The 55,929-nt window shown below is 71.1% G+C and carries 49 protein-coding genes (2 of these 49 only partly in view); 31 read left to right on the top strand and 18 right to left on the bottom strand.

Translation table 11 applies throughout. The annotated features are described in order from the left end of the window. The 7 genes from ACIBZJ_RS12985 to ACIBZJ_RS12955 form a co-directional block, all read left to right on the top strand. Positions 1 to 629 carry the 3' portion of a magnesium and cobalt transport protein CorA gene (locus ACIBZJ_RS12985; protein ID WP_395928817.1) on the top strand. It extends 469 nt beyond the left edge of the window, so only the last 629 of its 1,098 coding nucleotides appear in the window; its start codon lies beyond the left edge, outside the window; the stop codon is at positions 627 to 629. Between the two features lie 24 nt (positions 630 to 653). Then, positions 654 to 3,440 (top strand): AAA family ATPase, encoded by a 2,787-nt coding sequence (locus tag ACIBZJ_RS12980; protein ID WP_395928815.1) that lies wholly within the window; start codon positions 654 to 656, stop codon positions 3,438 to 3,440. A gap of 85 nt (positions 3,441 to 3,525) precedes the next feature. Continuing rightward, on the top strand, positions 3,526 to 4,287 hold the full coding sequence (locus ACIBZJ_RS12975) for an ABC transporter ATP-binding protein (RefSeq protein ID WP_395928813.1): 762 nt from the start codon (positions 3,526 to 3,528) through the stop codon (positions 4,285 to 4,287). After that, complete coding sequence (locus ACIBZJ_RS12970) at positions 4,287 to 5,003, top strand: ABC transporter ATP-binding protein (RefSeq protein ID WP_395928811.1); 717 nt, start codon at positions 4,287 to 4,289, stop codon at positions 5,001 to 5,003. The genes ACIBZJ_RS12975 and ACIBZJ_RS12970 overlap by 1 nt, the downstream gene beginning before the upstream one ends. Beyond that, positions 5,003 to 5,869 (top strand): branched-chain amino acid ABC transporter permease, encoded by an 867-nt coding sequence (locus ACIBZJ_RS12965; RefSeq protein ID WP_395928809.1) that lies wholly within the window; start codon positions 5,003 to 5,005, stop codon positions 5,867 to 5,869. Before ACIBZJ_RS12970 ends, ACIBZJ_RS12965 begins: the two co-directional genes overlap by 1 nt. Next, entirely contained in the window at positions 5,866 to 6,903 is a 1,038-nt protein-coding gene (locus tag ACIBZJ_RS12960) for a branched-chain amino acid ABC transporter permease (protein ID WP_395928807.1), read from the top strand. Before ACIBZJ_RS12965 ends, ACIBZJ_RS12960 begins: the two co-directional genes overlap by 4 nt. A gap of 35 nt (positions 6,904 to 6,938) precedes the next feature. Beyond that, the gene (locus tag ACIBZJ_RS12955; RefSeq protein ID WP_395928805.1) at positions 6,939 to 8,219 is read left to right on the top strand and encodes an ABC transporter substrate-binding protein; all 1,281 of its coding nucleotides are present in this window, start codon (positions 6,939 to 6,941) and stop codon (positions 8,217 to 8,219) included. A gap of 88 nt (positions 8,220 to 8,307) precedes the next feature. Here the strand turns inward: ACIBZJ_RS12955 and ACIBZJ_RS12950 are convergent, their stop codons facing one another. Beyond that, complete coding sequence (locus ACIBZJ_RS12950) at positions 8,308 to 8,706, bottom strand: winged helix-turn-helix transcriptional regulator (protein WP_395928803.1); 399 nt, start codon at positions 8,704 to 8,706, stop codon at positions 8,308 to 8,310. Between the two features lie 124 nt (positions 8,707 to 8,830). Here ACIBZJ_RS12950 and ACIBZJ_RS12945 point away from each other — a divergent pair, with 124 nt between their 5' ends. Both ACIBZJ_RS12945 and ACIBZJ_RS12940 read left to right on the top strand, forming a co-directional pair. Next, the gene (locus tag ACIBZJ_RS12945) at positions 8,831 to 9,679 is read left to right on the top strand and encodes an SDR family oxidoreductase (protein ID WP_395928801.1); all 849 of its coding nucleotides are present in this window, start codon (positions 8,831 to 8,833) and stop codon (positions 9,677 to 9,679) included. A gap of 21 nt (positions 9,680 to 9,700) precedes the next feature. Then, positions 9,701 to 10,888, top strand: a complete 1,188-nt coding sequence (locus tag ACIBZJ_RS12940; RefSeq protein WP_395928799.1) for a GNAT family N-acetyltransferase — start codon at positions 9,701 to 9,703, stop codon at positions 10,886 to 10,888. 3 nt (positions 10,889 to 10,891) lie between these two features. Here ACIBZJ_RS12940 and ACIBZJ_RS12935 read toward each other — a convergent pair whose 3' ends face one another. From ACIBZJ_RS12935 to ACIBZJ_RS12910, 6 genes are all read right to left on the bottom strand, one after another. Next, complete coding sequence (locus ACIBZJ_RS12935) at positions 10,892 to 12,091, bottom strand: MFS transporter (protein WP_395928798.1); 1,200 nt, start codon at positions 12,089 to 12,091, stop codon at positions 10,892 to 10,894. Then, positions 12,088 to 12,675 carry a GTP cyclohydrolase I gene (gene folE, locus ACIBZJ_RS12930; protein ID WP_395928796.1) on the bottom strand — a complete coding sequence of 196 codons (588 nt, stop codon included), beginning with the start codon at positions 12,673 to 12,675 and terminating at the stop codon, positions 12,088 to 12,090. Before folE ends, ACIBZJ_RS12935 begins: the two co-directional genes overlap by 4 nt. Further along, entirely contained in the window at positions 12,672 to 13,046 is a 375-nt protein-coding gene (gene queD, locus ACIBZJ_RS12925; protein ID WP_395928794.1) for a 6-carboxytetrahydropterin synthase QueD, read from the bottom strand. Before queD ends, folE begins: the two co-directional genes overlap by 4 nt. Before the next feature lie 2 nt (positions 13,047 to 13,048). Then, the gene (locus tag ACIBZJ_RS12920) at positions 13,049 to 14,152 is read right to left on the bottom strand and encodes a peptidogalycan biosysnthesis protein (RefSeq protein WP_395928792.1); all 1,104 of its coding nucleotides are present in this window, start codon (positions 14,150 to 14,152) and stop codon (positions 13,049 to 13,051) included. After that, positions 14,149 to 15,495 (bottom strand): hypothetical protein, encoded by a 1,347-nt coding sequence (locus tag ACIBZJ_RS12915; protein ID WP_395928790.1) that lies wholly within the window; start codon positions 15,493 to 15,495, stop codon positions 14,149 to 14,151. The genes ACIBZJ_RS12920 and ACIBZJ_RS12915 overlap by 4 nt, the downstream gene beginning before the upstream one ends. A 386-nt stretch (positions 15,496 to 15,881) precedes the next feature. Further along, positions 15,882 to 16,625 (bottom strand): tyrosine-protein phosphatase, encoded by a 744-nt coding sequence (locus tag ACIBZJ_RS12910; protein ID WP_395928788.1) that lies wholly within the window; start codon positions 16,623 to 16,625, stop codon positions 15,882 to 15,884. A 307-nt stretch (positions 16,626 to 16,932) separates the two neighbouring features. Between ACIBZJ_RS12910 and ACIBZJ_RS12905 the strand changes: the two genes are divergently transcribed. After that, entirely contained in the window at positions 16,933 to 17,199 is a 267-nt protein-coding gene (locus ACIBZJ_RS12905; protein ID WP_395928786.1) for a hypothetical protein, read from the top strand. A 50-nt stretch (positions 17,200 to 17,249) separates the two neighbouring features. After that, a complete protein-coding gene (locus ACIBZJ_RS12900; protein ID WP_395928784.1) occupies positions 17,250 to 18,998 on the top strand; it encodes an endonuclease/exonuclease/phosphatase family protein in 1,749 nt (582 codons plus the stop codon). On the opposite strand, the gene ACIBZJ_RS12895 is transcribed toward ACIBZJ_RS12900, so the two are convergent. Beyond that, the gene (locus ACIBZJ_RS12895) at positions 18,984 to 20,024 is read right to left on the bottom strand and encodes a saccharopine dehydrogenase NADP-binding domain-containing protein (protein WP_395928782.1); all 1,041 of its coding nucleotides are present in this window, start codon (positions 20,022 to 20,024) and stop codon (positions 18,984 to 18,986) included. The two genes, ACIBZJ_RS12900 and ACIBZJ_RS12895, sit on opposite strands and share 15 nt — an antisense overlap. A 191-nt stretch (positions 20,025 to 20,215) precedes the next feature. Here ACIBZJ_RS12895 and ACIBZJ_RS12890 point away from each other — a divergent pair, with 191 nt between their 5' ends. The 5 genes from ACIBZJ_RS12890 to ACIBZJ_RS12870 all read left to right on the top strand — a co-directional run bounded on the left by ACIBZJ_RS12890 (position 20,216) and on the right by ACIBZJ_RS12870 (position 26,558). After that, positions 20,216 to 22,501 (top strand): putative bifunctional diguanylate cyclase/phosphodiesterase, encoded by a 2,286-nt coding sequence (locus tag ACIBZJ_RS12890; protein WP_395928780.1) that lies wholly within the window; start codon positions 20,216 to 20,218, stop codon positions 22,499 to 22,501. Positions 22,502 to 22,575: 74 nt separating this feature from the next. Then, a complete protein-coding gene (locus tag ACIBZJ_RS12885) occupies positions 22,576 to 22,917 on the top strand; it encodes an ArsR/SmtB family transcription factor (RefSeq protein WP_395928778.1) in 342 nt (113 codons plus the stop codon). Beyond that, positions 22,910 to 23,386 carry an SRPBCC family protein gene (locus tag ACIBZJ_RS12880; RefSeq protein ID WP_395928776.1) on the top strand — a complete coding sequence of 159 codons (477 nt, stop codon included), beginning with the start codon at positions 22,910 to 22,912 and terminating at the stop codon, positions 23,384 to 23,386. The genes ACIBZJ_RS12885 and ACIBZJ_RS12880 overlap by 8 nt, the downstream gene beginning before the upstream one ends. A 10-nt stretch (positions 23,387 to 23,396) precedes the next feature. After that, on the top strand, positions 23,397 to 24,257 hold the full coding sequence (locus ACIBZJ_RS12875) for a TIGR03620 family F420-dependent LLM class oxidoreductase (RefSeq protein ID WP_395928774.1): 861 nt from the start codon (positions 23,397 to 23,399) through the stop codon (positions 24,255 to 24,257). A gap of 63 nt (positions 24,258 to 24,320) precedes the next feature. After that, the gene (locus ACIBZJ_RS12870) at positions 24,321 to 26,558 is read left to right on the top strand and encodes a molybdopterin-dependent oxidoreductase (protein WP_395928772.1); all 2,238 of its coding nucleotides are present in this window, start codon (positions 24,321 to 24,323) and stop codon (positions 26,556 to 26,558) included. Here the strand turns inward: ACIBZJ_RS12870 and ACIBZJ_RS12865 are convergent. After that, a complete protein-coding gene (locus ACIBZJ_RS12865) occupies positions 26,517 to 32,174 on the bottom strand; it encodes a diguanylate cyclase (protein ID WP_395928770.1) in 5,658 nt (1,885 codons plus the stop codon). The genes ACIBZJ_RS12870 and ACIBZJ_RS12865 overlap by 42 nt on opposite strands. A gap of 292 nt (positions 32,175 to 32,466) precedes the next feature. On the opposite strand from ACIBZJ_RS12865, the gene ACIBZJ_RS12860 reads away from it, so the two are divergent. Both ACIBZJ_RS12860 and ACIBZJ_RS12855 read left to right on the top strand, forming a co-directional pair. Beyond that, positions 32,467 to 34,182 (top strand): substrate-binding domain-containing protein, encoded by a 1,716-nt coding sequence (locus tag ACIBZJ_RS12860; RefSeq protein ID WP_395928768.1) that lies wholly within the window; start codon positions 32,467 to 32,469, stop codon positions 34,180 to 34,182. Beyond that, entirely contained in the window at positions 34,182 to 35,294 is a 1,113-nt protein-coding gene (locus ACIBZJ_RS12855; RefSeq protein ID WP_395928766.1) for a winged helix DNA-binding domain-containing protein, read from the top strand. The genes ACIBZJ_RS12860 and ACIBZJ_RS12855 overlap by 1 nt, the downstream gene beginning before the upstream one ends. A gap of 46 nt (positions 35,295 to 35,340) precedes the next feature. Here the strand turns inward: ACIBZJ_RS12855 and ACIBZJ_RS12850 are convergent, their stop codons facing one another. Next, complete coding sequence (locus ACIBZJ_RS12850; protein ID WP_395928764.1) at positions 35,341 to 36,285, bottom strand: exopolyphosphatase; 945 nt, start codon at positions 36,283 to 36,285, stop codon at positions 35,341 to 35,343. A gap of 456 nt (positions 36,286 to 36,741) precedes the next feature. Here ACIBZJ_RS12850 and ACIBZJ_RS12845 point away from each other — a divergent pair, with 456 nt between their 5' ends. The 4 genes from ACIBZJ_RS12845 (at position 36,742) to ACIBZJ_RS12830 (ending at position 40,869) form a co-directional block, all read left to right on the top strand. After that, complete coding sequence (locus ACIBZJ_RS12845) at positions 36,742 to 38,505, top strand: cutinase family protein (RefSeq protein ID WP_395928762.1); 1,764 nt, start codon at positions 36,742 to 36,744, stop codon at positions 38,503 to 38,505. Positions 38,506 to 38,550: 45 nt separating this feature from the next. Further along, entirely contained in the window at positions 38,551 to 39,024 is a 474-nt protein-coding gene (locus ACIBZJ_RS12840) for a hypothetical protein (RefSeq protein WP_395928760.1), read from the top strand. A 357-nt stretch (positions 39,025 to 39,381) separates the two neighbouring features. Beyond that, entirely contained in the window at positions 39,382 to 40,578 is a 1,197-nt protein-coding gene (locus ACIBZJ_RS12835; protein WP_395928758.1) for a cellulase family glycosylhydrolase, read from the top strand. Between the two features lie 84 nt (positions 40,579 to 40,662). Next, positions 40,663 to 40,869, top strand: a complete 207-nt coding sequence (locus ACIBZJ_RS12830) for an EF-hand domain-containing protein (RefSeq protein WP_395928756.1) — start codon at positions 40,663 to 40,665, stop codon at positions 40,867 to 40,869. A 173-nt stretch (positions 40,870 to 41,042) separates the two neighbouring features. Here the strand turns inward: ACIBZJ_RS12830 and ACIBZJ_RS12825 are convergent, their stop codons facing one another. Beyond that, entirely contained in the window at positions 41,043 to 42,638 is a 1,596-nt protein-coding gene (locus ACIBZJ_RS12825; RefSeq protein WP_395928754.1) for an amino acid permease, read from the bottom strand. A gap of 200 nt (positions 42,639 to 42,838) precedes the next feature. Between ACIBZJ_RS12825 and ACIBZJ_RS12820 the strand changes: the two genes are divergently transcribed. Next, entirely contained in the window at positions 42,839 to 43,186 is a 348-nt protein-coding gene (locus ACIBZJ_RS12820; protein ID WP_395928752.1) for a DUF397 domain-containing protein, read from the top strand. A 208-nt stretch (positions 43,187 to 43,394) separates the two neighbouring features. After that, positions 43,395 to 43,634: a DUF397 domain-containing protein gene (locus tag ACIBZJ_RS12815; RefSeq protein ID WP_395928750.1), complete on the top strand. Its 240-nt coding sequence runs from the start codon at positions 43,395 to 43,397 to the stop codon at positions 43,632 to 43,634. A gap of 39 nt (positions 43,635 to 43,673) precedes the next feature. On the opposite strand, the gene ACIBZJ_RS12810 is transcribed toward ACIBZJ_RS12815, so the two are convergent. Then, positions 43,674 to 44,522 carry a helix-turn-helix domain-containing protein gene (locus ACIBZJ_RS12810; protein WP_395928748.1) on the bottom strand — a complete coding sequence of 283 codons (849 nt, stop codon included), beginning with the start codon at positions 44,520 to 44,522 and terminating at the stop codon, positions 43,674 to 43,676. A gap of 717 nt (positions 44,523 to 45,239) precedes the next feature. Here ACIBZJ_RS12810 and ACIBZJ_RS12805 point away from each other — a divergent pair. Beyond that, on the top strand, positions 45,240 to 45,791 hold the full coding sequence (locus ACIBZJ_RS12805; protein WP_395928746.1) for a hypothetical protein: 552 nt from the start codon (positions 45,240 to 45,242) through the stop codon (positions 45,789 to 45,791). On the opposite strand, the gene ACIBZJ_RS12800 is transcribed toward ACIBZJ_RS12805, so the two are convergent. Both ACIBZJ_RS12800 and ACIBZJ_RS12795 read right to left on the bottom strand, forming a co-directional pair. Continuing rightward, a complete protein-coding gene (locus ACIBZJ_RS12800; RefSeq protein WP_395928744.1) occupies positions 45,788 to 47,014 on the bottom strand; it encodes an RNA polymerase sigma factor in 1,227 nt (408 codons plus the stop codon). The genes ACIBZJ_RS12805 and ACIBZJ_RS12800 overlap by 4 nt on opposite strands. Next, positions 47,011 to 47,373 (bottom strand): YciI family protein, encoded by a 363-nt coding sequence (locus tag ACIBZJ_RS12795; RefSeq protein ID WP_395928742.1) that lies wholly within the window; start codon positions 47,371 to 47,373, stop codon positions 47,011 to 47,013. Before ACIBZJ_RS12795 ends, ACIBZJ_RS12800 begins: the two co-directional genes overlap by 4 nt. A gap of 122 nt (positions 47,374 to 47,495) precedes the next feature. On the opposite strand from ACIBZJ_RS12795, the gene ACIBZJ_RS12790 reads away from it, so the two are divergent. Genes ACIBZJ_RS12790 through ACIBZJ_RS12780 form a run of 3 tightly spaced genes read left to right on the top strand, consistent with a single transcriptional unit; the run spans position 47,496 to position 50,298 of the window. Further along, positions 47,496 to 49,061 carry an MFS transporter gene (locus tag ACIBZJ_RS12790; RefSeq protein WP_395928740.1) on the top strand — a complete coding sequence of 522 codons (1,566 nt, stop codon included), beginning with the start codon at positions 47,496 to 47,498 and terminating at the stop codon, positions 49,059 to 49,061. Then, positions 49,061 to 49,861: an alpha/beta fold hydrolase gene (locus tag ACIBZJ_RS12785; RefSeq protein ID WP_395928738.1), complete on the top strand. Its 801-nt coding sequence runs from the start codon at positions 49,061 to 49,063 to the stop codon at positions 49,859 to 49,861. Before ACIBZJ_RS12790 ends, ACIBZJ_RS12785 begins: the two co-directional genes overlap by 1 nt. Before the next feature lie 32 nt (positions 49,862 to 49,893). Continuing rightward, positions 49,894 to 50,298, top strand: a complete 405-nt coding sequence (locus ACIBZJ_RS12780; RefSeq protein WP_395928736.1) for an RpiB/LacA/LacB family sugar-phosphate isomerase — start codon at positions 49,894 to 49,896, stop codon at positions 50,296 to 50,298. A gap of 47 nt (positions 50,299 to 50,345) precedes the next feature. On the opposite strand, the gene ACIBZJ_RS12775 is transcribed toward ACIBZJ_RS12780, so the two are convergent. Continuing rightward, positions 50,346 to 50,939 carry a hypothetical protein gene (locus ACIBZJ_RS12775; protein WP_395928734.1) on the bottom strand — a complete coding sequence of 198 codons (594 nt, stop codon included), beginning with the start codon at positions 50,937 to 50,939 and terminating at the stop codon, positions 50,346 to 50,348. Between the two features lie 213 nt (positions 50,940 to 51,152). Here ACIBZJ_RS12775 and ACIBZJ_RS12770 point away from each other — a divergent pair, with 213 nt between their 5' ends. Next, the gene (locus tag ACIBZJ_RS12770; RefSeq protein WP_395928732.1) at positions 51,153 to 51,818 is read left to right on the top strand and encodes an adenylate kinase family protein; all 666 of its coding nucleotides are present in this window, start codon (positions 51,153 to 51,155) and stop codon (positions 51,816 to 51,818) included. Here the strand turns inward: ACIBZJ_RS12770 and ACIBZJ_RS12765 are convergent. Both ACIBZJ_RS12765 and ACIBZJ_RS12760 read right to left on the bottom strand, forming a co-directional pair. Beyond that, positions 51,813 to 52,409, bottom strand: coding sequence for an SDR family oxidoreductase (locus ACIBZJ_RS12765; protein WP_395928730.1), 597 nt, complete (start codon positions 52,407 to 52,409; stop codon positions 51,813 to 51,815). The genes ACIBZJ_RS12770 and ACIBZJ_RS12765 overlap by 6 nt on opposite strands. Before the next feature lie 3 nt (positions 52,410 to 52,412). Beyond that, entirely contained in the window at positions 52,413 to 53,945 is a 1,533-nt protein-coding gene (locus tag ACIBZJ_RS12760) for a long-chain fatty acid--CoA ligase (protein ID WP_395928728.1), read from the bottom strand. Between the two features lie 49 nt (positions 53,946 to 53,994). Here ACIBZJ_RS12760 and ACIBZJ_RS12755 point away from each other — a divergent pair, with 49 nt between their 5' ends. Next, positions 53,995 to 54,654, top strand: coding sequence for a TetR/AcrR family transcriptional regulator (locus tag ACIBZJ_RS12755; RefSeq protein ID WP_395928726.1), 660 nt, complete (start codon positions 53,995 to 53,997; stop codon positions 54,652 to 54,654). Here the strand turns inward: ACIBZJ_RS12755 and ACIBZJ_RS12750 are convergent. Then, on the bottom strand, positions 54,605 to 55,225 hold the full coding sequence (locus ACIBZJ_RS12750) for a TetR/AcrR family transcriptional regulator (protein ID WP_395928725.1): 621 nt from the start codon (positions 55,223 to 55,225) through the stop codon (positions 54,605 to 54,607). The genes ACIBZJ_RS12755 and ACIBZJ_RS12750 overlap by 50 nt on opposite strands. Before the next feature lie 125 nt (positions 55,226 to 55,350). On the opposite strand from ACIBZJ_RS12750, the gene ACIBZJ_RS12745 reads away from it, so the two are divergent. Further along, positions 55,351 to 55,929, top strand: the start of a protein-coding gene (locus ACIBZJ_RS12745) for an acyl-CoA dehydrogenase family protein (protein ID WP_395928723.1). The gene runs 579 nt beyond the window's last position; 579 of the gene's 1,158 nt are visible here — the first part of the coding sequence; the start codon lies at positions 55,351 to 55,353; the stop codon falls past the right edge of the window.

Below are 55,929 nucleotides of genomic sequence, written 5' to 3'. Positions count from 1 at the left end.
GGGTGCGGGCGCTCGCCGACGCCGACCCGGAGGTGGGCAGGCACGGCCCGCTGGGCGTCCTGCACCGGCTGATGGACGTCACGGTCGACGACTACACCGACGCGATCGACGGGATCGACGAGAACATCGACGACATCGAGTCGCAGGTGTTCGGTGGTGACGAGAACGACCACGCCGAGCGCATCTACAAGCTCAAGCGCGAGGTACTGGAGTTCCGCCGGGCGGTGAAGCCGCTCTCCCCGGCGCTGCAGCGGTTGGCGAGTCCCGACGCCGTGCTGGTCGGGGAGGTGCTGCGGCCGTACTTCCGGGACGTCAACGACCACCTGATGCGGGTGGCGGACGCGATCGACCAGTACGACAGCCTGCTCACCGACGTGCTCCAGGCCGACCTCGCGCAGGTGAGCGTGCGGCAGAACCGGACCGCGATGCGGCAGAACGAAGACATGCGCCGGATCTCCGCGTGGGCGGCGATCGCACTGGTCCCGACCGCGATCGCGGGCCTGTACGGAATGAACTTCACGCACATCCCGGGGGCGGCGGCCCCCTACGGCTTCTGGGTCGTGATCGGCATGCTGGCGGCGGCGTGCGTGGTGCTGTACGTGCTTTTTCGTCGAAATGAGTGGCTCTAGTCAGAACTCGGTCACAATTCTGGGATGCGTGGGCGGGCTCGGGAGCAGGCACGGCTGGACGCGGTGCTCGCGCGGGTCCGCAGCGGTGCCGGTGGTGGGGCTCTGCTCGTCCGCGGCGCCCCCGGCACCGGGAAGACCGCGCTGCTCGAGTACGCGGCTTCCGCGGCGTCGGCGGGTGCGGCGCCGTTGCGGGTGCTCCGTACGGCCGGGGTGGACGCCGAGTCCGCGCTGCCGTTCGCGGCGCTGCAGCGGGTGCTGATGCCGTTGAGCGCGGACGTCGCGCGGTTGCCCGCCGGCCAGGCCGCGCTCGTCCGGGGAGCGCTGGAACGCGGCGTCGACGAGCCCCGGACGCGGTTCGCGTTGTCCGTCGCGGTACTGAACCTGCTGGTGGTGGCCGGGCAACCGCGTCCGGTGCTGTGCTGCGTCGACGACGTGGACCACCTCGACCGGGCGTCGCGGGACGTGCTGGCGTTCGCGGCCCGGCGGGTCGCGAGCGAGCACGTCGTGCTGCTCGCGGCGTCCACCGGACCGGGGTTGCCCGGCGTCGAGCAGGTGGAGCTCGGTGGTCTGGGCCTGTCGGCCGGCCAGGAGTTGCTGGCCGGGTTCGGGGTCGGCCCGGAGGTGGCGGCCGAGCTCGTCGGGGCGTGCGGGGGAGCGCCGCTGGCGCTGCGCGAGGTCGCGGCGGCGCTGACACCGGCGCAGGCCCGGGGGGCGGCACCACTGCCGGTGGAGTTCCCGCGCGGAAGCCGGATCCGCCAGGCCTACGAGTCGCGTCTGCGGAGCCTTCCCGGCGCTACGCGGGACCTGCTGCTCCTGCTGGCCGCCGCCCCCGACGGCCTGGACGTCGAGACGCTGGCCGCCGCGGCGGACGGGCCACTCGTCGCGCTGGGCCCGGCGGAAGCGGCCGGGCTGGTCGAGGTCGCCGACGGCCGCCTGCGCTTCGCGCCGCCGCTGGTCGGCGGCGGCCTCTACGCGGCCGCGCCGCCCGAGTCGCGCCGCGAGGCCCACCGACGCCTGGCGGGCGCCTTAGCCGTGTCGGCCGTGTCCGACGACCCGACCGGGCCCGGTGACCGGGTCCGGTGGCTGCTGCACGTCGCGGCGGCCGGTGACGCTCCCGCCGACCGGCTGGCGCGACAGCTCTCGGAGGCCGCGGCCGCCGTGCGGGCACGGGGAGATCATGCCGCCGCGTCGCTCGCCGCCGAGCGCGCCGCCGACCTGAGCCCGCACGCCGGCCTCCGCGCCGAACAGCTGCTGGCGGCCGCCCGCGACGCCTGGCTCGCCGGTCGTGGGCACCGGGCCGGGGTCTTGCTCGCCGGTCTGCGGCCGTCACCCGCGACCGAAGCCGGGGGTCTCCGCGATCTTCTCCGGGGCCAGATCGAGCTCCGGGCCGGTTCGCCGACCGCCGCCCACGAGGCGCTCCTCGGCGCGGCCACCGACCTGGCCGACCGTGACCGCACCACCGCCGTCGTGGCACTGCTCCACGCCGGCGAGGCCAGCTTCCTCACCGGGAACCTGCGCCGCTTCGTCGAGATCTCGCTCCGGGTGCTCGCACTGCGCGAGGGCGGCGAACCCCCCGAGCGCGAGCTGATGTTCGCCTACGCGGCCGGGATGATGGCGCTCTTCCGTGGACGCCACTCCGAGGCCGTCACCCGTCTGCGCGACGTCCTCGACCTGGCCGGCCGGGTGCCGCGCACCGACGACCCGACCGCCCTGACCTGGGCGACCCTCGCCGCGCTCATGCTCGGCGAGGAGTCCCGCGCGTTCGGACTCACCGAACGCGCCGGGGCAGGCGCCCGGCTGCGGGGCGAACTCGCCCTCGTCCCGCGCACGCTCGAACTGGCCACGTTCGCCCAGCTCTGGCTCGGCCGCTACGGCTCGGCCCAGGCCTCGGCCCGTGAAGGTCTCCGGCTCGCCCAGGACGCCGGCCTCGACAACTCGGTCACGCTCCACCGCTCGATGCTCGCGCTCTTCGCCACCCTGCAGGGCGACGACGACACCGGCCTCCGGCTCGCGACCGTCGCGACGGAAGCCGCCCAGGAGCGCGGGCTGGCGATGCCGCACGTGCTCGGCTCCTGGGCGCTCGCCCACCGCGACCTCGCCGCCGGACGAGCGGCCGACGCCGCCGGGCGGCTCCGCGCGCTCGCCGAGGCCGGTGGCGGCCCCGGTTACGTCACCGGACGCGTGCTCACCGCGCCGCACTACGTCGAGGCCGCGGTGCGCTCCGGCGACCGCGCCGGCGCGGCCGGCGCGACCGGCCTCTTCGGACGCTGGGCGTCGACCACCGGGAGCGCCGCCGCCCGCGCGCTCCTGGCCCGCTGCCAGGCCCTGACCGCGTCCGCACCGGACGACGCCGACGACGCCTACCGCGAGGCCCTCCGGCTCCACTTGCTCGCGGACTCGGAGTTCGAGCGGGCCCGTACCGAACTGCTCTACGGCCGGGAGCTGCGGCGGCGGCGCGGCCCGTCGGCCGCGCGGGCCCACCTGCGCGGTGCCTACGACACGTTCGAGCGGCTCGGTGCCACGTCGTGGGCCGAGCAGTGCCGGCGCGAGCTCCGCGCGACCGGCGAGTCGCTGCGCCCCACCGCCGCGCACCCGGCGACCGGCCCGCGGCCCACCGTCGGGTCGCTCACCGTCCAGCAGCGCACGATCGCCGAGATCGTCGCCCAGGGCGCCACGAACCGTGAGGTCGCCGCACAGCTCTACCTGAGCCCGCGGACGGTCGACCATCACCTGCGCAACATCTTCGTGAAGCTCGGCGTCCGCTCCCGGGTGGAACTCGTCCGCCTGCTGGGTTCCGAAATCGGGCCATAGCGACCCTGGCGATATTGCCGACGCGTCCATCCTCGCTGGTCACGCAGTATTCCGTGCATCCGGGACACCGTCGGACGGGAGCGCGATGAGCGGGCTGCACGCGAACGGCATCGGGGTGCGCTTCGGCGGACTGGTCGCCCTGGACGACGTCTCGGTGGAGGTTCCGCCCGGCTCCGTGGTCGGCGTGATCGGCCCGAACGGCGCCGGGAAGACGACGCTGTTCAACGTCGTCTGCGGGTTCGTCCGGCCGACGACCGGGACCCTGCGCTGGGACGACCGGCCACTCCGGCCCCGGCCCGACCGGCTGCCCGCCGCCGGAATCGCCCGCACGCTGCAGGGGCTGGGTCTGTTCGCCGGTCTCACCGCGCTGGAGAACACGATGGTCGGCGCCGGGTGCCGCGCCCGCGCCGGATTCGCGTCCGGGCTGTTCGGGCTGTCCCGCAGCGACCGGGACGAGCGCCGCCTGGCCGGCGTGGCCCGGAGCGCGCTCGACGCCCTCGGCATCGGCGCGGACGCGGACAAGCTCCCGGGCGCGCTGCCGTACGCCGTGCAGAAGAAGGTCGCCCTGGCCCGTGCCCTGGTCGCGCAGCCCCGCCTGCTCCTGCTCGACGAACCGGCGGGCGGGCTGAGCGCGGAGGAGGTCGACGAGCTGGCGACGCTCGTCCGGGCGCTGCCGGAGCGGTCGGGCTGCGCGGTGATGCTGGTCGAGCACCACATGGACCTCGTCATGTCGGTGTGCGACTCGATCGTCGTCCTCGACTTCGGCAAACGCATCGCGGCCGGCACCCCGGGCGAGATCCGGTGCGACCCGGCGGTCACCGAGGCCTACCTGGGAGTCGCGTCCTGATGGCGCCGCTGCTCGAGGTCGACGAGTTGACCTGCGGTTACGGACCGGTGAGCGTCCTTCGCGAGGTGTCGTTCACGGTGGAGCGGGGCGAGTGCGTCGCGGTGCTCGGCGCCAACGGAGCCGGGAAGACGACGCTGCTCCGGGCACTCTCGGGCCTGCTCCGCCCGACCGCCGGCCGGATCGTCTACGACGGTGCCGACCTGCGTGGCGTCCCCGTGGAGAAGGTCGTGCGGAGGGGGCTCGCCCACGTGCCGGAAGGGCGCGGGGTGGTGGCGGAGCTGACCGTCGACGAGAACCTCCGGCTCGGCGGGCTCTGGCGTCCGGACCGGAAGGACGCGCGGACCGCTCTGGCCGAGGTCTACGAGCTGTTCGATCCGCTGGCGCGGCGGAAGGGGAGCGTCGGTCACCAGCTGTCCGGCGGTGAGCGGCAGATGCTGGCGCTCGGCCGGGCGCTGGTCGCCCGGCCCACTCTGCTGCTGCTCGACGAGCCGTCGCTGGGCCTCGCGCCGCGGGTGACCGCGCAGATCCTCGGCCTGCTCACCCGGCTGCGGGAGCGCACCGGGCTGACCGTGCTGCTGGTGGAGCAGAACGTCCGGAGCGTGCTCTCGGTCGCCGACCGCGGCGTCGTGCTGTCGGTCGGGCGGGTCGCGCTGTCCGCGCCGGCGGCCCGGCTCCGCGACGACGACGACCTCCGCCACGCCTACCTGGGGTTCTGATGGATCGATTCGTGTTCTTGTCGGTGGACGGGCTGTCGCGGGGCGCCGTGTACTCGGCGTTCGCGCTCGCGCTGGTGCTGATCTGGCGCGGGACCCGGGTGGTGAACTTCGCCCAGGGCGCGATGGCCGTCGCGACCGTGTACCTCGCGTACTCGGTGTCGTCCGCGACCGGGTCCTACTGGCTCGGGTTCGCCTCCGCGCTGGTCGGGGCCGCGCTCCTCGGGGGCCTGATCGAGGTCGTCGTCGCGCGGCGGGTGCACGACGCGCCGCCGCGCAACGCCATAGTGGTGGCGATCGGGCTGGTCCTGCTGCTGCAGGCGGTGCTCGGGATCGTCTACACGAACGAGTACCTCGCGTTCCCGGCTCCGTTCAGCCAGACCGCGGTCGTTCTGGGTGTGTCCCCGTACGACCTGTTCGTCTTCGCCGTCGTCGGGGTCCTGCTCGTGCTGCTGACGGTCCTGTTCACCCGGACGCCGCTGGGCCTGCGGATGCGTGCGTCGGCCTTCGCGCCGGAGGTGTCGCGCCTGCTCGGGGTGGACGTCGCACTCCTGCGGACGCTCGGGTGGGTGCTGGCGGCGGTGGTCGGGTCACTGGCCGGGTTGCTGGTCATTCCGACCGAGCTGGGGCTGCACCCGACCGCGATGGACGACATCTTCGTGGCCGCGTTCACGGCCGCGGTGGTGGGCGGACTGGACTCGCCGGCCGGGGCCGTGGCCGGCGGGCTGGTCGTCGGGGTGCTGCTCTCGTACGTCGGCGGGTACGTGGGCAGCGACGCGACGCCGCTGGCCGTGCTCGTGCTGCTGGTGGGTGTGCTGTTGGTGCGCCCGGGCGGGCTGTTCGCCGCCCCGCGCGCGAGGAGGGTGTGAGCGGCGTGGCGAACGGAGCGCCTACCTTACTGAGGCATCTCTCGATCGCGGTGGTCGTCGGCGTCGTGGTGGTGTGCGCGACGTACCAGATCTCGCCGTTCCGGAACTACCAGCTGGCGACCGTCGCGGCCTACCTGTGCGTGCTGCCGGGGCTGATCCTGCTGACCGGCTTCAACGGACAGATCTCCCTCGGACACGGGGCGCTGATGGCGGCCGGTGCGTACCCGGTGGCGCTGACGCAAGCGCGGCTGGGTGGCGACCAATGGTGGCACCTGCCGGTCTCGGTGCTGACCGGCGTGCTCGCGGCGGTGGTGCTGGGCGCGGTGATCGGCGTCGCGGCGGCCCGGCTGCACGGGCCGTACCTGGCCGGCGCGACGCTCGCGGTGGCGGCCGCGGTGCCCGCGGTGACCACGACGTTCGACGGCGTGTTCGGCGGCGACGCCGGGCTCTCGTTCGCGCTGGCCCCGGCACCCTCCTCGCTGGGCGCGTACTTCCCGTTCGAGCGCTGGCAGGCCTGGATCGCGCTGCTCGGTGCCGGGATCACGATGCTGCTGCTCGCGAACCTGGCGCGTGGCCGGTTCGGCCGGACGCTGCGCGCGGTCCGGGACGACGAGGTGGCCGCGTCATTGGCCGGGATCCACGTCGGACGCCTGCGGGTGCTGGCGTTCGTGGTGTCGGCGGCGGGAGCCGGGCTCGGCGGCGCGCTGCTGGCTGTGCTGGCGCAGAGCGTGTCGCCGGGTGCGTACGGGCTGACGCTCTCGCTCAACCTGATGCTGGCGATCGTGCTCGGCGGTCTGGGCGGACTGCGTGGTGCGCTCTGGGGTGCGGTGACGCTGGTCGCGCTCCAGCCGCTGGCCGACGCCGTGAGCGGATGGCTGGAGGTCGGGGCCGCCGCGCAGCAGCGGCTGGAGGGCACGTTGCCGCTCGCGGTCTTCGGCCTCGCGCTGATCGTCGTCACGACCACCGCCCCCGGTGGCCTGGACGCCCTGGTCACCCGGGCGACGCGCCGCCTTCGCGGCGCGGTTCGGCGCTGACCGAATTGTCCCAACCCCCACAGAAGGGCCGGTCCATGCTCCGTTCCCTACGGCGCGGTGTCGCCGTTGCCGCCGCGCTGGTGCTCGGCGCGGCATCGCTAGCCGCCTGTTCCGAGGATTCGCCTTCCGGCACCGGGGCCTCGGTCCCGGGTGTCACCGACACGACGATCCTGGTCGGCACGCACCAGCCGCTCACCGGCCGCGCCGCCGCGGGCTACTCGAAGATCGCGTCCGCGACCAAGGCCTACTTCGAGTACGTCAACGCGAACGGCGGCGTGCACGGCCGCAAGATCGAGTACAAGATCGCCGACGACGCCTACGACCCGGCCAAGACCCAGCAGGTCGTGCGGCAGCTCGTTCTGCAGGACAAGGTCTTCGCGATCCTCAACGGGCTGGGCACCCCGACGCACTCCGGCGTGCTCGACTTCCTCACCACGAACAAGGTCCCCGACCTGTTCGTCTCCTCCGGCAGCGCGCTGTTCAACCAGCCGTCGAAGTACCCCGGCACGTTCGGGTTCAACGTGGACTACGTGACCGAGGCGAAGGTCCTGGCGAACTACGTCAAGAAGACGTTCCCCGGCAGGAAGGTCTGCTTCTTCGGCCAGAACGACGACTTCGGCGACGACGCCGCGAAGGGCGCGGAGACCGTGCTGGGGCCGCTCGCGGTCAAGCAGAACTACGTACCGACCAACGCGAACGTCGCGCCGCAGGTCGGGGCGCTGAAGGCGGCCGGCTGCCAAGTCAACATGCTGGCCACGATCACCCCGTTCACCGCGCTGACGATCGGCACCGCGGCCAAGCTCGGGTACCGGGCGCAGTGGGTCGGCAGCAGCGTCGGCGGTGACTTCACCGGTCTGTCGGCGCTGCTCGGCAAGCCCGCGCCGCTGTTGCTCGAGGGCTATGTGACGTCGGGGTACCTGCCGAGCCCGCTGGACGACGCGAACCCGTGGACGAAACTCTTCAAGGACGTCAACCAGAAGTACAACGCCAATACGACGTTCGAGGTCAACACGCTGTTCGGGATGGCCGTCGGCTACACGTTCGTGCAGGCGTTGCAGGCCGCGGGCAAGGACCTGACCCGGGAGGCGCTGGTCTCGGCGGTGGAGAAGGGCGGATTCGCCGGGCCGTCGCTGGTGCCGATGCGGTACGGCCGGGACGACCACTCCGGGTTCAGCGGGACGCAGATCTCGGTGATCAAGGGCGGCAGGCAGGCGTTCGTCGACACCCCGTACGTCACCGACACGGGAACCGGCCCGGTGGAGCCGCACGCGGCCGATGCGGCCGTGCCGCCCGCGAACGGAATCCCCACCGCCTAGGTGCCCGGCCCGGTGAGGACGGACGCGGCTGCGACGCCCTCGCCGGGCCCCGGGTGGGACGCCCTCGCCGGGCCCCGGGTGGGAGCCGTTAGCGACGGTGGGTGGCGTCGTACTCGTCGCGGGCGGCGACGACTTCCGGGACGCGGGCTTCCAGTAGCTGGATCAGGCCGAACATCCGGTCGGCGATCTCGGTGCCGAGCGGCGTCAGCGTGTACTCGACCCGGGCCGGGATCGTCGCCAGCACCTCGCGCTTCACCAGCCCGTCGCGCTCGAGCGTCTGCAGGGTCTGGGCGAGCATCTTCTCGCTCACCCCGTCGACCCGCCGCCGCAGCGCGTTGAACCGGTACGCGCCCTCCCGCAGCGCGACCAGCGACAGCGCGCCCCACTTGCCGGTGACGCTCTCCAGCGTCCGCCGGGAGGCGCAGTTGCGCGCGAAGACGTCAGCGACCAGATCTTCGGTCGACGTCTCACCCGGCTCGGCGCTCACGTCCGCCAGCCTACGCGGAGAGGTGGGTTTTTGCCCGCTCAGTGACCGTACTCACCAGGAGGTTGCACTTTCGAAAAGTTAGTACAAGCTAGGGGGTGTTGTTTGACCTACCCAAGGAGCACCCGTGATCACTGTGACCGCCGCTACCGGCCAGCTCGGCCGCCTCGTCGTCGCCGACCTGCTCGAACGGGGCGTGCCGGCGTCGGAGATCACCGCCGCCGTGCGCAATCCCGAGAAAGCCGGCGACCTGGGCGTCCGCGTGGTGAAGGCGGACTACAACGAGCCGGACAGCCTGGTGAGCGCGTTCGCCGGAACCGACCGGCTGCTGTTCATCTCCGGCAGCGAGGCGGGTTCGCGCGCCCAGCAGCACCAGAACGTGGTGGACGCCGCCCACAAGGCGAACGTCGGTCTGATCGTCTACACCAGCATCGCGTACGCCGACCGGAGCAGCCTCGCGCTGGCCGTGGAGCACAAGGCGACCGAGGAGGCCATCCAGGCGACCGGACTGCCGTTCGTCTTCCTGCGCAACGGCTGGTACCTGGAGAACTACACCGGGCAGGTGGCCCAGGCGGTGGAGAACGGCGTCGTGCTCGGCGCGGCCGGTGACGGCCGGGTGTCACCCGCGACCCGCGCCGACTTCGCGGCCGCTGCGGCCGCCGTGCTGACCGATCCGGTGCCCGGCTCGATCTACGAGCTCGGTGGCGACGAGGCGTTCACGCTCACCGAGCTGGCCGACGAGATCAGCCGGCAGAGCGGCAAGACGGTCGTGTACCGGAACCTGCCGGAGGCCGAGTACGCGCAGACGCTGGCCGGGTTCGGCATCCCGCAGCCGTTCGCCGAGATCCTCGCCGATTCCGACCGCGGCCTGTCGGCCGGCGAGCTGTTCGTCGACAGCGGTGACCTGCACCGCCTGATCGGCCGCCCGACCACGTCGCTGTCCGAGGCCGTGGGGGCGTCGCTGAAATCGGAGTGACAGCCATGATGGAGTCCAGGTATGCCGCAGGTACGTGTCCTGGAGACTCCCGACGACCTCGTCCGCGCCTTCGAGGTGTTCCGCACCGCGCTGATCGGCATCCCGCCGTTCCCCGGTGACGTCACCACGATCGGTGAGCCCGGCCGCGTGCTCGGCGGGTTCGTCGACGACGAGCTCGTCGGCACAGCGTCCGCCTACGGCACCACGGTCGTGGTGCCGGGCGGTGCCCGGCTGCCCCACCTCGCGGTCACGCGGGTCGGCGTCCTGCCGACCCACACCCGCCGCGGGGTGGCTCGCGCACTGATGAACTACCAATTGGCGGACGCCCGGCAGCGCGGCGTGCCGATCGCGACGCTGCGGGCCGCCGAGGGTGGGATCTACGAGCGGTACGGGTACGGGATCGCCGGCTGGATCCAGTGCGTCGAGGTCGCGGCGCGCAAGGCGCGGTTCCGGCCCGGTGTGCCGACCGGCGGGCGGGTGCGCCTGTCGTCCGATCCGTGGGCCGACCAGCGGCGGGTGTACGCGCAGGTCGATCCGGGCTGGGTCGGCGCGATGTCGCGGACCGAGGAGTGGTGGACGACCCGGCAGGTGCGGTCGGACGACGACAAGGAGGAGCACGCGGTCGTCGTGCTGCACGGCGAGCCCGGCGCCGAAGACGGGTACGTGCGCTATCACGCCGGCGAGTGGCGGGACGACGAGTGCACCGTGATCGTGGACGATTTCGTCGCGCCGGACCCGGCCGCCCGGGCGGCCCTGCTGCGGTACCTGTTCACGATCGACCTGGTCGGCGCGGTGCGGTTCGAGGCCCTGCCGCTCGACGACCCGATCCGGGAGCTGCTGGTGGACGTGCGCCCGGTGTCGACGGTGCGGGTCGAGGACGAGATCTGGCTGCGGCTCGTGGACGTGCCGGAGGCGTTGGCCGCGCGGACGTACCGCGGGAGCGGGGAAGTCGTCGTCGGGGTGCTGGATCCGGTACTGCCGGAGAACGCCGGAGCGTACTGGATCGGCGCGGCCGGCGCGAAGCCCACGAGTGCTGCGCCGCAGCTCACCGTGGACGTCTCGGCGCTGGGTGCGGCGTACCTGGGCGGCGTGAGGTGGCGTGATCTCGCGGCCGCGGGGCGGGTGGAGGTGCACGATGCGGCGGCGCTGGCCGTGGCGGAGACGCTGTTCGCCGGAGACGCCGCGCCGTTCTGCGGGACGTTTTTCTGAGCGTCAGGCGAGCTGGGGCCGGGTCCGGGCTCTCCCGAGGCGAGTCACGGTGGCGCCGATCGCCGGAAGGAGGGCGACCGCCGCGACGCCGAGCACCAGCCATCCGATCGCGCCGTGCGGCACCACGATCCATCCGAACAGCAGTGGGCCGGCAACGGCCTGCAGCGAGAAGCTCATGCCGAACGTTCCGAAGTACGCGCCCTGGTCGCGCGCCCCGACACGGGCCAGCACGAGCGCCCAGGCGCCCGCGGACGCCAGCAGTTCGCAGAGGGTGAAGGCCGCGGTCGCCAGGAGGATCATCAACTGGGCCCGGGACGGATCATGAGGCGGGACGGCGGCGAGCGACGCCGCACCGGCCGCGAAGGCCAGTGCGCCGAGCGTCAGGAACCGGCGGCTGCGTCCGGTGCCGTCCGCAGCGCGACTGAACCGCGTCTGCAAGACGATCACCGCCGCGGTGTTCAGCAGCAGGCAGAACGGGATGACGTACTGGGGCGCGCCGACCGTCACCACCCACATCGGAACGCCGACCACGATCACGCACTCGCTGAGCGCAAGCGCTCCGTAGAGCCCGGTCAGCAGCAGGAACGGCCGATCGCGCACCACGGCGAGCGGGCCTCGGTCCGTCGTTGCCGTCGCCGTCGCCGTCGGCTCACGGGTTCGCGGTGCGAGGGCGATCGCGACGACGGCGCAACCGAGGTACGAGCAAGCGTTGAGGTAGATCAGTCCGACCGAGCCGGCATCGCCGGCCAACGCGGTCACCACCGCACTCACCGCGGCGCCGACGGCGAATCCGATGTTGAAGATCGATCGCTGGATCGCCTGTTCCCGAGTCCGCTGCTCCGGGTTCGAGTACGAGTACAGCAGCGTGGACTTCGCCGGGCCGATGGACGCCTGGAGCACGGCGATGGTGACCAGCACGACGCCGAGGCCCACTGGACCACGAATCTGGGGAAGGAACGCGAAAAGGGTCCCGATCGCGACATGAGAAATCACCAGTACGGGCCGCGCCCCCAGCCAGTCGGACACCACGCCGAGCGGCAAGCCGGCCAGCGCAGCGCCCGCGGCCGCCAGCCCGAGCACCAGGCTGACCCCACCGGTGGACAGCCCGCGCACCTGGACGAAGTACACGACGCTGATCGCGACGTAGGAACCGGTCCCGAGCGAGTCGAGGAACGTGATCGTGTGCAGGCGCCGGACCGTCATCGCTCGGCGGGAGGAAGCAGAGCAAACAACTCGGCACGCTCGTCGCTGTCCTTCTCGTACACGCCGTGAAACGAAGCCGACGTCATCAGCGCCCCGGTCCGGATGCCGCGCATCGTCATGCAGAGATGCTCGCCGCGGCCGATCACGGCGACGTCGCCGCTACCCGTGAGCTCCTCGACCTCCTCGGCGATGCCGGTCACCAACCGCTCCTGGACCTGCAGCCGGTGGGCGTGCTTGTGCGCGATCCGGGCGAACTTCGAGAGGCCGAGGATTCTCTCCCGCGGCCGGTAGGCGATCGTGAGTACGCAGTTGAACGGCAGCAGGTGGTGCTCGCAGAGGCTCCAGACCGTGATATCGCTGACGACCACCGTCTGGCTGGTGCGGACGAGATCGAACGTGGTGTCGAGCGAGCCCGGGCTGTAGTCGATGAACTCACGCCACCAGCGGGCATAGCGGCTCGGGGTGTCGCGGAGGCCGTCGCGTTCGGGGTCTTCGCCGAGTTCCCGAAGCAACTGGCGGGCCAGTTCCTCGAGCGGTTCGACAGCGGTCGTGTCGATGTTCATCGCGTGTGCCTCCCCGGTCATCGGGCGGTCCCGGGGCGGTATTCCGCCCAGGACCGGGGCGTCTCGGAGACACGCACGCAGGTGAGTTCGGGGATCTGATCGACCCAGGTGGAGTAGATCCACATCGCGAGGTTCTCGGCCGAGGGATTCTGATCACCCATGACGTCGTTGAGATGCTGATGGTCCAGTTCGGCGTCGATCCATTTGGCCACGGATGCCAGATCGCCGTAGTCGCGGACGAAGCCGGCCGGCGTGAGGTCCGCTGCTTCGGCCGTGAGTTCGACCGAGACGACGTAGTTGTGCCCGTGCAAGCGGCTGCACTGATGATCGGAAGCGAGGTGGGCCAGCCGATGGCTGGCGGAGAACGAGAATTCCTTGGCGATGGAGAGCATGGTCATCCTCCCGGCTCGTTGATGATCTTCTGGAGATGGCTCACGAGGGCGGTGTTCGAGGAATTCGGCGAATGCGCGACCAGTCGGATCAGCGCGTCGATCTTGCTTTGGTTCCAGTGGCGCGCATCATCAGGGGTCCAGAGCGGCGTATCAGACAGATCGACCGCCCATCGCGGCTCGAGCCGGGCGCCCCGCCCGAGCTTTGCGGGATAGGCTTCCATGCCGAGGTCGATGCGTCGCCGGTTGCTGCCGATAGCGAATAGTAGCGGCTGGTAGTAGCCGAGATTGAAGTATTCACAGGCCGGCGAACGTTCGTTCAGCAGGCCGACAATTCTGGTGTGGACGGAGATCTCGTCCAGATGGACCACGACGCCACCGAGCAATTCTCCGGATGGGCCACGAGCGGTGAACACCCGAGCGCGATCCGGAAAGCAGTCATGCTGGCGCCGGAGGCCCGCCGCGACCGTGGCGGAGTCGGTTCGAATCCCGTGCCGCGCCTCGGATCGCGCGATCAGCGAGGACAGCTCCGGGAGGCAGTCCGGAATTTGCTCCACGGAGGGCGTGAGACCGGCCGATCGGAATGCGTTCCGTTCCCGGCGGATCTTCGTACGGCGTGAGCTGGGGAGCGCGGCCAGGTACTCGTCGAAGCTCGCCGGGACGTCGATGACAGCGTGGAAGCCCACCAGTAGCGGCGGCCGGGCGGACGCCGTGACGACCGCGTCGATGGAGCCGTCACTCAGGTGGAGGCCGATCACCCCGACGGCGTCTTCGCGCTGCTGGACGGTCCGGGCGGCCCGGACGAGAAGCGGCGCGGCATCCGGCGTCGCGAGCATGAACTCGCCGAAGAACGCGTACGGCGACCCGAGGACCACATAGCGCGCGGGGGCCAGCCCGAGGCCGCCCAGCAAGCCGGTCGGCTCCAGGTAGGGATGCCCGTTGCCTTCGGTGATCCAGCCGGGAATCGCGCCGACCAGGTCGTCACCGTCGGTTGCTTCGACACTGAGGGTGCGGCCCGCGTTCCGATCACCGTACGAGAGGAAGGCCGAACCGGAGTAGAACGAAAAGGACGCAGCCAGGCGATCCCATCGCGGATGGCGTCCCATCATGCCGCCGATTCGGCACGGCCCGGCAACCAGAACTGGCGGTAGCTGAGCCGACGGAGGGTGGTGCTCGCGTCCGGGTGCGGGTTTCGGCGGGCGTAGAGGAGCGGGATGCTCTGGTCGGGGTCGTCACCGTAGGCCGTCAGCCAGGCATCTCTCTGGTAGCGCGACCAGTCGCGGTCGAAGCCCAGACCGAGCGAGTTCGCGGCCCGGGTGCGGATCGCCCAACGCCGGTAGAACGCGACCTCGAAGAGCGCTTTTCCGGTGGCTGTCGTTGCCGCGCGTCGCCGGAACCAGTGCTCTGCCTTCTTCTCTGCCGAGGCGTTGGAAGCCGGCGGTTGCCCGCTGTCGGCCGCGATTCGTCCCAGCTCCGGCATGAATCGCTCGACGTGGCGCATCGCGTCGAGCAAAGCCGTCGATCGCGGAGCCGCCGGACGCTCCAGCAGATCGGTGAACCTCGCGTCGGGAGTTCTCCACCAGTCCTCACCGTGCTCGGAGGCGAGATCGTCCTCGGCCGCGAGGGAGAGCTCGTCGAGAGGCTCGAGCACGACCGTCACCCGGTGGTCGCTGTAGTCCGCGGCGAGCCGCCGGACCGTGTACTCGTGCTGGTTCATCGTGTCGATCAGCTCGCCGAGCCGCCCGCGTTCGAGGTAGTCGAGGAAGACGCTGGGAAACATGCAGGCCGACGCCCGCTCCGTGGCCGTCTGCTGACGCAAGGTCGCCCGTACGAAACCGACGCGGGAGTTGTCGGCGATCAGCCGGACGAGCGCAAGTGCGCGCCGGGCGCTGCCGTCGTCGGGGTTGGTGGCGAGCCGGCGTGGTTCGGTGCTGCGAGGCGCGCGATGCGCGCAGAGCGGTATCTCGATGTCCAGCGGACCCGGATCGAGCAGCCGTTGCAGAACGGCTGTCATGTCGCGGTGGCGATTCGCCTCCTGCACGAACTCCCCGCGCCGGCTCATCCGGAACCCGATCAGCAGCGGCCCGAGCAAACCGAGGACGTCAGCGGGCTCGATCGCCTTGCGTCGCTGTGGTGAAAGGCAATCGATCACTTGGCGTCCGTGCCGGATCTCGTCGCGGCTCGCGACTTGCCCGCTGAATGCGAATATGACCGTGCGCAACGAGCTTTCCCAGCGCGACGCCTTGCGGCGGGCCAGCGGATCGAAGTCGAGAAGTGGTCGGTCGCTGAACCAAGACCGGAAATCGACGCTCGACTTTCCGGCGCGTCCACGGCAAACGTCGGCAATTTCTTCGGGTTCGAGTTGCTGTCCGTCCAGGGCGCTCATTTTGCGTTCCATGGATACGTCCCAGAAGCGGAACAGCCCTTTTTCCAGGCAGCCTTCGGCCGTCATTCCATCACTGTTTTCCACCGGGCCCCGTTTTCCGAGCGGATCAGTTGTGAGTAGCGATTCGTGCTTCGTGATGCCATTATCCGGCGTGATGAATGCTGGCGATATCGACGCTTCCCGTCAAGTAACGAACCGATAACGCGACGCATTCCTGCTGGCCGGGCGCGGAGTATCGGCCAGAAATTGCGCATTCCTGTGGCGCTGCCGCAGCGAATCGATTCGCATAGTCGGGCGCGCCCGGTCGCGAGGCGCGGGGCGCGAACGAGGGAGCCTCCTCCACTGCCGGCAGACTCCGAGACGCCGAGCAGCTGCGGCTGCCGATGATCGCCGGGACCGAGTGATCTCGCACTCCGCCCGGGGCACTGCGACGTCGCCGGCCCGGATCGGCGTCAGCCGGTGAGGAAGGCGGCCCGGAATCGCGCCAGGTCGGCGTCCGCGTAGCCGTGGGCGAGAAGCCACCCGGCGCCGCCACCGAACACCGTGGTGAGCTGGTCGAGGAACTCGGCAATGGTCTGAGCGCGGGCGTGCCGCGAGTCGTCCGGCAGGTTGCTCATCCGGGTGGGCAGGCCCGCGTTCCGGCGGAGGTACCGATCGACGATCGCGTCCATGTTGTCGTCGGTCATCGCGTAGTCGGCGGCGATCTCGTCGCGGCGGACGCCGACGGCGTCGAGGAGGATCGCGACCAGCGTGCCGGTGCGGTCCTTGCCGGCGGCACAGTGCACGAGGGCGGGCAAGCGGTCGGGATCCGTGAGCAGACGCGCGGCCCGCACGACGCCCTCGGCACCGCTGCCGAGGTAACCGAGGTAGTGACCGGACATGCTGCCGCGCAACAGTTCGGGCACCACCGTGCCGGCGCCGGGGTCGCTGCTCATCGGGTGGTTGGCGTAGGAGAGCCCGGCTTTCTGGAGCGGGTTGAGCCCGTCGCGTTCGGTCTCCTCGACCGAGCGGAGGTCGACGATCTGCCGCAGGCCCCGGGCGCCGGTCAGCTCGGTGACGTCGGCCGGGGTGAGTTCGCTGGGGGCGTCCGACCGGTAGAGCAGGCCGAACCGGGTCTGGCGGTCGTCGACGGTGGAGAGCCCGCCGAGGTCACGGACGTTGCTCGCGCCCTGCAGGGTCAGGACCCGCTCGGTCATGTGCCGTCCTTCCGTAGCTGTCTTCGACGATAGGGCCATCCTCCGCTCGGGGGAGGACGGTGCCTCGACCTCTGGACAGAGGCGTTCACCTTCTAGGTCAGGTGACCGAGTTACCAGTCGCTACCGAGCCGACGCGTCGTTAGAACCGGTAGGGGGTCGAGATCGGAGGGGGAACGATGGAGGAGTCGACGGTGCTGGTGGAGTTCGTGAGGTCGGCCCCGGGCTCGTCGTCGGGGGCTAGGGTGACCCGTCGTCAGGGCGGCTGCGCGCAGGTCGTGGACGAGGGTGTACCCGGGGGTGAGTTGCGGTGGCTGGTCAGGTTGGTGCCGGCGTTGCTCGTCGCCATGGCGCCCGGACGCTGACCGGGCTGATGGCCGGCGACGACGACGCGGACGACCTCGACGCGGGTCTGACACCGGAACAGGTGGAGGCGGAGCGGCGAGCCGCCCGGGAGGCCTTGCGCCGCCTGCACGTCGAGGCCGAGGGCCGGTGCGACTGGTGCGGCCTTCCTTTTCCCTGCCCGGACTCGCAAGACGGGGAAGACTCGCAGGACGGCGAACGGGAAGGTCGCTGATATGGGCTAATACCCACAGATACCAGTGTGGACAACGAGGGGAAGACGGAATGCTGGGACGACTAGCGGCCGGCGGGGTACTGCTCTCGGCCGTGCTGATCAGCGCACCGGCGCAGGCGGCGACCGCGACACGCATCCACGACGTCCAGGGCGCGGCGCATCTCTCGCCACTGCGGGGCACGGCGGTGAGCGTTCCCGGGATCGTGACCGCCACGGCGTCCAACGGCTTCTACCTGCAGGATCCGCAGCCCGACCGCGATCCCCGGACGTCGGAGGCGATCCTGGTCTACACCGGCTCCGCGCCCACCGCCGCCGTCGGCGACGCGGTGACCGTCACGGGCACCGTCACCGAGTTCCGCCCCGGCGGCGCGGACGGCACCGCGAACCTCACGACGACCGAGCTCACCAGCCCGACGGTGACCGTCACGTCCTCCGGTAACCGCCTCCCGGTGGCCACCGTGCTGCGCCCGCCGACGTCCGTCATCGAGAACGACTCCACCGGCGACGTGGAACAGTCCGGCACGTTCGACCCGGCCACCGACGGCATCGACTACTACGAATCGCTCGAGTCGATGCGGGTGCAGGTCGTCAACGCGGTCGCGGTCGGACCGACCAACTCGTTCAACGAGCTCCCGGTCGTGACGACCGGCGCCGGCCCGCGCAGTGCGCGCGGCGGCATCGTGCTGCGTCCCGGCGACGCCAACCCCGAGCGGATCATCCTCGACGACGGGCTCGGTTTCGTGCCGCCGATGGTGGACGTCAGCGCCAAGGCGAGCGGCCCGGTCACCGGCGTCGTGAGCTACGGCTTCGGCAACGTCAAGATCGTCCTGACCGCGGCGGCCACGTTCACCGGGACGCTGACCCCGGAGACCACTCGCGCCGACACCGGCACCGAGCTCTCCGTCGGCACGTTCAACGTCGAGAACCTCGATCCGGGCGACCCGCCCGCGAAGTTCGCCCGGCTGGCGTCGATCATCGTGAACAACCTGCGTGCGCCCGACGTCCTCGCGCTCGAAGAGGTGCAGGACGACAACGGCGCCACCGACGACGGGACGGTCGCAGCCGGTCAGACGTACGCGAAACTGATCGCCGCGATCACCGCGGCCGGCGGCCCGTCGTACGAGTTCCGGCAGATCGACCCGGTCGACGACCAGGACGGAGGCGAGCCGGGCGGGAACATCCGGGTCGGTTTCCTCTTCGCACCGAGCCGTGGGGTGTCGTTCGCCGGCGCTCCGGCGGGAGACTCGACCACCGCCGTCGCCGTGAACGCCGGCGGGCACCTCACGCTGAACCCGGGCCGGATCGCCCCCGCGAACGACGCGTGGGCCGACAGCCGCAAGCCACTGGCCGGTGAGTTCGTCTACCGCGGCCGGTCGGTGGTCGTGATCGCGAACCACTTCGCCTCCAAGGGCGGCGATCAGCCCCTGTTCGGCCGATTCCAGCCGCCCGCGACCCCGTCCGCGACCAAGCGGGCCGCCCAGGCCAAGCTGGTCAACGACTTCGTGCGGCAGCTCGGGCCGCAGGCGCTGGTCGCGGTCGTCGGCGACCTCAACGACTTCGAGTTCTCCACGACCGTGAAGACCGTGGCCGGCACCCAGCTCGTCGACCTGCCCGCGACGCTGCCGGTCTCGCAGCGGTACACGTACGTGTTCGACGGCAACTCGCAGGTGCTCGACCACATCTTGCTGAGCAGGGGCGCCGCTCGCTCGTACTCGTACGACATCGTGCACGTGAACGCCGAGTACACCGATCAGGCCAGCGACCACGATCCGCAGCTGGTGCGGCTACGCGTCCGGTAGATCCAGGACGAACGCCCCGAGATCCTCCAGGCGGCGCAGGAACGGCCCGGCCGGGTACGCCTCGGCCGGGCTGTGCACCCCCGAGGACGCGCCCGGCGCCTTGCCGTCGAGCGCGAGGTCGAGCGCGGCCTCCACCGACGCCACCGCGCCGGCCCACCAGATGTCGTGGCCGGTGAGGTGCGCCGACCGGGTGCCCTCCGCGGTCCGCACGTCGACCGCGACCGTGAACGCGGTCTGCGCCCGCTCGGCCGCGTCGACGTGTTCGCTGGTGAAGACCTGCGGCTCGGCGAACGTGCTGGCGGTGAGCAGCACCTCGACGTCGCGGGTCGGGACGTGCCGGGGGATCGTCACCGCGTCGCCGGTCGGGAACGGCCCGATCATCTCGCGGTCGCCCAGCGGCGGCGGGAACGCGAACGACGTCGTGTACATCGGCTGCGGCCCGATGCGCTGCGCGCCCCCGGCGAACGTGATCCGTTCGACCTCGTTGATCAGCTGGTCGGCCGTGTGGCGGGCACCGGTCGTCATCCGCCACCCGCTGACCGCGTACCCCACCGTCACCTTCTGCACGACCGTCGCCCCGCCGGTGGCGGCCGAGGCCAGCAGATCGCCGAACCCGCCGTAGAAACTCAGGCCCGGGCACACCAGGACGCCGGCCCGTTCGGCCGCCGTCCCGTAAGCGTCGAACAGGTGCTTGACGTGGTGGATCTCGACCGCGTGGTCGACGTAGTGCGTGCCGGTGTCGAGCGCGGCGGCGACCAGCGGCTCGCCGGTGCGCGAGTACGGACCGGCGCAGTGGATCAGCACCGGGGCGCTGCCGGTCAGCGCGCGTAACTCGGCCGGTTCGTCGAGCGCCGCGGGCCGGACCGTCACCCGGTCGCCCTCGGCGAGCTCGGCGGCCAGCTCGATCAGCCCGGTGGCGTCGCGCCCGCCCAGCACGACCGGGTGGCTGCGGGCCAGCAGTTCGGTGGCGACCAGGCGCCCGGTGTGGCCGGTGGCGCCGTAGACGGCGATCGGTGCGGCAGACATGCGAACTCCCCGATTCGAACACGTGTTCGTATTCACGCTACGCTAATCCAGCGACTGCGAGAAGTCACTGTTTACCGCATGGTGTAGATACGTGTGAGCAGCGCCGAGAGGATCAGCTCAGGTTCGGTGCCACCTGGACGAAAAGTCCTACAAAAGGGTTAAGACCGAGCCCGAACGAGGTGCAGTGCAGCATGGCGGAGCGCCCCGTGGTGTCGCGCGTCGTCCGGCTGGCCGTCGGCGCCCTCGCGGTGGTGCTGGCGGTCCACCTCGGCTGGGTCTGGAGTGGTCGGGCGGAGCAGTCTCCGCTGCGGTTCTGGTCGCCCTGGGCGCTGGTCGAGATCCTGCTCGGGGTCGGCGTGGTCGTGGTCGTCCTGCGTTGCGTGCTGGTGCCGGCCCAGCGGCTCGCGTGGGCGCTGATCGCGGCCGTGGCCGGCACCACCGCGGTCGGCTACCTCGTCTGGGACCGGCTCATCTCGTCCGGTGTCGAGGTGCCGTCGTTCTCGCTCGCGGACGCGTTCTGGCTCCCTGCCCTGCCACTGCTCGGGGTCGGGGTCTGGCGGCTGTCCCGCCCCCTGGTCGGCGGCGTCGGCGCGGTCCGGATCTGGGACGCGGTCGCGGCCTCGTCGCTGGGCGCCTCGGTGACGGCGCTCGTGCTCGGCCGGGACGTGCTGACCTGGACCGGCGGCAACCCGCTCGACGCGATCGTGACGCTCGGCTACCCGGCTCTCACGATGGTGCTGGTCGGAATGATGGGCTCGATCGCCGCGCTGGCCGGCTGGCGGCTCGATGCCGGGTGGCTGCTGCTCTGCGCGCTGGTGCTGGACATGGCGGTCGGCAACGCGCTGACCAGCCGGATGCTCGCGAGCGGCTCCGGTAACATCGAGATGGTCGACCAGCTCGCCGGCGTCGCCGGTCTGCTGATCGCGGCCGCGGCCTGGGCCAGGCCCCGGCGGATGGCCGACCGCCCGGTCGACCTGCGGACGCTGGTCGCCCCGCTGCTCTGCGCGGCCACCGCCGTCCTCGTGCTCCTGCTGACCCAGCTCATCAACGAGACCTGGGTCGCGAGCCTGTTCGCCACCCTGTCGGTGCTGGCTGCGCTGATCCGCATCGGGCTCGGCGTCCGCAGCCTGCTGGACGCGGGTGAGCAGCACCGCCTGGCGATCACCGACGAGCTGACCGGTCTGTACAACCGCCGCGGGTTCCTGCGCGGGGTGGAGGAGTCGCTCGCGGCCGCCAACCGGCGCCCGCGGGCCGTGCTGCTGCTCGACCTCGACCGGTTCAAGGACGTCAACGACGGCCTCGGTCACCAGATCGGAGACCAGCTGCTGGCGGCGCTCGCGCCGCGGCTGACCGACGCGCTCGGGCCGGACGATCTGCTCGGCCGTCTCGGCGGGGACGAGTTCGCGGTGCTGACGTCGACGCCGGACGTCGGACGCCTCGCCGAGCAGCTGCTGGCCGCGGTGCGCAAGCCGCTGCCGGTCGGCGGCATCGCGATCCCGATGGACGTGAGCATCGGGGTCGCGGTCGACGTCAACGCCCCGGTGACCGCGACCGTCGAGGAGCGGACGGTCGAGCTGCTGCGGTGTGCGGACACCGCGATGTACCGGGCGAAGGCCGAACGGCGCGGCTGGGTGCGCTACGACTCGATCGGGCCGGACCACCAGCGGGATGCGCTGGAGCGCGCCGCCGAGCTGCGGAGCCTCCTGCTCGGGATCGGGTCGCGCGAGGCCTACGGCTCGCTCGAGATGCATTACCAGGCGCTGGTGGCCACGTCGCCGACGGCGTCGGCCCGGTACGAGGCGCTGGTGCGGTGGCGGCACCCGCAGCACGGGATGATCGCCCCCGACGACTTCATCGGGCTGGCCGAGCGGACCGGCCTGACCCCATACCTCACCCGGCTCGTGCTCGGGATGTCGCTGGACCAGGTCGCACAGTGGCGGCACGGCGGGGGAGACGTCGAGGTGTCGGTCAATCTGTCGGCCTCCGACCTGTTCCACCCGACGCTGGTCGACGAGATCCTCGACGGGCTGACGACCCGCGGGTTGCCGCCGGAAGTGCTGACCGTCGAGATCACCGAGCAGGTCGCGATCGGCGACATCGAGACCGGCCGGGACGTGCTGGTCGCGCTGCGGCGGGCCGGGGTCGGCGTGGCGATCGACGACTTCGGCACCGGGTACTCGGCGCTCTCGTATCTGCAGCGTCTGCCGGCCACCGAGCTGAAGCTCGACCGGTCGCTGACCGCGACGCTCACCGACGATCCGGCCGCCGCCGCGATCGCCAGGGCCTGCATCGACCTGGCCCACACGCTCGGGCTCGAGGTCGTGGCCGAGGGCGTCGAGACCCAGGAGCAGGCCGATGCGCTGATCGCCGCCGGCGTCGAGCGCCTGCAGGGCTGGCTGTTCGGCCGCCCCGAGGCCGGCGGCGTGGTCCCGCCCTCGTCCGCCATCCGTGCGGCCCGCATCCCGGCCCACTCCTGACCGCTGCCGGGGTTGACAGCGGCGAATTCGGCCCGCATCCTTAACCCATCGGTTTTAGAACTAGGTGGTTATTGATGTCGACTGATCAGCTCAGCCTCGTCTTCGGCGCCCTCGCCGATCCGACCCGTCGGGCGATCCTCACCAGGCTGGCGTCCGGCGGCGACGCGACCGTGGCCGAGCTGACCGGCCCGTTCGCGATGTCCCAACCGGCCGTCTCCAAGCACCTCAAGGTCCTGGAGAACGCCGGCCTCATCTCGAGGACCCGGCGCGCCACCGCACGACTCAGTCATCTGGAGGCGGAGCCCTTGCGCGACGCGACCCGGTGGCTCGTCGATTACCGGGAGTACTGGACGACGAGCCACGACCGACTCGATGAGCTGCTCCTCGAACTACAGACCGGAGAGAACGATGAGTGACACCGTCATCACCGCCGAGCCCGGCACCGCCCAGGTCGTCATCACCCGCGAGTTCGACGCTCCTCGCGACCTGGTCTTCCGCTGCTACACCGACCCCGACCTCATCGCCCGCTGGATGGGCCCGCGCGAGCTGACGACGAAGATCACCGAGTACGACGTCCGCGACGGCGGCCGCTGGAGCTACGTCAGCGCCGACGCCGACGGCAACGAGTACGGCTTCCGGGGCGTGTTCCACGGCACCCCGACGCCCGACCTGACGATCCAGACGTTCGAGTTCCTGGGCCTGCCCGGGCACGTCGCGCTCGAGGCGCTCACGATGACCGAGGAGAACGGGCGCACGCTGGTGCGCACGCTCTCGAGTTTCCAGTCGGTCGAGGACCGCGACGGCATGGTCGAGTCGGGCATGGAGGTCGGCGTGCGTGACTCGGACGCTCGTATGGAGGAGCTGCTCGCCGAACTCCAGCGCTAGGGTTTCGTGTATGGCGCAACGACTTGTGAGCGTGTGGCAGCCCTACTTCGCCGCGACCGGAGACCGGGAGGCCGCCGTCGCGGCGGCCCGGCAGCTGGAAGACCTCGGCTACGACCGGATCTGGTTCTCGGCCGGTTTCTCCGACGGCGTCCCGGCCCGGTTCCGTGAACTGCTCGACGGCACCGAGCGGATCGGCGTCGTCCCGGGCATCGTCAGCATCTGGCACGCGTCACCGGCCGACGCGGCGGCGTACACCGCCGCGGCGGCCGAGGCGCACCCCGGCCGGTTCCTCCTCGGCCTCGGCGCGAGCCACGCGCCGCTGCTCGAGAGCCAGGGCCGTCGGTACGAACGCCCGTACTCGCGGATGGTCGAGTACCTCGACGCTCTCGACGCGGCCGGTGTCGCCCCCGAGCAGCGGGCCCTCGCCGCGCTCGGGCCGCGGATGATGACGCTCTCCCGCGACCGGTCGCGCGGAGCGCACCCGTATTTCGTCCCGGCCGAACACACCGCGGAGGCCCGGGGAGTGCTGGGGCCGGACGCGCTGCTCGCGCCCGAGGTGGCGGTCGTCCTCGAGGCGGACGCCACGGAGGCGCGCGCCGTGGCCCGGCGCTACATGAAGGGCTACTTGCAGCTGCCGAACTACACCCGGAACCTGGTGCGGATCGGCTGGCCGGAGGAGGAGCTGGCGAACGGCGGCAGCGACCGTCTCGTCGACGCGCTGATCCCCTGGGGCACGGTCGAGCAGGTGGTGGCCGGGCTCGAGAAGCACTACCGGGCCGGTGCCGACGAGGTGACGATCCAGGTGCTCAACGACGACCAGAAGTCGTTCCCGGCGGACGCGTTCCGGTCGCTGGCGGCGGCGCTGATCTAAAGCCCGGAATCTTGTCGCAGGGGTCGTCCACACTGGGGTGATCCCTACGGCGAGGAGTTCGCGATGAGCCGCACCGCGTACCGGACCTGTCCGCTCTGCGAGGCCGTGTGCGGGCTCGAGCTCACGCTGGAGGGGCGCGACGTCGTTCGTGTCCGCGGTGATCGCGCCGACGTGTTCAGCCAGGGCTTCCTCTGTCCGAAGGGCGCGACGCTGGGCGAGCTCGACCAGGATCCCGACCGGCTGCCCGGCCCGCTGGTCCGTCGCGACGGCGTGCTGGTGCCCGCGACCTGGGACGAGGCGTTCGCCGCGGTGTCGGCCGGGCTGGCCGGGCACTCCGGAGACGCGGTGGCCCTCTACGTCGGCAACCCGAACGCGCACACGCTGGCCGGTCAGCTCTACCTCACGCCGTTGCGCCGGGCGCTCGGCACGAAGAACGTCTACAGCGCGTCCAGCGTTGACCAGTTGCCGAAGCACGTCTCGGCCGGGCTGATGTTCGGCGACCCGCTCGCGATCCCGGTACCCGACCTCGACCGCACCGACTACCTGCTGATGCTCGGCGCGAACCCGCTCGAGTCCAACGGCAGCCTGTGCACCGCCCCCGACTTCCCTGGCCGTCTCAAGGCGCTCCGGGCCCGCGGCGGGCGCCTCGTCGTGGTCGACCCCCGCCGGACGCGGACGGCGGCGATCGCCGACCGCCACCTGTTCATCCGCCCGGGCACCGACCCGTACCTGCTGCTGGGCATCGTCCACACGTTGTTCGCCGAGGGGCTGGTCGTCGACGACGAGCGTTTCGCCGGGCTCGGCGAACTCGCCACCCTCGCCGCAGACTTCGCGCCCGGGAAGATGGCCGAGGTCTGCGGTGTGCCCGCCGCCGCGATCGAGACGCTCGCCCGCGAGCTCGCAGCCGCGTCCACCGCCGTGGTCTACGGCCGGATCGGCACTTCGACGGCCGAGTTCGGCACGCTGACCAGCTGGCTCGTCGACGTCGTCAACGCGCTGACCGGCAACCTCGACCGGCCCGGCGGCGCGATGATCCCGGTTCCCGCGCACGGCCGGGCCCGCCGGCGCAAACCGTTCGCGCTCGGCCGCTGGCGCAGCCGCGTCCGCGACCTGCCGGAGGCGATCGGCGAGCTCCCGGTCGCGACGCTCGCCGACGAGATCCGGACGCCCGGCAGCGGGCAGATCCGCGCGCTGATCACCGTGGCCGGCAACCCGGTGCTCTCCACTCCGGACGGTCCGGGCCTGGACGCGGCGCTCGGCACGCTCGACTTCATGGTGAGCGTCGATCCGTACCTCAACGCCACGACCCGGCACGCCGACGTGATCCTGCCGCCGCCCCGCATCCTCGAGACCGGGCACTACGACCTGGCGCTGCTCGGCCTCGCGGTCCGGCGGATCGCGCGGTACTCGCCCGCGGTGCTGGAGCGGGAGCCCGGCCGGCCCGACGAGTCCCAGATCCTGGCCGCGCTGACGATGATCGCCGCGGGCCAGGAGACAGCCCAGGCGGGCCGCGCGGCGGAGCTACTCGACGGCGGGCTGATCGGCGCGATGCTGTCCGCGGCCGTCGCCGACCCGCGTTCACCGCTGCACGGGCGGGACGCGGCCGCGCTGGCGGCCGAGCTCACCGGCGTGAACAGCACCGAGCGGCGGCTCGACCTGATGTTGCGGCTCGCACCCGACGGCGACGCGTTCGGCGCGCGCCCGGGCGGGTTGTCGCTGGCCTCGCTGCTCGCTGCTCCGCACGGCATCGACCTCGGGCCGCTCGAGCCGGCGCTCGACGCCGTGCTGGCGACCGCGTCCGGCCTGGTCGAGCTCGCGCCCCCGGCCATCGTCGCCGACCTGGCCCGCCTGCGCGCCGGTGCCGACGCCAGGAGCGGCGGGTTCGTGCTGGTCGGCCGGCGCAACCTACGCACGAACAACAGCTGGTCGCACAACGTCGGCGGGCTGTCCGGCGGCTCGAACCGCTGCACGCTGCAGATGCACCCGGACGACGCCGAGCGGCTCGGCCTGACCGCCGGGCAGGACGTCACCGTGCGGTCGCGGGTCGGCGCGGTGCAGACCGTGCTCGAACCGAGCCCGGCGATCATGCCGGGTGTGGTGAGCCTGCCCCACGGTTTCGGCCACGGCCTGCCCGGCACCCGCCTGCGGGTGGCGGAGCGGACGAGAGGCGTGAACGTCAATGCGCTCACCGATCCCGAGCTGCTGGACGCGATCAGCGGCACCGCGGTCCTCAACGGCTACCCCGTCGAGGTCACCGCGTCAGCCGACGTGGACCCGGTTGCGGCCCGCGTGCTTGGCTAGGTAGAGGCACCGGTCGGCCCGGCCCAGCAAGGCGCTGACCAGTGCGTCGGCGCTCGGGTCGGTATCCAGGTCGGGGTCGCGCAGGTAGGTCACGCCCAGGCTGATCGTCACGGTGAGCGGTCCGGCCGACGTCGGCACCGGCTCCTGCTCGATCGCGGCCCGCAGCCGCTCGGCGACCCGGGCCGCCTCCACCGCCCCGGCCCGGAGCAGCAGCACGAACTCCTCACCGCCGTAACGGCCGAGCAGCCCGAGCCCGCGGCCGTTCTGCCGCAGCCGGGTCGCGACGACCTGGATCACCTCGTCGCCGACCTGGTGCCCGTGCTCGTCGTTGACCCGCTTGAAGTGGTCGATGTCGATCATCATCGCGGCGATCGGCCAGCTCGCCGCGCTGTCCCGCCGGCTGACCCGGACGTCCTGGGTCGCCAACTCGAAGAAGTGCCGCCGGTTCGCGACGCCGGTCAGCCCGTCGATCGTGGCCAGCCGCTGCACCTCGGTGAACAGCCGGGCGTTCTCGTACGCGACCATGCCCTGCGCGACCAGCGCACCGGCGATCTCGGCCGCCCCGTCGTCGTAACCGTCCGGCGCGTCGGTGGCGAACAGCAGGACGCCGAGCCGCTCGTCCCGCGCGACCAGCGGCAGCGCGAGCCACGACCGCACGCCCGGCACCGACTTCGTGACCAGCGCGGGAGCGTTCGCAGAGCTGAGCACGGGCTCGTGCGCCGACAGCAGCGCGGTCAGCCGTTCGTCCGGGTCCTGCGCCATCGGGTGCGAGCCGGTCGGCATCCGGAAGCCCGGCCCGTCGGTCTCCGCGTCGAGACCCTCGGCCGCCGCGACGGCGGCGACGATGCCGGCCAGGTCGTCGGTCTGGTGGTGCCGCCCGGTGCGGGTCGTGGAGGTCACCCACACCATCGACTGCCGGCTGCCTGAGGTCGGGTAACTCGCCTGCACCAGCCAGCCGTGATCACCGCCGACGACGCCGAACACGACCGTGAGCAGCCGCCGCAGCACCTGCTCGGGTGCCGGTTCGAGGATGCCGGTGATCGCGGCCAGCGCGTCCCGGAGCATCTCGGCCAGGTCCCGGCGCCGGTTCGCGTCGCCGACCGCGACCTCGAGCTGCGCCGCCCTGGCGGTCTCCAGCGCGACCGCGACGTGCGACGTGATCGCGGTGAGCACCCCGACGTCGTCCGCGGTGAAGATGCCCTTCGCCACCCGGCTGTCGAGGTAGACGACGCCGAGCAGGCGCCCGTCGAGGAGGATCGGCGCGACCATGATGCTGCGCAGCCCGTGCAGCACGACGCTCGCCGCGCCGAGCGCCGCGCCCTCTTCGGTGCCGGTCATCACCATCGCGGTGCGGCTCTGCCAGACCCGCTCGACCAGCGACGCGCTGTACCCGGTGAGCGTCGGCAGGTCTTCCCGGGACGCGTCCCGGCCCCCGTGCGGACGCAGGTGCCCGGAGTCGTCGACCAGGAACAGGAACGCGCGCTCGGCCCCGAGGATCCGGATCGTCTCGTCGAGCGCGACCGCCGCCAGCCGGGCCGGGTCGAGGACGCGGGAGGCGGCCAGCCCCACCTGCGCGATCGCGTCGAGGCGCTGCCGGTACAGGCTGACCGCGACTTCGTCGGACGAGCGGGCCTGATGGATCGTGAACCGCGAGGCGCTCTCCAGCCCGAACTCGGTGGCGAGCTGCCGGGCCCGGTGCGGCCAGCGCTGCTCGACGGCGAGCGCCAGCGCGTAGCGGGCCTGGCGGTCGCGTTCCCCGTCGACGCCGTCCGCCGCCAGGGCCCGCGCCCGCGTCCGCGCCGCCTCGAACGCGACCAGCGGAGCGTCCACCGCCCGGATGGACGGTTCGGCGGAGTTCAGCACGCGCAGTGCCCAGCCGGCCCGGCCCTCGGCCAGGCGCAGACCGGCCAGCGCGACCCGGTGGTGGGCGCGGAGCAGCGGGGTGTTGGCGACCAGCCGGAGCGTCCGCACGGCGGCGCGGGCCTGCCGCAGCCGCTCCGGACGCGCGGCCGGCGACGCGGTCCGGGCCTGCTCGATCCGGCCGTAGGCCTGATAGACGTAGAGCCCGCGCTGGATCGGGATCAGCGCCCACCACTGCACGCCCGACGCGCTGAGCGCACCGGCGGCCTCGTCGAACGCCGGGCCGACGTCGCCCTGTTCGACCGCGGCGAGCATCTGGGCGTAGCTGAAGTCGACCTGTTCCCAGCGCTCCTGGCCGTTGGTGGCGAGCATCCGGGTGAGCTGCGCGGCGGCCTCGGCCGGACGCCCCTGGAGCGCGAGCAGACCGACCTGGCAGGCGTGCACGGTGGTGTTGAGCGTGCCGTCGCTGGCGTCCACCAGCGTCCGGCGCCGGGCGAACACGTCCTCGGCGCCGGTGAGGTCGCCGCGCATCAGCGTGTCCCAGCAGAGCACCGACAGCAGGTCGATCCGGTACCCGGCGTCGAGCCAGCGGGCCCGGCCGCTCAAGACCTCGCGGACGCGTTCGCCCTGGTCGAAGCCGAAGAACTGGCAGTCCATCGCCTCCAGCCACTCGACGAACGCGATCAGCTGGGGGTCGCCGACCTGCTCCGCGGTGCGGTGCGCCCGGCGGGTGAGCCACCGCCCGTACCGGCGCAGCCCGACGATGAACGCGAGGTGGGCGGCGGTGATGTTGAGCCGGGCGCTCTCCGGGCCGCGCCCGATCCGCGCGGTGAGGTAGATCCGCCGCAGCGTGTAGGCCAGCGAGACGTCCGGCCGCAGTTGCCTGGCGTAGGCCAGCGCGCCGATGTCGTACAGCTCGGTGAGCAGGCCGTACAGGTCGCGCTGCGCGCCCCGGGCGGTGCCGTAGCCGATCCGGACGACGCTCATCAGCGAGCCGAGCAGCGCCAGCCCCAGCGTCGAGGTGATCAGCACGAACTTGTTCTTCGGTAGCGGGCGGCCGAGCTCGGCCAGCGCGGACTCGATCGCGACCGACTGCCGCCCGGTCGCCCAGGTGCTGTCGTGGACCTGCGCGGTCAGCGCGAGCAGCCGGGCGCGCTCGAGCGGGTCGAGGGTCGCCGCGCGGGCGGCGTCGAGGGTCGCCAGCGCGTCGCGGAACCGGCCCATGCGGTGCTGCGCGCGCGCCAGCGTCTGCAAGAACGCGGCGTCGGGGGTGATCCGGCCCCGGGCGGCGGCCGAGGCGGCCTGCTCGAGGAACCCGGCGGCCTCGGACGGCGCCTGCTCGGCCAGCGCGAGCCGCCCGGCCGCCGCGCACGCCTCGAACAACGCCGGGCTGGGACGTCCGTCGTCGGCCAGCTGCCGGTGCCGGGCCAGTGCGTAGACGGTCGCCGGCGTGGTGCTGTCGGAGGCGGCGAGGACGTCGGCGATCCGGGCGTGCACCCCGCGCAGCGTCGCCGGGTCGAACTGGGCGAGCAGGGCCTCGCGGATCCGGTCGTGCAGGAACTGGAAGTTGTCACCGTCGCGGCGCTCGAGCAGGTGACGCCAGGCCGCGGCGCTGGCGACCTCGATCGCGCGGCGGCGGGCGATGCGGCCGACCTCGGCGACCAGCCCGGGGTCGAAATGCGGGCCGAGCGCGGCGGCCACCCCGAGCAGCTGCCTGCTCTCCTCGTCCAGCCCGCGCAGCCGGCCGAGCACGAGTTCGACCGCGTCCACCGGCAGCTCGACGTCGTGCAGCATCTCGGAGTCGATCTGCCAGGTGCCCCAGGAGGGCCTGGCCAGGCCGGCGTCGACGATCGCGTTGAGGAACTGCAGCAGCGTGAACGGGTTGCCGTCGCTGCGGGCGGCGAGCGCCGAGGCGGCGCCCGGGCTGATCGTGATGCCGCCGGTGATGCCGCGAACCAGCTCGGCGATCGCGGACGGCGGCAGGGGGTCGAGCCGGATCGTCGTGTCCAGGGCCCGTCCGAGCGCCGCCTTGACGGTGACGGCCGGGGTGTCGTCGCGGGCCGTCGTCAGCACCAGGATCGGCGCGGCCGGTAGCTCGTCGGCCAGCTGGCGCAGCACCCGGCCGGTGGCGTCGTCCATCCAGTGCACGTCGTCGAGGTGCAGGATCAGGCCGCCGGCCGACCGGGCCAGCCCGGCCAGGAACCCGGCCACCGCTCCGGGCAGCGGCTGGTCGCGGTCGTCGGGCAGCGCCGGCACGGCTTCGAGCAGCTCACCGAGGCTGGGGGAGAGACCGTGCAGCAGCGAGGCCGCCTGCCCCGCCGCGGCGGTCAGGTCGACCGCGGCGGCCACCCGGCGGGCCGGTGGCAGCGCGTGCACCTCGGCGACGTACCGGTCGAGCGCGGCCCGCAGCGGCGCCAGCGGTACCGAGGCGTCCACGTCGCACTTTCCGGAGAGGACGAGCCCGCGACGAGCGATGACCGCCGCCGTGAGTTCCGCCGTCAGCCGGCTCTTACCGCTGCCGGTCGGGCCGGTGACCAGCACCGCGCCCCCGGCCGGCGGCCCCTGGGCGTCGGCCGCGTCGAGGACGCGCTGCCAGCGGGCGGCCAGCGCGCCGAGCTCGGCGTCGCGTCCGACGAACGGGGCCTCGGTCGTCGTCCCGGCCGGACGGTCGGCCGAGCGCGGCGTGAAGCGGTGGTCGCCCGCGGCCAGCCGCTGCAGGTCGGCGGCCAGGCCGTCGCCGCTGCGGTACCGGTCGTCGGGGTCCTTCGCGAGCAGCGTCGTGATGATGCGGCCGAGCAGCGGCGGCAGGTCGCGGCGGGCGGCCAGCGGGTCGGGCGCCGGGACGCTCGCGTGCATGCGCAGCAGCGAACCGACGTCGTCGGAGTTGAACGGCGGCGCACCGGTGGCGCACTCGAACAGCACGGCGCCGAGCGCGTAGAGGTCGGCCCGGCCGTCGACCGGGCGGTTGAGCATGCCGGACTGTTCGGGCGCGCAGTAGAGCATCGTCCCGGCGACCGTGCCGTCGTGCGGTGCGCCGAGCCGGGACGCCAGCCCGAAGTCGATCACGCGGGCCTGCGGAGCCGCCCCGGAACGAGACGCGGCACCCGTGGTCACGAGGATGTTCTCCGGCTTGATGTCACGGTGGACCAGCCCGGCCCGGTGCGCGGCGGCCAGCGCGCCGGCCACGTCGATGCCGATCCCCAGCAGCGTGCCGACGTCGAGCGGCCCGCCGGCCAGGACGTCGGTCAGCCGGTCGCCCTCGACCAGGTCCATCACCAGGTACGGACGCCCGTCGGTGGTGCCGACCTCGTGGATGCGGGCCAGCCCGGGGTGCGCGACGCAGGCCAGCAGCGCCGCCTCGCGGCGGAACGCCCGCACGTTCCGATCGGCGCCGTCGGCGGAGTGCTCACGCGGCACCTTCATCGCGTAGACGCCGTCGCCGCGCCGGACGCGGTACGCGATCGTGCGGCTGCCGCGCCCGAGTTCGCCGAGGATCTCGTACCCGGCCGACGCCTGGGCGGCCTTCGCCGCGGCCGCGGCCCGAGCGTCGGCCGGAGTCTCCACGGCGGGAGTGGGCACCGGACGCGGGGGACCCTCGGGCGGGGCGACGGCGGCGGGACGATCGCCGAGCACGACGGTGGTCCGTGCGTCGGCGGCCTCGGGGGCTCCGGCCGTACTGTCGGCGGTTCCGGCGATCGCACGCAGTCGGTCCAGGCCGTAGAGGACGCTCGCGTCGTCGTGGCGGTCGAGCGACACCCAACGCTCCTGATTGCTTGGCGGCGGTCGGAGCCTACCGACGGCCGGCGATCCAGGAGTTACAGACGAGGAACTTCGATGAAGTTGCCCCCGTTTCTCACCCGACCGCCCGAGACCGTCCTGTCCCCGATGCGGAGGGAGCGGTCTTGACAATAGGATCCGGTATCTCTCGACTTCCGTGGAGCGGCCCCAGATGGCGCGTGGTCGGCACCGCAGTGCGGCAGTAACCCGGCAGCAGGCGTCCGCCTCATCGGCGGCCCCGCCCCGGCGTCGTTGGCTGCCCAATCCCTGGGTGGCCTCAACCGTCGTGCTCGTCGTGGTCCTGAGCGGGCTCGGCGTCGGGTACGCGTTACAGGCCGGCGAGTGTTCCGGCGACCCCGTGGTGCTCTCGGTGGTGACCTCACCCGACCAGCGCGACGTCGTCCGCGGGCTGGCCTCGTCGTGGCAGCGCGAGAAACACTCGTTCGACGGGCACTGCGGCAGCATCGCCGTGCGCGGGCAGGAGTCGGCGGCGGTCGGGCAGTCGCTGTCACCGACGCAGAACGGCGCCGGGCCGAGCCAGCGGGTCGACGTCTGGATGCCGGACTCCTCCACCTGGGTGACGGCGACCGCGGCCCGGTCCGGCATGGCGAAGCTGTTCGCCTACGACCGGCCGAGCGTGGCCACCTCCCCGATCGTGCTGGCCGCGCCGCGCCCGATGGCCGACGCGCTGGGCTGGCCGACCAAACCGGTCTCCTGGATGCAGCTGGCCCTGCAGCGGATCGGCGGCCGGACCTGGAAGGACTACGGGCACCCCGAGTGGGGCGCGCTGCGCATCGGCATCGGCGACCCGCGGCAGTCGATGGCCGCGCTCGGCACGCTGCTCTCGGTCGTCGACGCGGACGCCGACACGCAGGTCGACGAGACCGAACTGCACAACGCGCTGCTGCTGGCCCGCGCCGACACGATGGAGAAGACGACGTCGGCGGCGTTCGTGCGAACGCTGAGCACCACCGCCGACACCGACCGGCTGCTCGCCGCGGCCGGCCCGTTCCCGGCCACCGAGCAGCAGGTCGCCGCGTACGACGCGACCACTCCGGCGGTGCCGCTGACCGCGATCCACCCCACCGAGGGGACGATCTTCGCCGACTACCCGTACGTCACGCTGGCGGCTTCCTGGGTCGACCCGGTGCGGCAGGAGATCGCGGCGAGCTTCCTCGAGCTGCTGCAGAGCCGGGAGGGCCGGGACGCCTACGGGAAGGCCGGGTTCCGCGACCCGGAGCGCACGACCCGTTACGTCCGCGGGTTCGAGCCGGTCCAGGGCATGGGCAGCCCGGTCTCGGCCGGGGCGCGTCCGCTGCCGGGCGACGACGCGATCGTCAAGACCGTGGTGTTCTGGACGGCGCTGCAGCGCAAGGCGAACGTGCTGGCGACCGTGGACACGTCCGGGTCGATGGCGGATCCGGCGCCCGACCGGTCCGGTGCCCGGATCCAGGTCGTGCAGGAGGCCTGCATCCGGGCGATCACGCTGTTCAGCCCGGAGTCCGGTGTCGGGCTGTGGAAGTTCTCGACCGACCTGAAAGGGAAGCAGGACTATCAGCAGCTCGTGCCGATCGGTCCGGTCGGCGGGACGCTGCCGGACGGCAAGACACCGCGCCGGGCCGCGCTGGCGACCGCGATCCGCCGCGATCTGAAGCCGCACGGCTGGACCGCCCTCTACAACACGATCGACGCCGCCTACCGCGAGGTGCAGGCCCACTACCAGCCCGGGCGGCTCAACCTGCTGGTGTTGCTCACCGACGGGAAGAACGAGACGCCGGGCGGCCTGACCCGGCCGCAGCTGGTGGCCCGGCTGCGCGCGACGATGAAGCCCGACCGGCCGGTGCAGGTGATCGCGATCGGCTTCGGCTCGGGCGCTGACCTGCGGGAACTGAAGGAGATCACGTCGGCTGTCGGAGGGAAGGCCTACTCGGCCGACAGCGGCAGTGACATCGACAAGATCTTCCTTTCGACGTTGACCGGACGGTGATGGTCAGTAGGCGAGCGCTCAACCGGGCCACGCTGGCCCGCCAGCTTCTGCTCGAGCGGTCGCCGATGCCGGTCGTCGAGGCGGTCGAGCACCTCGGCGGGCTGCAGGCGCAGACGCCGCACTCCTGGTACCTGGGGCTCGGCGCGCGGCTGTCCGGCGTCACGCCCGAAGACGTCTCGGCGCGGCTGGAAGATCGCAGCCTGGTCCGGGTCGCGCTGCACCGCTCGACGATCCACCTGGTGTCGGCGCGGGACTGCCGGGCCTGGCGCCCGCTGATCCAGCCGGTGATCGTCCGGTCGACGAACACGAACTACGGGAAGCGTCTGGGCGGTGCCGACGTCGGCGCGGTCGTCGCGGCCGGCCGCCAGGTGCTGGAGGAGAGCCCGCAGACGTTCGCGGTGCTGGAGAAGGAGCTCGGTGCCCGCTGGCCGGCCGCCGACCCGCACGCGCTGTCGGCGACGGTCCGGGCCCAGCTGCCGCTGATCCAGGTGCCGCCGCGGGGCACCTGGGGCCCGTCCGGCCCGGTGAGCGGTCCGATCGCGCACACGACGGCCGACGCGTGGCTGGGGCCGTCGTCGTCCGCGGTGGCCGGGGCCGAGGAACTGGTGCTGCGGTACCTGGCCGCGTTCGGCCCGGCCGGAGTGAAGGACGCCCAGGTCTGGACCGGGCTCACCCGGCTCCGCGAGGTGTTCGACCGGTTGCGCCCGTCGCTGGTGGTGCTCACCGACCCCGACGGGCGTGAGCTGTTCGACGTGCCCGGGGCGCCGCGGCCGGACGACGACACGCCGGCGCCGGTGCGGCTGCTCTACGACTTCGACAACCTGCACCTCTCGTACGCCGAGCGCACGCGGTTCCAGAGGCCGGAGACCGCGCAGGCGCGGGCACGGACGTTCACGAAGAACGGTGTGCTGCCGGGCACGATCCTGGCCGATGGTGACGTCTGCGGGGTCTGGACGCTGGCCCGGGCCCGAACCGGCGTCACGCTCACCGTGCGTCCGCTGACGAAATGGGCCCCTGGGCAGGCGTCGGCCATCGAATCGGAAGCGACCACGATGGTGGACTGGGCCGCCGGTCCGTCCGCCCGCACCGTGGAGGTCGGTGACCCGGTCTAGGCCGGGGCCCGGTCTGGGCCGGGGCCCGGCCTGGGCCGGGGCTCGTCTAGCGGGTGGCGCCGACGGTCCGCGGGGTGCTGATCTCGTTGATGACCTCGGCCAGGACCCGTTCGGAATCCTCGTGCGGGATCTGGCAGGTGCCGGCCGCGATGTGGCCCCCGCCCCCGTACCTGAGCATCACCGAACCGATGTCGACCGGCGAGGTCCGGTCGAGGATCGACTTGCCGCAGGCCAGCACCGTGTTCTGCTTCTGGCGGCCCCACATGACGTGGATCGACACCCGGGCCTGCGGATACAGCGCGTAGACGAGGAAGCGGTTGCCGGCGTAGATCGTCTCCTCCTCGCGCAGGTCGAGCACCACGACGTCGCCGTGCATGGTCCCGACCCGGTTGAGCTGGTCGACGAAGAACTTGTGGTGGGCGTTGAAGAGGTCGGCGCGCTCGGCGACGTCCGGCAGATCGAGGATGTCCTCGACGTCCGTGTGCTCGATGCAGGCGTCGATCAGTTTCATCATGAGCTGGTAGTTCGAGATCCGGAACTGGCGGAACCGTCCGAGGCCGGTGCGGCTGTCCATCAGGAAGTTGAGCAGCGTCCAGCCGGTCGGGTCGAGGACCTCTTTGATGTCGTACTGCGCGGAGTCGGCCCGGTCGACCGCGTCCATGATCTCGTCGGAGACCTCGGCGAACCGTTCCCGGCCGCCGTAGTGGTCGAAAACGACCCGGGCGGCCGACGGTGCGTCCGGGTCGATGATGTGGTTCTCCGCGGTACTGCCGAGGCGCAGCGTCTCGGAGTGGTGGTGGTCGAAGACGAGATGCGCTTGGGGCGCGTACGGCAGGTTCGTGAGGATGTCTCGATCGGTGATCTCGACCGAGCCGTCCTGGACGTCCTTCGGGTGCACGAACGTGATCTCGTCGACGAGGTCGAGCATGCGCAGCAGCACCGCGCAGACCAGGCCGTCGAAGTCGCTGCGGGTCACCAAGCGGTACGACATGAGAGCCCCTCGGGGGTGCCTGAGTCCTATCTTCGGCCAGATCGGCAGCGCGGGCACCGGCCTGAACGTTCCGCTCCATCGAACCTCCGGCCGGGGCGGCCGCCGTGTCTGTGAATTCTGTTGTCCGGTGGGACCTCCGGGCCGAAAGAAATAACGTGCCCTATTTAGCGGTACGTAACCGGAATCGTGAATCACGTCGATCATCTTTCGTAATTTTCGCCTGAAATTTCCGTCGTTGACCGGCGAATCGACGCGGTCACATCCGCCGTACGGGCTGCAACGATGCGGCCGAAAGTCGACCGGCACCGCCGACTTCGCGTGCGTAATTCCGCGCCGAACAGGGGAAAGGATCGCGGCGCGAGCGAGCCATTCGGCGCCATAAGCTGCCGCGGGTCGGCTCGGCAATTCCCTAGTCAGCCGGCCCACCCCTCATTTCTGTACCCGAATTGGTGCCCGGTGCCTCTGCCTGTCCGTGTCCTGAGACTGTGGTGTCTCGGTCTGCTGTGCCTCTGCGGGATCGTCCCGGCCGGGGCAGCGCCGGCCCGCGCCACCGACTACGGCTGCGGCGACGTCGCGGTGGTGTTCGCGCGGGGGTCCGGGCAGCGGCTGGGCCAGCGGGAGAGCACGGCGTTCCTGACCGCGTTCTCGGCCCGGCTGGGATCCGACGTCCGGGCGGTCGCGTACGAGCTGGGCACGGCCACCTACGGCGGGGCCCGCTATCCGGCGGTCGGCGTCGGGGTCGACAGCAGCGACGCGTTCGAGAACCTGCTGGACGCCGGGTCGTTCTGGACCGGCAACGAGGGCGGGCGGTACCGGGCCTCGGTAGCGGCCGGTGCCACCGAGCTGCGGGCGTACGTGACCGGGCGGCTGGCGGCCTGCCCGGACGAGCGGGTCGTGCTGTCCGGCTACTCGCAGGGTGCGCAGGTGGTCGGCGACGCGCTGGCCCCGCTGGCCCGGGCCGTGCGGGACCGGATCGCGTACGTGGGATTGTTCGGTGACCCGAAACTCTCGCTGCCGGAGGGCCGGGGGATCTTCCCGGCGGCGTGCCGGGGCCACTCGCTCTCGCCGTGGCGGCGTGGGAATGTCGGCTGCTACACCGACAACGGCGTGCTGGACGCCCGCTCGTCGTACGTCCCCCCGGACCTGGCGGAGCGGGTGGGTTCGTGGTGCGACCGGGACGACCCGGTCTGCAACAGCAACCTGGCGGACTTCCTGCACTCCTCCCACGGGGCGTACGCCCAGCCGGGAAAGGCAGTCGACCAGGCGGCCCGGGAGTCCGCGCTGGCGGTCCGCGCGGCGCTCGGGAAACGCGGCCAGAAGATCGACGTCGCGACGGACGGTTCCGTGGCGCTGACGATCGGGGAGTACTGGGCCTCGCCCGGCACCTCGGTCCGGTTCGACGCCTCGGCCTCGGCGCTGGTACCGGAGGCGGTTGCGGCCTACCAGTGGGACTTCGACGGCGACGGTGCCACCGACCGCACGACCACGACTCCGGTGGCCGACCACGTCTACCCCGCGACGTTCACCGGGCGCGTCCTGCTGCGCGTGGCGGCCGAGGACGGCGCCGAGCTCCTGACGTCCGCCGCGGTGCACGTCGACCGGGCCGGTCTCGGGCCGCGGATGCCGTCGGCGCCGGCCGCGGTGACGGTCCGGGCCGCCCACGGCGACCGGGGTGCGCTCGTCGGCTGGCGGGCGCCCGCGCAGCCGCGGGCCACTGCCTGGCGGATCCACGACGCGGACGGCCGGCTGCTCGCGCACGTTCCGGCGGACGTCCGGCAGGTGGATCTCCCGGCGCTGCCGGACCGGACCACGACCCTCACCGTCGAGGCGGTCAACGAATACGGCAGCAGCACCCCCGCGCGCGCGACACCCCGCGGCGCGGGCTCGTCCCGGTTCGGACGCGCCGTCCCGGCGGCCGACGTCGACGGCGCGGGCGGTGGCCGCGCGCCGGACGCGGAGACCGGCCGGGCCGGGAAGGCCGGGCCGGCCGCGGGAGGTGCGGCGGACCCGCCGCCGGCCGCCGCGCTCGGGAGGACCCCCGAGCTCACCACCGGTCTGGTCGCGGTGGCGGTGGCGCTACTGCTGACGACGACCGGGGCGCTCTGGTTCTGGCTGCTGCGATCGCAGTTCACCGTGTGCGGACCCACAGGACGGCACCGCCGCCGCCGACAGAAAGATGTTGACCGTTCTGAACACTCATTGCGTCTGCGACGTAACTAGGTGATGAGGGACGGTTATGAGACGGATGACGAGGCAGGAGACGTCATGAGCCCGGCTCGGCACGCGATCGATCAGAACCGGCGCTCCGGCGCCCGGACGTTCGCCGCTGCCGCTGCCGTGCTCGTCGTCGTGGTGGGTGCCGTGGGAGCCGTGATCACGCTACGCGGACCCCACCACCCCGACGTGGTGACCGAAGCGAACCGGTTCCGCCCGCTGGCCGGGTGGTGGCAGGTCGAGATCGAGGACCGTTCGGGGTCCGGCTGCCTGGATGCCGGGTGCCCGTCGTCCTTCCGGCGCTGGCAGGTCGACCACCCGCCGACGCCGGAGCAGCTCCGCACGTCGTTCGCGGCGGCCGGCTGGCCGGCCCCGGCGGTGCAGGGGACGTGCCGGGCGGTGGACGAGCGCTCGGGCTCGTTCCCGCTCTGCACCGCCTCGGCCTCCTCGGGCGACCTGCGGATCACGGTCACGGTCACCGAGGACGACGCTTACCAGGTCGCGCTCACCGTTGAAACCAGCTGAACCGGTCCCTCGACCGAAGCGTCAAGAGATAGGGCAAGGCGGATGAATCTGCCCCCACTGCTCTGCGTTCGCACGGAGGCGACCATGGGCTTCACCGGTACCGTCACGCGCTCCCGCGCGGGCTCCCACCCGCTGTGCCGCTGTGCCGCGTTGCGGGTCACGTTCGATCTGCGCCGCGTTTTCGCACTTCAGAAGGCCGGCAGGGAGACGGCGGCACCCGTGCCGCACCCGATCCGCACCCCCTGAGGCCGCCGGAAATCCGCGCAACCGTCCTGCACCCGTCCCGCTTCCGTTCCCGCTACCGACGCCGCCGAACTTGGTTATCGAGAGGCACCGGGGACGACGTGAGGGGCGAGGATGAAGCGCACGATTCTGGTAGCGGCCGTGTTGGCGGTAGCTGGACTGGTTTGGCTCGCTATCGGAGGCGGCACTGCGCAGGCGGCGACGACGGCGCTGGCCGCCAAGCCGACCGAGACCTCGGCCAAGAAGAAGAAGAAGCTGGCCCCGGCGGTCGCGCCCAGCACGTCCTCGGCCGCGGTTCCCGCGCTCGGTGTGCAGATGCACGCCATGTGGGAGATGTACTGGAACGGCCAGACCCCGAACGCGATGTTCGACGCGCACCTCAACGCCCTCGCCGCCAACAAGGTACAGATCGTCCGCGTCGACATGGGTTGGTCCGCCAGCCAGCCGACGCCGGCCGCCCCGGCCGTGGACTCGTGGCACAACAAGCGCCTGAGCATCGCGATCGACCGGATCCGGGCCAAGGGCATGAAGGTGTTCATCACCGCGCACCAGTCGCCGAACTGGTCCCGTCCCGGCACCGGCAGCAACCTGATGCAGTTCCCGGCCGACCCGAACTCGATCAAGCCGTGGATGACGTTCCTTTCCAAGAACTACGGTTCGCGGATCGCCGGCGTCGAGGTCTGGAACGAGCCGAACCTGGTCGAGTTCACCGGCGTGGCCGACGCGGCGCTGCGCGTCAAGAAGTTCGTCGCGGTGCTGAAGGCGTCCTACGCGGGTATCAAGGCCGGCAACAAGTCCGTTCCGGTGATCTTCGGTGGCACCGCGCAGACCGACGACGTGTTCGTCAAGGAGGCGTACGCCGACGGCGCCAAGGGCGCGTTCGACGTCATGGCCGTGCACCCCTACCAGGGCAACCAGACCAAGGCCCCGGAGTCGACCGACATCGTCGGCAAGTCGCGGATCACGAACATGCCGGCGATCATCGCGGCGATGAAGGCCAACGGCGACTCCGCGAAGCCGATCTGGTGGACCGAATTCGGGACCTCCGTGCACTCCAACGCCGGTATCAACCAGCCGTGGCTGTTCGGTGTCGCCAGCGACCAGATCGCCGGTGACTACATGGTCCGCTCGTTCAAGCTGGCGGCGGCGCGTTACCCGCAGGTCAAGGTCGGCACGATCTACACCGCGTACCGCCCGGCCGCCGGTATCTCGGCCCACCAGTACGGTTACCGCGTGCTCGACGCCGACGGCACCGTGCACGCCCAGCTGACAATGCTGAAGAAGATGCGGGACACCACCCCATCGCGTTGATGTTCTGCTTTTCGAAACGGCGGGTGTCTTCGGACGCCCGCCGTTTCATGTTTGGGAGTGGCGGCCGTAGGCCACTGTGTCGACGTGACGACTGACTATGCAACGACTTTCGACCTGATCGACCTCGACAACGACGGCAAGATCTCGGCCGCCGAACTGGTCCGGGTCGCCACCGCGCTCGGCGACACGATCTCCGAGGAAGACGCGGTCGCCGCCGTCGAGCGGGTGGACGCCGACGGCGACGGCCTGATCAGCCTCGAGGAGTTCACCGCGTACATGGGGTCACGCTGAACTGTCGGCGAGACTACTTTCCGCGCGTCGGGTAGCTGATCAATTGCGTTGCGTGAACAAGTCATCCTGAGGAAGCCGGATCAATCAACCGGAGCCGGGATGACACATCTGAAGAAGCACACCGAGCCGCAGGCCGGGGACGTCAAGGGACTCCCCGGCCCGCAGGCACGTCGTCAGACCGCTCCGGGCGTGGCCGGCTCGGTGAGCGGCTCCTCGTCGATCGTCCGCCGGGGGCCGGTGAACCACCGCCTCGCGGAGGCGAACCACCAGATCGTGATCCCGAGCAGCACCGCACCGGTGATGATCGGCGCGTAGTTGACGTCGAACCAGGTGAAGCCGTCGCTGAACGGCACGCCGCTGGGGACGATCGGCAGGCAGAAGTAGATGCTGATGACGACGATCTCGACCGCGGCCACGACGTTCATCCAGCGGTAGTTCTTCCCGAGATTCCAGGGACCGGGCTGGAAGGTCGCGCCGGCTTTCAGGCGGTAGAAGATCGGGATCACGAACGCGAGGTAGAGCCCGATCACCGCGACGCTCACGACGGCGTAGAACGCGACCGGAATGCCGGCCGGGCTCTTGTAGAGCGCCGGGAGCGTGATGATGACGCCCGCCGCCGCGCCGCCGAGCACCGCGTTGACCGGGACGCCGGTGGTGGGCGAGACCTTGCTCCAGATCTTCTTGCCCGGGACGGCACCGTCCCGGCTGAACGCGAAACTCATCCGGGAGAGGCTGGTCATCGCCGCGATGCCGCAGAACACCTGGCCGATCGTGGCGATCACCATGACCAGCTTGAACAGCACCGGTGACAGCGCCGACGAGAAGATCGCGATGACGCTGCCGACCCCGTAACCGTTGTCCGGCGAGTTGATGAAGCCGACGTCCTTCGCCGCCCAGAGGAACGCGAGCAGCAGCAGCCAGCCGCCGATCGCGGAGTAGAAGATGCTCTGCCAGATGCCCCGGGCGACGGCGCGCGACGCACCGGCGGTCTCCTCGGACATGTGCGCGGAAGCGTCGAAGCCGGTGATCGTGTACTGGGTCAGCAGGAACCCGAGCGGCAGCACGTAGAACCAGAAGCTGAGGCTGGAGTCGGAGAACCCGGAGTTGTTGATCCGCTCGGTGAAGATGAAGCTCGCGTCCTGGTGGCCCTTCGAGGCGACGAGCAGGACGACGATGATCACCGCGGCGCCGACCACGTGCCACCCGGCGCTGACGTTGTTGATCAGGGCCAGCAGGTGCGAGCTGAAGATGTTCAGCACGCTGACCACGATCATCAGCACGATGAACCAGAAGAACTGCTGGTTGAGCGCGTCGCCGCCGAACGTGTCGGCCCAGCCCGACCAGAACAGCGTCAGCGTGATGTTCCAGAAGCCCGCGCACGCGTACACGACGCTCGCGGTCACCGCGACCAGCCCGACGAGGTTGAGCCAGCCGGTGTAGAACCCGGCGGCCGGGCCGCCGAGGCGGGCCGCCCACCAGTAGATGCCGCCCGCGGTGGGGTAGGCGGAGCCCATTTCGGCCAGGCAGAGCCCGATGATCAGGATGAAGACGCTGATCAGGGGCCAGCCGAGCGAGATCGCGATCGGTCCGCCGTTGTTCCAGGCCTGGGCGAACGTGGTGAAGCAGCCGGCCAGGATCGAGATGATCGAGAACGAGATCGCGAAGTTCGAGAAGCCGGACCAGGTGCGATGGAGCTCCTGGCGGTAGCCGAGCTCGGCGAGCCGGTCTTCGTCCGAGAGCGGAGTTGGTCTTTCGTCGGCGACTGCCATGAACGCCTCCTCATACAGCGGGGAACTGCGAGGGTCACTGCGAACGTCGTCGTCCGGGGGGCGCCAGGAAGACGGGTGCGGCTCGGGGTGAGGACCGGAGAGCACCGCTCAGAGCGTTATAGCTGTTCGCGCCGTTTGGTGAAAGGTACGGATTCCGCGGCGGACGGTCTGTCGTCGGTACGAAGCGGGGGATCCGTCGAATGATGGGCCGATATTCTGGAACGAGAAGTCGTGAACATGGTGATTACATACGATGTCTGAGACCTCCGCGCCGAGGCCGGGCCGTTGTGGAGCGTTCGTTCGAGGATGCCCGGCTCACGTCTGAGCGGACTGGGGCGACCATGGATGCGCAGCGGGACGAGCTCGTGTGGCACCGATCTACTCGGTGCAGTCATCAGAGCTGCCTAGAAGTAGCGTTTGCGAAAGAAGCGGTGATCATGCGCAATAGTTCGGTTCCAGGTGGCGTGAATATTGCGGTTCCCGTACGCGCCTGGAGGGGGTTTGTTGAGGCAGTCAGGTCGGGCGACTTCGGCCGCCCGAGCGACTAGCGACCCTGCGTAGTGACGCCCTGTCACATAGCATGATGTGTCCAAACTGGCGACGAAGCGCGGTCGCTCCTCTCTAAAGTATGCTCGGTGATCTATGCCTCCCTTTCCGGCGCTGCTTTAGGCGACGCTGATAAATTTCTCGTACTGACCCTCCTGGGGACGGGCCTGGCGTGTCCCGCCGCCGATCGGGCGACCGTCGCAGACAATCATGTGGCGTTCGAGTCGCGCGCAGGGGGGAAGCATGGCTGAAGAGAGTAGTCGAGAAGTCGCTTGGCGCCGGGCAGCTCGGTGTAGCCACACGAACTGTGTGGAGGTCGCGCGGGTTGGCGACGCTATCGCCGTCAGGGATAGCAAAGCGGGAGAGGTCGGGCCACTGTTGGCCTATCCGGTTCCGGCTTGGCTCGCCTTTCTCGATGGGGCCAAAAGCGGAATTTTTGACCCTAGATAACCAAGATGGCCAGGTGGCGGTCGTGTCTGCGGCCGCCACCTATAGATCCCGTGCTGCTGACGCGATGAGTTCCCGCGAGCTCGCTTGATCCAAGGAAAGCTCCCGAATCTGGCTGAACACCGCGCGATATGTGCGGAGGCTGCTCATGTCCACCAAAAAAACGGGTGGAGCGAGGCCGTCAATATAAACTCGGTCTCTAATCGCCTCGTCGAATGACAGAATGGTGAACAATGAATCCACTGCGGGGTGCGCCCCTGCGCTAAATGGAATCACCTGCACTATAAAATTCTCGTCAAAGGTGAGCTCAGCAAGATGCTTGAGCTGAGCGCGCATCAGTGATGCTCCGCCAACCGTGCGACGAAGTACGGCCTCATCGAGGATGAAGTGCAAGCGTGGCGGATTCGAGCGTCCGAAAATTCGTTCTTGTCGGTCAAGCCGAGCGGCCACCACCTTTTCCAGCAAATCGCCAGGAATATCTGGCTGGAGTCGACGGAATAGCGAGCGTGTGTAGTCGGGAGTCTGCAGAAGCCCGGTAACCACCGATGACTTATAGTCTTCAATTGCGCTTGCCGCTCGCTCGAGTTCAGCGAAGTCGCGATTGTCTACAATGGTCTTCCGGGTCGTCCGGCGCCGGGCTTCGTCGGCGAGTTTGCCCAGGCGGGCACGCTCGGCCGCATCGAGGTCGTAGAGCTCGCACAGACGAGTCAGGTCATCTACCTGTACGGGACGGTTTCCGGTCTCGATGCGGCTCAACTTGGATGCCGAGAATCCGGTCGCAGCGAGCACCTGTGAGGTGGTGAGCTCGCTGGCCTCGCGGTGGCGCTTGAGGGCAGCCGCGACCTCGAGCCGACGCAAGGCCGGTGAGAGCACGTCTGACGCTTTGGTCACGACAGCTCCTGCGGGTTGTGCGGTGGGTATGACTCGTCCTGCATGGAGCGAGCGGTTCGATGCGATGCGCAACTTGCAATTCCATTGGCAATTGCCAGTGATCTTGCCATGCGCGTCCGAGACAGTCACGATGTGAGGTGAGGGAACTTGCGGTCCCAATCGCATCGTGGCCCGGCAGGCGCAGGTCACCGAGGCTTCTGTGACGCCACGGGATGTTGTTCCCCATGAGGTGGGGTAGTGGAGGTGGGCTAGTAGAAAACCCCGATCGGCGCTGAGCGGCGCCCTCGTATCGCTCCCATAGTTCATGGTGAGCGCCTCCTCGCAAAACGGGCTGAGTCGATGTTGGAGCATCGACCCAGCCCAATGGCGCACACCAAACCGCAAACTGGCCAGCTTGCTCAGTGACAGGTGATGCGCTGTGTTTCAAACTACCCGTGATTTCGACCGACTTCTAGACCGACTCAATCACAGAGTGGTCGTTTTTGGCGACTGCTTGTTCCGACGGCAGGACGGTATCGCTCGTGCTGGCGGTTGGGAAATTCAGCGAATCTGGCGCGGGTTGGGCCGCCGCTACCGCGACCCGCGGATCGCGCGGGGGGCCTGCCCGGGGCTGATCGCGCTGGACGACATAGAGCGTCAGCCGAGCCCGACCTGCCCTGGTGGAGCCCCCGTTGCCGCCCGGCCGGTGCTGGTCGATGACGGTGCCGGAGGTGTCCAGTGACCACGTCACCCCGAGTCGGGCCGCCCGGTGAGCCTCCGCAGTACTCCCCGCTGCCGCCCGAGGTCAGGCGGCCGCTGCCCACTACCGTCCTCTGGCGATGGCGTTACGAATCCGTCGCCGTTATTGGTATCTCCACCTGCGGCCTGCTCGCCGACCACGCGGGCCGCCTTTCCGAAACAGCGCTCGTTGCGGCGATCGGGGCGGCCTTCATCGCGAGCACCCCGCCGTTACGACGGGCCGTCGCGAGCCGCGTCCTGTGCATCGTCTCCGCCCATCGGGTACGCACGGGGCTCGCCCACGCTTGGGTCCACAACCGATACGGGCGGCTCCCGGCCATCCTCGTCACGCGTCCGACCGATTACGGCGAATCGGTAACCCTGTGGTGTCCGGCCGGGGTCGGCCAACTGCAGGTCAGCGCCGCCGCCGGCGTCCTGCGCGACGCCTGCTGGGGCGCCCAGCACGTCCAGGTCACTACCGACCCCCGCCGGAGACACCTCGTCACCGTCCACGTGGTCCGTCGAGCGGTGGACGACATGATGCACGGCTAGAGTCGCGCAGCCCGACCGTCGAGGTAACGACGCTCCGGGAGGCTGGCGGTCAGACCCGCGGCTTCCCGGTACGCGTCCCGGGCGCCGGCGGCGTCCCCGGCCATCTCCAGCAGATGCGCCCGCACCGCGTGCCAGCGGTGATGCCGCCCCAGCTGCGACGAAACCGTGTCCAGCAACGCCAGACCCGCTGACGGGCCGGCCACCTGCGCCACCGCCACGGCCCGGTTCAGCGTCACGATCGGCCCGGGCTCGAACCGCGACAGCAACGTGTACAGGCCCACGATCTGGGCCCAATCCGTCTCCTCCGCCGACGGGGCCTCGGCGTGCACCGCCGCGATCGCCGCCTGCAGCTGGTACGGCCCCAGGGGCGCCACCGGCAGCACCGCGGTCAGAAGCGACACCCCTTCCGAGATCAGCGCCCCGTCCCAGGACAGCCGGTCCTGCGACTCCAGCGGCACCAGCGAGCCGTCGACACCCAGCCTCGCCGGCCGCCGCGCCTCGGTCAGCAGCATCAACGCCAGCAGCCCGGCGATCTCGCCGTCCCCCGGTGACAGCGCGAGGACCGCCCTCGTCAGCCGGATGGCTTCCGTCGTGAGGTCGGAACGGTGCAGAGACGACCCCGCCGTCGCCACGTACCCCTCGTTGAAGATCAGATACAGCACCCGCAGCACGACCGTCAGCCGGGCGGCCCGATCGGCGGGCACCGAGAACGACTCGCCACGAAGACGCGCCTTCGCCCGCGAGATCCGCTGCGCCATCGTCGCCTCCGGCACCAGGAACGCGGCCGCGATCTCGGCCGTCGTCAGACCGCCGACCGCCCGCAACGTCAACGCGGCCTGCGCGGTCGGCGTCAGCGCCGGGTGGCAGCACAGAAAAAACAACGTCAGCGTGTCATCGACGCCGGAAACGCCCCCAGCCCCGGCGACCCCGCCGGCGACCCCGCCGGCCGAATCGAGCGGCGCCGACTCCAGCACGACCGCTTCCTCGCGCCGCTTGCGCGCCGACTCCGACCGCCACGCATCCGTCAGCCGCCGGGTAGCCACCGTCAGCAGCCACGACTGCGGCGAGGAAGGGACCCCGTCGGAGGGCCACTGCCGGAACGCCGCCAGCAACGCCTCCTGCACGGCGTCCTCGCACTCCGAGAACTGCCCGTACCGGCGCACCAGCACCCCCAGGACCTGCGGCGCCGACGCGCGCAGCAGGTCCTCGAGCGACGAGCTCACATCTCCAGCCCGGCGTCGTTCATCACCGGCCGCACCTCGATCGCCGAGAACGCCGCATCCGGGATCTTCGCGGCCAGTTCGATCGCGCGGTCCATGGTCTCGCAGTCGACCGCGTAGTACCCGGCCAGGTACTCCTTCGACTCCAGGTAGGGCCCGTCGGTCACGTCCACCGCGCCGCCACGGACCCGCACCGTCGCGGACGCCGCCGGCGCGGCCAGCGCCACCGATCCCAGCAGCTCACCGGTGGTCTGCAGCTCCTCCATGAGTTCGCCGTGCCCGGCGAACACCGCTTGCTTCTCCTCCTCCGACAGCGCCTCGAACGTCTCGGGGTTCATCGTGATCAGCAGCAGGTACTTCATTCTGGCCTCCTCGGTAGACACCACGGAGTCGGAGCCGCGGCCCCGCGCTCGACACCCACGGGTGTGACCCGCGCCACACCGGGCCGCCGTCGAAATCCCTGCCACCGCCGCGACCTCTCCGCATGGAAACACAAGCCGGACGCCGGGAATGGATCGGCCTCGCCGTACTCGCCCTGCCGACTCTGCTCGTCTCGATCGACGTATTCGTGATGCTGCTGGCCCTCCCGCACCTGAGCGAGTCCCTGCACGCGAACAGCACCCAGCAGCTCTGGATCATGGACACCTACGGCTTCCTGCTGTCCGGGTTCCTGATCACGATGGGTGCGGTCAGCGACCGGATCGGGCCCCGCAAGCTCCTGCTGATCGGCGCCGCCGCGTTCGGCGCCGCGTCCGCGCTCGCCGCCTACGCGCCGACCCCCGGCCTGCTGATCGCGGCCCGCGCGGTCCTCGGCCTGGCCGGCGCGACGCTCGCCCCCTCGATCCTGGCTCTGATCAGCACGATGTTCCGCGATCCGAAGCAGCGCGGGCTCGCGATCGGCATCTGGTTCGTCTGCTTCATGGGCGGCACCGCGATCGGCCCGGTCGTCGGCGGCGCGATGCTCGCGCACTTCTGGTGGGGCTCGGTCTTCCTGCTCGGCGTCCCCGCCATGGTGCTGCTTCTGGCCTGCGGTCCGGTGCTCCTTCCTTCTTCCTACGACGAGCCTTCTTCCGACGATGAGCACGGCCGTACCGTCGGCGGGAAACCCGGTGAGGCCGCCCGGATCGACCTGCTGAGCGTCGTGCTGTCGCTCGCGGCCGTCCTCCCGATCGTCTACGGGCTCAAGCAGCTGGCCAAGAACGGGCCGGACGTCGATTCCCTGGCCGCGGTCGCGCTCGGGCTCGTGGCCGGGGCGAGCTTCCTGCGCCGCCAGCGTCACCTCACCCGGCCGTTGCTCGACCTGCGGATCCTCCGCAACCGGGCCTGCGCGACCGCACTCGGCGGCCTGTTCCTCGGCACACTGCTGATGGGCGCGATGATGCTGTTCATCACCGAGCGCCTCCAACTCGTCGACGAGCTCTCCCCGTTGCGCACGGGCCTCTGGATGCTGCCGGCCGCCGCGGCCTCCGCAGTGAGCGTGGTCGTCGCCCCGCTGCTGGCCCGCCGGATCCGGCCCGCCTTCCTGATCTCGGGCGGACTCGCGATCTCGGTTCTCGCCCAGGCCGGGCTGGCCCTGCTCCCGGCCGGCACCGGCCCGGGCCCGATCGCGGCCTGCTTCGCGCTGACGAACCTCGGCGCCGGCCCCCTGATCACGCTCGCCACCGGCCTCGTCCTCGGTGCGGTGCCACCGTCCGAGGCCGGTTCGGCCGGGGCGCTGAACGAGACGAGCGGGGAGTTCGGGTTCGCCCTCGGCATCGCCACCCTCGGCAGCCTCGGCGTCGCCGTCTACCGCGCCCACGTCGACCTCCCGACCGGCCTGTCCCCGGCCGACGCCGCCGCGGCCCGCGACACGCTCACCGGCGCTACCCAGGTCGCGGCCACCTTGCCTGACAAGCTCAGCAGTGCCGTGCTCGGGAGCGCACACGAGGCGTTCGTGTCCGGCATGCAGGCGGCCGCCACGGTCAGCGCCGTCCTGCTCACCGGCCTGGCCGTCACCGTCCTGGTGACGCTCCGGCACACCCCACGGACAGGAGAGGCAGGAGAGCATTGATGGACACCGTGACCTCGTCCGACGGCACCACGATCGCGTTCGACCGCTACGGGACGGGGCCCGCGGTCGTCCTCGTCGGCGGCGCGTCCCAGCACCGCGCGATCGACCCCGGCACGGCGGAGCTGGCCCAGCTCCTCGCCGAGGAGTTCACGGTCTACCACTACGACCGGCGCGGCCGCGGCGACAGCGGACCGGGAACCACCCCGCACAGCCCGGAACGGGAGATCGACGACATCGCCGCGCTGCTCCAGCACGCCGGGGGCGCCGCCGCGCTCTACGGCATGTCGTCCGGGTCGGCGCTCGCGCTGGACGCCGCCGCCCGCCGCCCGGCCGTCACGAAGGTGGCCGTGTACGAGCCGCCGTTCATCGTCGACGACAGCCGGAAGCCGATCCGGATCGACCTGCAGCCCCGCCTGGAGCGCCTGATCTTGACCGAGCAGCGCGACGGCGCGGTCGAGCTCTTCCTCGCCGAGGCGGCCGGCGTGCCGCCGGAGGCGATCGAAGGCCTGAAGAAGTCCCCGCACTGGGCCGCGCTCGAGGCGGTCTCGCACACCTACCCGTACGACCTCGCGCTGCTCGAGGGCACCCAGACCGGCGCACCGCTGTCACCGCACCGCTGGGCCGCGGTGACGGTCCCGGTCCTGGTGGTGGACGGCGGCGCCGGCCCCGACTGGATGCACGCGGGCGCGGACGCCCTGGCCGCCGTGCTCCTGAACGCGACCCGCCGGACGCTCCCGGACCAGACCCACGACGTGGACGCCACGGTGCTCGCCCCGGTCCTGCGCACGTTCCTGGCCTGAAACCGCTGAAACCGCCGACCTAGGCTGCTCTCATGCGAATCGCGTTTGCGGCGGACGACAGCAACGAGTGCGTGGACGCGGTGCGCGCCTACCTGGCGGCCGGCCACGAGCTCGTTGCGGTGGACGGGTCGTGGCCGGTGATGTCCCGCCGGGTCGCGGAGACCGTGGTGAGCGGCGGCGCCGACTTCGGCGTCCTGATGTGCTGGACCGGAACCGGCACCGCGATCGCGGCCAACAAGGTCGCCGGGGCCCGGGCGGCCACGGTCGCCGACGCCTGGACCGCTCGTGGCGCGCGGCTCTGGAACGACGCGAACGTCGTCGCGCTGAGCCTCAAGCGGCTGGCGCCCGACGTCGCGGTGGAGTGCGTCGCCGCGTTCCTCGCCGTGACCGGGCCGGATCCCGACGAGGCCGGGAACATCGCGCTGCTGAACGAGTGACACCGCCCGGGGCAGGTGGCCCGGGCGGTGCTCACTCCTCAGGACGGTCAGAGGCCGAGCAGGCCCAGCAGTCCGAGGATCTGGTTCAGCGTCGCGACCAGCGAGGCCAGCGGTCCGCCGTCGAGCAGGCCGGCCACCGCGCACAGCAGGTTGCCGAGCAGTTCGCCCGCACCGCTCTGCGCGACGATGTGCAGCACCACCTGGTTGAGGTGCACGGTCAGCCCGAGCAGGTTCAGGTCCAGCGGACCCAGCACCAGATCCAGGATGGAGCAGCTGGCCAGCGCCGCCTGGGTCGTGGCCCCGGAACCGTCGGTGGTCGCGCTCTGGACCGCGAACGAGGCCGGCTCGCTCACGGTGCCGAGCACCGCACCGGTGGAGTCGGTGAGCGTGCCCGCGAGCGTGCCCTGGGCGACCGCCTGGTTGCCGGACTCCACGAATTTGTTCGGCGTGAACGTGCCGGCGAACGTGCCCTGGCCACCCTGAGCGTCGGTGAACGTACCCGCGACCGTCGACGTGAGCGTGCCCGCGTCGGCGGCCGGAGCCGCGTTCGCCGGTGACCCGAGGAGGCCCGACCCACCGATCAAAGCCGCCAGGAGTGCGGCGAGAACTGCTGCTGTTTTCTTCGATCGTGCTAACTGCATAGATCTCTCCCTTCTGGACGTTCCTTGACGTACGGATGGCAGAGTTGACGCTGGGTAATCGATTGAAACCAACCGAGAACAAAACGGTGGCTTTTGTCGACTAATTCGACCCCAAATCGGTGGTCGTCCCCGCGAGTCTGGTTACACATTGTTTCCGCTGCTCAGAGCGGCGCGCCGCTGGCGGTGATACGGCTGCGGTGAAAGGGTCGGGGTATGCGGAAGTACGTGATCATGGGCGTCCAGGGCAGCGGGAAAGGCACCCAGGCGGCGATGCTCGCCAACGATTTCGACCTCGTTCAGGTCAGCGTCGGCGACATGCTGCGATGGCAGGTCCAGAACCACACCAAGATCGGCGCCCAGGTCCGCCGGATCGTGGCCGCCGGTGAACTCGTCAGCGACGACCTGGTCGGCTCACTCGTCCGCACGCGTCTCGACCAGCACGACTGGAACTACGGTTTCATCGTCGACGGCTTCCCGCGCAACCGGCCGCAGGCGGAGTTCTTCCTGGAGAGTTACGACATCGACGGCGTCATCCACCTCGAGCTCCCGGACGACGAGGTGCGCCGCCGGGTGCTCAACCGGCGGCTGTGCACGCGGTGCGGAATGGACTACAACCTGATCGCGCACCGCCCTCAGGTCGAGGGACGCTGCGACGTCTGCGGCGGCGAACTGATGACCCGCGAGGACGACGCCGAGCACGCGCTGGAGTCACGGCTGCGGGATTACCACACGAAGACGAACCCGGTGCTCGACCTGTTCCGGCGCAAGGAGTTCGTGGTTTCGATCGACGCCCGGCCGGACAAGGTGATGGTGCAGCGGCAGATCCGCACCGAGCTCGGCCTCCCGATCACGCGAGGCCCCGAGAAGAACGGTTCATAGACCTTCGGGGTCGTGCCCGAGCGCGGTACGGCCGCCGTCCACCGGCAGCACGACGCCGGTGACGAACGCGGCGTCCGGGCCGAGCAGGAACGCGACCGCGGACGCGATCTCCGAGGCCCGGGCGACCCGTCCGAGGGGATGCAGCCGGGCCTGCCAGGACGAGAGATTGACGATCGCGCCGCCGCCTGCGCCGAGCCGGAACCGCCGGACGGCGACCGTCGATCCGGTGACCACCAGGTCGATGTTGCGCTGGATCGCGGCCGACACGTCGTCGCTCGGGGCTTCGTGGACGGACAGGTCGCGGAACGTCGCCGCGTTGTTCACCCAGCCGGTGAACGTGCCGAGCTCCGCGGCCGCCGTCGCCGCGCGGTCCATCGCCACCTCGTCGGTCGCGTCCGCGGTCACCGCGATCACGCGGCCCGGTCCCTCGGTCCGGCCCGGTGCCTCGGTCCGGCCCGGTCCCTCGGTCCAGCTCAGCGCCGAGGCTTCCCGGTCGACGGCGACGACCGCGCCGCCGTCGGCCAGGAGGCGCTCGACGATCGCCCGGCCGATTCCGCCGCCGGCCCCGGTCACCACGTAGCTCAGGCTCATCCCTCAACCGTATTGCCGGCGCAGCTCCCGCTTGAGCACCTTCAGGCTCGGCCCGAGCGGCAACCGGTCGACGACCTCGACCCGGCGCGGGTACTTGTGCCGCCCCAGGTGGTCCTGAGCGAACGCGACCAGCTCGTCGACGTCCAGCGGTCCCTGGGCGGCCGGATCCGGCACCACGACCGCGCAGATCTCCTCGCCGTGCACCGGGTCCGGTATCCCGATCACCGCGGCCTCGCTCAGCCCCGGATGACGCAGGAGGACCTCCTCGACCTCCCGCGGGTACACGTTGAACCCGCTACGGATGATCAGGTCCTTCTTCCGGTCGACGATCGTGACGAACCCGTCGGCGTCCTTCGTGCCCAGATCTCCGGATCGGAACCAGCCGTCGACGACCGCGGCCTCGGTCGCGTCCGGGTCGTCCAGGTACCCGCTGAACACGTTGTGGCCGCGGATCACGATCTCGCCCAGCTCGCCGGTCGGCAGCAGCTCGATCCGCTCGTCGATCTCGGCCCGCGCGATCTCCACGTCGACACCCCAGAGCGAGTGCCCGACCGAGCCGGCCTTCGTCCCGAATTGTGGCTGGTTCACCGATGCGGTCGGGGAGGTCTCGGACAGACCGTAACCCTCGTAGATCGGCGTCCCGAAGGTCTTTTCGAAGGCCTCTAGGACCGGTACCGGCAGGGAAGCGCCGCCGGAGACGGCGATTTTCAATCGCGGCAGCTCCGGCGCGCCGCGCGCCACCTCCACCAGCCGGACGTACATCGTCGGGACGCCGTGGAACGTGTTGACGTGCTCCCGGACCATGAGCGCGATCGCCTCGGCCGCCTCGAACCGGGGGAGCAGCACCACGGTCGCGCCGACGCGCCACATCGTGTTGAGGCTGACGGTCTGGCCGAACGAGTGGAACAGCGGCAACGCGCCGAGCGCGATGTCGTCCGGACGGGCGTCGTTGGCGTCGAACGCGTTGACGGTCGCGTTCATCACCAGGTTGAGGTGGGTGAGCACCGCGCCCTTGGGGCGTCCGGTGGTGCCGCTGGTGTAGAAGATGACCGCCGGGTCGTCGGCGCGCGTCGTGTGGTGCAACGGCAGCGCTTCGGCCGTCCGGTCCTCCAGCCGATCCACGGACGCCAGGGCGGGCACCTCCGGCCCGAGGGTGAACGTCCGTACCCCGCCGGCGACGCCGGCCGCGACGCCGGTCTGCGCGACGGCGACGTGGCAGAGCAGCAGGCTCGCGCCCGAGTCGCGCAGGACGTACTCGACCTCCTCGGCCGAGAGCAGCAGGTGGACGGGGACGACGACCGCTCCGGCGGCCAGGATCGCGTAGTAGGCGCGGGGGAACTCGGCGGTGTTCGGGGCCATCAGCGCGACCCGGTCACCCGGCCGGACGCCGGCCTCGATCAGCGCGGCCGCCTGGCCGCGGACCTGTTCCCACATGACGGCGAACGGAATGCGCTGCTCGCCCTCGATGAGCGCCAGGTGATCGGGACGGCGCCGTGCCGATTCGGCCAGGATGCTGGCCAGCGAGAGGGTCGTCATGAGTGGGAAGTTAGCAGTGCTAGTTTTCCGGCCGCTAGGCTGAGCCGCCATGGGGCGCCCTCGCCGACCGATGCTGAGCCGTGACCGGATCGTCGCCACGGCGCTGACCGTCGTGGACGCCGACGGGCTGGAGGCGCTCTCGACCCGGCGGCTCGCGGCCGAGCTGGGCGTGAGCGGCCCGTCGCTCTACAACCACGTGACGACGATGGAGGAACTGCTCGACGCGGTGGTCGACACCGTGGTCGGCGAGGTCGACCTCTCGATGTTCTCGGACGTGGGCCGGGACTGGCGGACGGCGCTGCGTGACTGGGCCCGGTCGTACCGGTCCGCGCTCGCCGAGCACCCGAACATCGTCCCGGCACTCGCGCACGGCATGGGCCACCGGCCGAACTCGCTGAAGATCGCCGATGCGGTGTTCGGCGGCCTGGTCGACGCCGGGTGGCCGCGGGCGCAGGCGACCCGGATCGGCGCGTTGATGCGCTACTTCGTCACGGGCTCGGCGCTCGGTTCGTTCGCCCGCGGGTTCCCGGACGACGCCAGCGTGTACGCCGGGCGCTATCCGCACCTGTCCGAGGCGCACCTGCTCGCCGAGCACCAGCGCGAGATCGACGACGGCGCGTTCGAGACCGGCCTGGACGCACTGCTCGACGGCTTGGCGCTCAAGTTCGAGCGGCTCGTATCCGACGTGGGCGGTACTCGACCACGGTGAGGGCCAGGCTGCTGTAGCGGTCGATCAGCGTGTCGAGCGTGATCGCGCCGTCCGGGCGCCACCACTGGGCGATCGCGTTGCAGGCCGCGATGATCGTGCGCCGGGCGTCGTCGGGTTCGGGGGTGCGGAAGAGGCCGAGCGCGACGCCGGCGTCGATCACGTCGCGGAAGCGGTTCGTCGCGACCGCCTGCCGGGCCCGCAGCGCGGCGTGCTGTTCGGGGCCGAGGCTGCGGAACTCCGTGAGCTCGAGCTGGCTGCTGCCGCGCGGCCCGCCGCGGAACCGCACCAGCGCCTCGACCAGGGCTTCCAGCCGTTCGGCCGGGTCGTCGCCGACCGTGCCCAGCAGGTCGACGCTGACCTGGTCGTAGACGTCCATGCCCTCGTCGAGCAGCGCGTGGAGCAGCTCCTGCTTGCTGCCGTAGTAGTGGTAGAGCGCGGCCAGGCTGACCGCGGCGCGCTGGGCGATGTCGCGGATGGAGGCGCCGCCGTAGCCGCGCTCGGCGAACTCCTCCCGGGCGGCGGCCAGCAGCGCCTGGTGGCCCGGCGACCGGGGAGGTGCGGTGTTCGTCACAGGCAGAGCCTAACGTTTGTTCACTCGGAGGCCCGGTTTACTGTAGTAAGTACCGCTGGACAGGGTTGAGTACCCCTGAGTAACTTAACGATCGTCCAGCGGGTGAGCTGAGAGGACGACGTGCCGTGCGCCGAACCGTATTCAACGAGGACCACGAGGCGTACCGCGCCACGATTCGCGACTTCATCGCCGAAGAGGTCGTCCCGGTTTACCCGCAGTGGGAGGAGCAGGGGCACGTCCCGCGCGACTTCTACCTGAAGCTCGGCGAGCTGGGCGTCTTCGGCATCGAGGTGCCGGAGGAGTTCGGCGGCGCCGGCGAGACGTCGTTCAAGTTCTCCGCGGTGACGACCGAAGAGCTCGCCCGGGCCGGCGTCAGCTTCGGCGGTTCCAGCGTGCACACCGCGCTGTGCCTGCCCTACCTGCTCGCGTACGGCAACGACGAGCAGAAGAAGCGCTGGCTGCCCGGGTTCGTCAGCGGCGAGATCATGACCGCGATCGCGATGACCGAGCCCGGCACGGGTTCCGACCTGGCCGGCATGAAGACGACCGCGGTCCGGTCGCCGGACGGCACCCACTACGTGCTGAACGGGTCCAAGACGTTCATCACCGGCGGCGTGCTGGCCGATCGGGTGCTGGTCGTCTGCCGTACCGCGCCGGCGTCTCCGGAAGATCGTCGCGGCGGGCTGTCGATCCTGGTCGTCGAC

Source organism: Cryptosporangium sp. NPDC051539 (assembly GCF_044454545.1).
In the GTDB taxonomy this organism is placed as follows: Bacteria; Actinomycetota; Actinomycetes; order Mycobacteriales; family Cryptosporangiaceae; genus Cryptosporangium.
Note: the sequence above shows the minus strand (reverse complement) of the source record. Positions and strands in the feature narration are given on the sequence as shown.

Excerpts from the sequence above, each read along its gene's own strand:
- ACIBZJ_RS12980 (WP_395928815.1), top strand. The coding sequence starts at position 654 with ATGCGTGGGCGGGCTCGGGAGCAGGCACGGCTGGACGCGGTGCTCGCG.
- ACIBZJ_RS12975 (WP_395928813.1), top strand. The coding sequence starts at position 3,526 with ATGAGCGGGCTGCACGCGAACGGCATCGGGGTGCGCTTCGGCGGACTG.
- ACIBZJ_RS12970 (WP_395928811.1), top strand. The coding sequence starts at position 4,287 with ATGGCGCCGCTGCTCGAGGTCGACGAGTTGACCTGCGGTTACGGACCG.
- ACIBZJ_RS12965 (WP_395928809.1), top strand. The coding sequence starts at position 5,003 with ATGGATCGATTCGTGTTCTTGTCGGTGGACGGGCTGTCGCGGGGCGCC.
- ACIBZJ_RS12955 (WP_395928805.1), top strand. The coding sequence starts at position 6,939 with ATGCTCCGTTCCCTACGGCGCGGTGTCGCCGTTGCCGCCGCGCTGGTG.
- ACIBZJ_RS12940 (WP_395928799.1), top strand. The coding sequence starts at position 9,701 with ATGCCGCAGGTACGTGTCCTGGAGACTCCCGACGACCTCGTCCGCGCC.
- ACIBZJ_RS12935 (WP_395928798.1), bottom strand. The coding sequence starts at position 12,091 with ATGACGGTCCGGCGCCTGCACACGATCACGTTCCTCGACTCGCTCGGG.
- folE (WP_395928796.1), bottom strand. The coding sequence starts at position 12,675 with ATGACCGGGGAGGCACACGCGATGAACATCGACACGACCGCTGTCGAA.
- queD (WP_395928794.1), bottom strand. The coding sequence starts at position 13,046 with ATGCTCTCCATCGCCAAGGAATTCTCGTTCTCCGCCAGCCATCGGCTG.
- ACIBZJ_RS12920 (WP_395928792.1), bottom strand. The coding sequence starts at position 14,152 with ATGATGGGACGCCATCCGCGATGGGATCGCCTGGCTGCGTCCTTTTCG.
- ACIBZJ_RS12915 (WP_395928790.1), bottom strand. The coding sequence starts at position 15,495 with ATGACGGCCGAAGGCTGCCTGGAAAAAGGGCTGTTCCGCTTCTGGGAC.
- ACIBZJ_RS12910 (WP_395928788.1), bottom strand. The coding sequence starts at position 16,625 with ATGACCGAGCGGGTCCTGACCCTGCAGGGCGCGAGCAACGTCCGTGAC.
- ACIBZJ_RS12900 (WP_395928784.1), top strand. The coding sequence starts at position 17,250 with ATGCTGGGACGACTAGCGGCCGGCGGGGTACTGCTCTCGGCCGTGCTG.
- ACIBZJ_RS12895 (WP_395928782.1), bottom strand. The coding sequence starts at position 20,024 with ATGTCTGCCGCACCGATCGCCGTCTACGGCGCCACCGGCCACACCGGG.
- ACIBZJ_RS12890 (WP_395928780.1), top strand. The coding sequence starts at position 20,216 with ATGGCGGAGCGCCCCGTGGTGTCGCGCGTCGTCCGGCTGGCCGTCGGC.
- ACIBZJ_RS12885 (WP_395928778.1), top strand. The coding sequence starts at position 22,576 with ATGTCGACTGATCAGCTCAGCCTCGTCTTCGGCGCCCTCGCCGATCCG.
- ACIBZJ_RS12880 (WP_395928776.1), top strand. The coding sequence starts at position 22,910 with ATGAGTGACACCGTCATCACCGCCGAGCCCGGCACCGCCCAGGTCGTC.
- ACIBZJ_RS12875 (WP_395928774.1), top strand. The coding sequence starts at position 23,397 with ATGGCGCAACGACTTGTGAGCGTGTGGCAGCCCTACTTCGCCGCGACC.
- ACIBZJ_RS12870 (WP_395928772.1), top strand. The coding sequence starts at position 24,321 with ATGAGCCGCACCGCGTACCGGACCTGTCCGCTCTGCGAGGCCGTGTGC.
- ACIBZJ_RS12855 (WP_395928766.1), top strand. The coding sequence starts at position 34,182 with ATGGTCAGTAGGCGAGCGCTCAACCGGGCCACGCTGGCCCGCCAGCTT.
- ACIBZJ_RS12850 (WP_395928764.1), bottom strand. The coding sequence starts at position 36,285 with ATGTCGTACCGCTTGGTGACCCGCAGCGACTTCGACGGCCTGGTCTGC.
- ACIBZJ_RS12840 (WP_395928760.1), top strand. The coding sequence starts at position 38,551 with ATGAGCCCGGCTCGGCACGCGATCGATCAGAACCGGCGCTCCGGCGCC.
- ACIBZJ_RS12835 (WP_395928758.1), top strand. The coding sequence starts at position 39,382 with ATGAAGCGCACGATTCTGGTAGCGGCCGTGTTGGCGGTAGCTGGACTG.
- ACIBZJ_RS12825 (WP_395928754.1), bottom strand. The coding sequence starts at position 42,638 with ATGGCAGTCGCCGACGAAAGACCAACTCCGCTCTCGGACGAAGACCGG.
- ACIBZJ_RS12820 (WP_395928752.1), top strand. The coding sequence starts at position 42,839 with ATGATGGGCCGATATTCTGGAACGAGAAGTCGTGAACATGGTGATTAC.
- ACIBZJ_RS12815 (WP_395928750.1), top strand. The coding sequence starts at position 43,395 with ATGTGGCGTTCGAGTCGCGCGCAGGGGGGAAGCATGGCTGAAGAGAGT.
- ACIBZJ_RS12795 (WP_395928742.1), bottom strand. The coding sequence starts at position 47,373 with ATGAAGTACCTGCTGCTGATCACGATGAACCCCGAGACGTTCGAGGCG.
- ACIBZJ_RS12790 (WP_395928740.1), top strand. The coding sequence starts at position 47,496 with ATGGAAACACAAGCCGGACGCCGGGAATGGATCGGCCTCGCCGTACTC.
- ACIBZJ_RS12785 (WP_395928738.1), top strand. The coding sequence starts at position 49,061 with ATGGACACCGTGACCTCGTCCGACGGCACCACGATCGCGTTCGACCGC.
- ACIBZJ_RS12780 (WP_395928736.1), top strand. The coding sequence starts at position 49,894 with ATGCGAATCGCGTTTGCGGCGGACGACAGCAACGAGTGCGTGGACGCG.
- ACIBZJ_RS12775 (WP_395928734.1), bottom strand. The coding sequence starts at position 50,939 with ATGCAGTTAGCACGATCGAAGAAAACAGCAGCAGTTCTCGCCGCACTC.
- ACIBZJ_RS12770 (WP_395928732.1), top strand. The coding sequence starts at position 51,153 with ATGCGGAAGTACGTGATCATGGGCGTCCAGGGCAGCGGGAAAGGCACC.
- ACIBZJ_RS12765 (WP_395928730.1), bottom strand. The coding sequence starts at position 52,409 with ATGAGCCTGAGCTACGTGGTGACCGGGGCCGGCGGCGGAATCGGCCGG.
- ACIBZJ_RS12760 (WP_395928728.1), bottom strand. The coding sequence starts at position 53,945 with ATGACGACCCTCTCGCTGGCCAGCATCCTGGCCGAATCGGCACGGCGC.
- ACIBZJ_RS12755 (WP_395928726.1), top strand. The coding sequence starts at position 53,995 with ATGGGGCGCCCTCGCCGACCGATGCTGAGCCGTGACCGGATCGTCGCC.